The sequence below is a fragment of the Bradyrhizobium sp. HKCCYLRH3061 genome, assembly GCF_051168015.1.
Lineage (GTDB): Bacteria > Pseudomonadota > Alphaproteobacteria > Rhizobiales > Xanthobacteraceae > Bradyrhizobium.
In genome coordinates this window covers 728,503-784,194 of the sequence record NZ_JBNPUE010000001.1, presented here as the reverse complement: position 1 = coordinate 784,194, position 55,692 = coordinate 728,503, and the positions used below count along the sequence as shown (strand labels likewise).

54 protein-coding genes, 1 tRNA gene and 1 pseudogene (2 of these 56 cut by a window edge) are annotated in these 55,692 nt (G+C 66.0%); 25 read left to right on the top strand and 31 right to left on the bottom strand.

From position 1 onward, the window contains the following. On the bottom strand, positions 1-249 hold the start of the coding sequence (locus ACQR2C_RS03780; RefSeq protein WP_434880459.1) for an adenylate/guanylate cyclase domain-containing protein. It extends 1,545 nt beyond the left edge of the window; only the first 249 of its 1,794 coding nucleotides appear in the window; its start codon is at positions 247-249; the stop codon falls past the left edge of the window. A gap of 114 nt (positions 250-363) precedes the next feature. Beyond that, entirely contained in the window at positions 364-2,109 is a 1,746-nt protein-coding gene (locus tag ACQR2C_RS03775; RefSeq protein ID WP_434880458.1) for an adenylate/guanylate cyclase domain-containing protein, read from the bottom strand. Between the two features lie 161 nt (positions 2,110-2,270). Between ACQR2C_RS03775 and ACQR2C_RS03770 the strand changes: the two are divergent. Beyond that, a pseudogene (locus ACQR2C_RS03770) lies at positions 2,271-2,912 on the top strand (LysE family translocator). A 1-nt stretch (position 2,913) separates the two neighbouring features. Here the strand turns inward: ACQR2C_RS03770 and ACQR2C_RS03765 are convergent. After that, the gene (locus tag ACQR2C_RS03765) at positions 2,914-3,666 is read right to left on the bottom strand and encodes a sulfite exporter TauE/SafE family protein (RefSeq protein WP_434880457.1); all 753 of its coding nucleotides are present in this window, start codon (positions 3,664-3,666) and stop codon (positions 2,914-2,916) included. 85 nt (positions 3,667-3,751) lie between these two features. Here ACQR2C_RS03765 and ACQR2C_RS03760 point away from each other — a divergent pair, with 85 nt between their 5' ends. Next, on the top strand, positions 3,752-4,642 hold the full coding sequence (locus tag ACQR2C_RS03760; RefSeq protein ID WP_315737053.1) for a LysR substrate-binding domain-containing protein: 891 nt from the start codon (positions 3,752-3,754) through the stop codon (positions 4,640-4,642). A gap of 64 nt (positions 4,643-4,706) precedes the next feature. Here the strand turns inward: ACQR2C_RS03760 and hisN are convergent, their stop codons facing one another. Both hisN and ACQR2C_RS03750 read right to left on the bottom strand, forming a co-directional pair. After that, positions 4,707-5,492 (bottom strand): histidinol-phosphatase, encoded by a 786-nt coding sequence (hisN, locus tag ACQR2C_RS03755; protein WP_434880456.1) that lies wholly within the window; start codon positions 5,490-5,492, stop codon positions 4,707-4,709. A gap of 481 nt (positions 5,493-5,973) precedes the next feature. Further along, positions 5,974-6,858, bottom strand: coding sequence for an N-formylglutamate amidohydrolase (locus ACQR2C_RS03750; protein WP_315801832.1), 885 nt, complete (start codon positions 6,856-6,858; stop codon positions 5,974-5,976). Positions 6,859-7,202: 344 nt separating this feature from the next. On the opposite strand from ACQR2C_RS03750, the gene cpdR reads away from it, so the two are divergent. Together cpdR and ACQR2C_RS03740 are read left to right on the top strand one after the other, a co-directional pair. Beyond that, positions 7,203-7,562, top strand: coding sequence for a cell cycle two-component system response regulator CpdR (gene cpdR / locus ACQR2C_RS03745; RefSeq protein WP_006610087.1), 360 nt, complete (start codon positions 7,203-7,205; stop codon positions 7,560-7,562). Positions 7,563-7,681: 119 nt separating this feature from the next. Beyond that, a tRNA-Val gene (locus tag ACQR2C_RS03740) sits at positions 7,682-7,756 on the top strand. 1,047 nt (positions 7,757-8,803) lie between these two features. Here the strand turns inward: ACQR2C_RS03740 and ACQR2C_RS03735 are convergent. Continuing rightward, positions 8,804-9,115, bottom strand: coding sequence for a hypothetical protein (locus tag ACQR2C_RS03735; RefSeq protein WP_315801842.1), 312 nt, complete (start codon positions 9,113-9,115; stop codon positions 8,804-8,806). On the opposite strand from ACQR2C_RS03735, the gene ACQR2C_RS03730 reads away from it, so the two are divergent. Further along, entirely contained in the window at positions 9,095-9,727 is a 633-nt protein-coding gene (locus tag ACQR2C_RS03730) for an SRPBCC family protein (protein WP_434880455.1), read from the top strand. The genes ACQR2C_RS03735 and ACQR2C_RS03730 overlap by 21 nt on opposite strands. 105 nt (positions 9,728-9,832) lie before the next feature. On the opposite strand, the gene ACQR2C_RS03725 is transcribed toward ACQR2C_RS03730, so the two are convergent. The 3 genes from ACQR2C_RS03725 to ACQR2C_RS03715 form a co-directional block, all read right to left on the bottom strand. Continuing rightward, positions 9,833-9,994 carry a hypothetical protein gene (locus ACQR2C_RS03725; protein WP_434880454.1) on the bottom strand — a complete coding sequence of 54 codons (162 nt, stop codon included), beginning with the start codon at positions 9,992-9,994 and terminating at the stop codon, positions 9,833-9,835. A 123-nt stretch (positions 9,995-10,117) separates the two neighbouring features. Beyond that, complete coding sequence (locus ACQR2C_RS03720) at positions 10,118-10,438, bottom strand: DoxX family protein (RefSeq protein WP_315801845.1); 321 nt, start codon at positions 10,436-10,438, stop codon at positions 10,118-10,120. A gap of 1 nt (position 10,439) precedes the next feature. Next, positions 10,440-10,820, bottom strand: a complete 381-nt coding sequence (locus ACQR2C_RS03715; protein ID WP_315801846.1) for a DUF4267 domain-containing protein — start codon at positions 10,818-10,820, stop codon at positions 10,440-10,442. A gap of 114 nt (positions 10,821-10,934) precedes the next feature. On the opposite strand from ACQR2C_RS03715, the gene ACQR2C_RS03710 reads away from it, so the two are divergent. Next, the gene (locus ACQR2C_RS03710) at positions 10,935-11,528 is read left to right on the top strand and encodes a TetR-like C-terminal domain-containing protein (protein WP_315802160.1); all 594 of its coding nucleotides are present in this window, start codon (positions 10,935-10,937) and stop codon (positions 11,526-11,528) included. A 146-nt stretch (positions 11,529-11,674) separates the two neighbouring features. Here the strand turns inward: ACQR2C_RS03710 and ACQR2C_RS03705 are convergent, their stop codons facing one another. After that, the gene (locus ACQR2C_RS03705) at positions 11,675-12,223 is read right to left on the bottom strand and encodes a hypothetical protein (protein WP_434880453.1); all 549 of its coding nucleotides are present in this window, start codon (positions 12,221-12,223) and stop codon (positions 11,675-11,677) included. A gap of 371 nt (positions 12,224-12,594) precedes the next feature. Between ACQR2C_RS03705 and ACQR2C_RS03700 the strand changes: the two genes are divergently transcribed. Beyond that, positions 12,595-13,494, top strand: a complete 900-nt coding sequence (locus ACQR2C_RS03700) for an NAD-dependent epimerase/dehydratase family protein (RefSeq protein ID WP_315801848.1) — start codon at positions 12,595-12,597, stop codon at positions 13,492-13,494. A gap of 122 nt (positions 13,495-13,616) precedes the next feature. Here the strand turns inward: ACQR2C_RS03700 and ACQR2C_RS03695 are convergent, their stop codons facing one another. The 6 genes from ACQR2C_RS03695 to ACQR2C_RS03670 all read right to left on the bottom strand — a co-directional run bounded on the left by ACQR2C_RS03695 (position 13,617) and on the right by ACQR2C_RS03670 (position 18,761). Further along, positions 13,617-14,396 carry an ABC transporter permease gene (locus ACQR2C_RS03695; RefSeq protein ID WP_315801849.1) on the bottom strand — a complete coding sequence of 260 codons (780 nt, stop codon included), beginning with the start codon at positions 14,394-14,396 and terminating at the stop codon, positions 13,617-13,619. Further along, the gene (locus ACQR2C_RS03690; protein WP_434839698.1) at positions 14,393-15,505 is read right to left on the bottom strand and encodes an ABC transporter permease; all 1,113 of its coding nucleotides are present in this window, start codon (positions 15,503-15,505) and stop codon (positions 14,393-14,395) included. The genes ACQR2C_RS03695 and ACQR2C_RS03690 overlap by 4 nt, the downstream gene beginning before the upstream one ends. A gap of 35 nt (positions 15,506-15,540) precedes the next feature. Continuing rightward, a complete protein-coding gene (locus ACQR2C_RS03685) occupies positions 15,541-16,635 on the bottom strand; it encodes an ABC transporter ATP-binding protein (RefSeq protein ID WP_315801850.1) in 1,095 nt (364 codons plus the stop codon). A gap of 97 nt (positions 16,636-16,732) precedes the next feature. Next, complete coding sequence (locus tag ACQR2C_RS03680; RefSeq protein ID WP_316217227.1) at positions 16,733-17,734, bottom strand: ABC transporter substrate-binding protein; 1,002 nt, start codon at positions 17,732-17,734, stop codon at positions 16,733-16,735. Positions 17,735-18,070: 336 nt separating this feature from the next. Continuing rightward, positions 18,071-18,301 carry a helix-turn-helix domain-containing protein gene (locus ACQR2C_RS03675; RefSeq protein ID WP_315801851.1) on the bottom strand — a complete coding sequence of 77 codons (231 nt, stop codon included), beginning with the start codon at positions 18,299-18,301 and terminating at the stop codon, positions 18,071-18,073. 10 nt (positions 18,302-18,311) lie between these two features. Next, positions 18,312-18,761: a DUF2975 domain-containing protein gene (locus ACQR2C_RS03670; RefSeq protein WP_434880452.1), complete on the bottom strand. Its 450-nt coding sequence runs from the start codon at positions 18,759-18,761 to the stop codon at positions 18,312-18,314. Between the two features lie 383 nt (positions 18,762-19,144). Between ACQR2C_RS03670 and ACQR2C_RS03665 the strand changes: the two genes are divergently transcribed. Then, the gene (locus ACQR2C_RS03665) at positions 19,145-19,396 is read left to right on the top strand and encodes a hypothetical protein (protein WP_316179560.1); all 252 of its coding nucleotides are present in this window, start codon (positions 19,145-19,147) and stop codon (positions 19,394-19,396) included. 129 nt (positions 19,397-19,525) lie between these two features. Here the strand turns inward: ACQR2C_RS03665 and ACQR2C_RS03660 are convergent, their stop codons facing one another. From ACQR2C_RS03660 to ACQR2C_RS03650, 3 genes are all read right to left on the bottom strand, one after another. Continuing rightward, a complete protein-coding gene (locus tag ACQR2C_RS03660; RefSeq protein WP_434880451.1) occupies positions 19,526-19,747 on the bottom strand; it encodes a hypothetical protein in 222 nt (73 codons plus the stop codon). A gap of 253 nt (positions 19,748-20,000) precedes the next feature. Continuing rightward, positions 20,001-23,183 carry an efflux RND transporter permease subunit gene (locus tag ACQR2C_RS03655; protein ID WP_434880450.1) on the bottom strand — a complete coding sequence of 1,061 codons (3,183 nt, stop codon included), beginning with the start codon at positions 23,181-23,183 and terminating at the stop codon, positions 20,001-20,003. A gap of 244 nt (positions 23,184-23,427) precedes the next feature. Then, on the bottom strand, positions 23,428-24,666 hold the full coding sequence (locus ACQR2C_RS03650) for an efflux RND transporter periplasmic adaptor subunit (RefSeq protein WP_434880449.1): 1,239 nt from the start codon (positions 24,664-24,666) through the stop codon (positions 23,428-23,430). 190 nt (positions 24,667-24,856) lie between these two features. Between ACQR2C_RS03650 and ACQR2C_RS03645 the strand changes: the two genes are divergently transcribed. Beyond that, entirely contained in the window at positions 24,857-25,459 is a 603-nt protein-coding gene (locus ACQR2C_RS03645; protein ID WP_315801856.1) for a TetR/AcrR family transcriptional regulator, read from the top strand. A 222-nt stretch (positions 25,460-25,681) separates the two neighbouring features. Here the strand turns inward: ACQR2C_RS03645 and ACQR2C_RS03640 are convergent, their stop codons facing one another. Next, entirely contained in the window at positions 25,682-26,539 is an 858-nt protein-coding gene (locus ACQR2C_RS03640) for an adenylate/guanylate cyclase domain-containing protein (RefSeq protein WP_434880476.1), read from the bottom strand. A 217-nt stretch (positions 26,540-26,756) separates the two neighbouring features. On the opposite strand from ACQR2C_RS03640, the gene ACQR2C_RS03635 reads away from it, so the two are divergent. Next, positions 26,757-28,232, top strand: a complete 1,476-nt coding sequence (locus ACQR2C_RS03635) for a M81 family metallopeptidase (protein ID WP_316179554.1) — start codon at positions 26,757-26,759, stop codon at positions 28,230-28,232. Between the two features lie 258 nt (positions 28,233-28,490). Here ACQR2C_RS03635 and ACQR2C_RS03630 read toward each other — a convergent pair whose 3' ends face one another. Both ACQR2C_RS03630 and ACQR2C_RS03625 read right to left on the bottom strand, forming a co-directional pair. Next, positions 28,491-30,116: an MFS transporter gene (locus ACQR2C_RS03630; RefSeq protein WP_434880448.1), complete on the bottom strand. Its 1,626-nt coding sequence runs from the start codon at positions 30,114-30,116 to the stop codon at positions 28,491-28,493. Next, a complete protein-coding gene (locus tag ACQR2C_RS03625) occupies positions 30,103-31,236 on the bottom strand; it encodes an HlyD family secretion protein (RefSeq protein WP_315801859.1) in 1,134 nt (377 codons plus the stop codon). Before ACQR2C_RS03625 ends, ACQR2C_RS03630 begins: the two co-directional genes overlap by 14 nt. Before the next feature lie 602 nt (positions 31,237-31,838). Between ACQR2C_RS03625 and galE the strand changes: the two genes are divergently transcribed. Then, on the top strand, positions 31,839-32,834 hold the full coding sequence (gene galE / locus ACQR2C_RS03620) for a UDP-glucose 4-epimerase GalE (RefSeq protein WP_316217164.1): 996 nt from the start codon (positions 31,839-31,841) through the stop codon (positions 32,832-32,834). A 38-nt stretch (positions 32,835-32,872) separates the two neighbouring features. On the opposite strand, the gene ACQR2C_RS03615 is transcribed toward galE, so the two are convergent. The 4 genes from ACQR2C_RS03615 to ACQR2C_RS03600 form a co-directional block, all read right to left on the bottom strand. After that, positions 32,873-33,217: a hypothetical protein gene (locus tag ACQR2C_RS03615; protein ID WP_315801861.1), complete on the bottom strand. Its 345-nt coding sequence runs from the start codon at positions 33,215-33,217 to the stop codon at positions 32,873-32,875. A 22-nt stretch (positions 33,218-33,239) separates the two neighbouring features. Next, complete coding sequence (gene trpS / locus ACQR2C_RS03610; RefSeq protein WP_434880447.1) at positions 33,240-34,259, bottom strand: tryptophan--tRNA ligase; 1,020 nt, start codon at positions 34,257-34,259, stop codon at positions 33,240-33,242. A 252-nt stretch (positions 34,260-34,511) separates the two neighbouring features. After that, the gene (locus ACQR2C_RS03605) at positions 34,512-36,146 is read right to left on the bottom strand and encodes an ABC transporter substrate-binding protein (protein WP_434880446.1); all 1,635 of its coding nucleotides are present in this window, start codon (positions 36,144-36,146) and stop codon (positions 34,512-34,514) included. Between the two features lie 382 nt (positions 36,147-36,528). Further along, entirely contained in the window at positions 36,529-37,146 is a 618-nt protein-coding gene (locus ACQR2C_RS03600) for a TetR/AcrR family transcriptional regulator (RefSeq protein ID WP_434880445.1), read from the bottom strand. Positions 37,147-37,249: 103 nt separating this feature from the next. Between ACQR2C_RS03600 and ACQR2C_RS03595 the strand changes: the two genes are divergently transcribed. From ACQR2C_RS03595 to ACQR2C_RS03580, 4 genes are all read left to right on the top strand, one after another. Continuing rightward, positions 37,250-37,948, top strand: a complete 699-nt coding sequence (locus ACQR2C_RS03595) for a PspA/IM30 family protein (RefSeq protein WP_316179543.1) — start codon at positions 37,250-37,252, stop codon at positions 37,946-37,948. A gap of 56 nt (positions 37,949-38,004) precedes the next feature. Next, positions 38,005-38,280, top strand: coding sequence for a YiaA/YiaB family inner membrane protein (locus tag ACQR2C_RS03590; protein WP_315721840.1), 276 nt, complete (start codon positions 38,005-38,007; stop codon positions 38,278-38,280). Positions 38,281-38,660: 380 nt separating this feature from the next. After that, positions 38,661-39,665 carry a hypothetical protein gene (locus ACQR2C_RS03585; RefSeq protein ID WP_315802164.1) on the top strand — a complete coding sequence of 335 codons (1,005 nt, stop codon included), beginning with the start codon at positions 38,661-38,663 and terminating at the stop codon, positions 39,663-39,665. Further along, on the top strand, positions 39,662-40,936 hold the full coding sequence (locus ACQR2C_RS03580; protein WP_434880444.1) for a hypothetical protein: 1,275 nt from the start codon (positions 39,662-39,664) through the stop codon (positions 40,934-40,936). Before ACQR2C_RS03585 ends, ACQR2C_RS03580 begins: the two co-directional genes overlap by 4 nt. Here the strand turns inward: ACQR2C_RS03580 and ACQR2C_RS03575 are convergent. From ACQR2C_RS03575 to ACQR2C_RS03565, 3 genes are all read right to left on the bottom strand, one after another. Then, positions 40,863-42,443 (bottom strand): hypothetical protein, encoded by a 1,581-nt coding sequence (locus ACQR2C_RS03575; protein WP_434880443.1) that lies wholly within the window; start codon positions 42,441-42,443, stop codon positions 40,863-40,865. The genes ACQR2C_RS03580 and ACQR2C_RS03575 overlap by 74 nt on opposite strands. Positions 42,444-42,852: 409 nt before the next feature. Further along, entirely contained in the window at positions 42,853-43,704 is an 852-nt protein-coding gene (locus ACQR2C_RS03570) for an SDR family NAD(P)-dependent oxidoreductase (RefSeq protein WP_434880442.1), read from the bottom strand. Between the two features lie 152 nt (positions 43,705-43,856). Next, a complete protein-coding gene (locus ACQR2C_RS03565; protein WP_316179535.1) occupies positions 43,857-44,246 on the bottom strand; it encodes a winged helix-turn-helix domain-containing protein in 390 nt (129 codons plus the stop codon). Between the two features lie 100 nt (positions 44,247-44,346). Between ACQR2C_RS03565 and ACQR2C_RS03560 the strand changes: the two genes are divergently transcribed. The 10 genes from ACQR2C_RS03560 to ACQR2C_RS03515 all read left to right on the top strand — a co-directional run bounded on the left by ACQR2C_RS03560 (position 44,347) and on the right by ACQR2C_RS03515 (position 55,088). Beyond that, entirely contained in the window at positions 44,347-45,471 is a 1,125-nt protein-coding gene (locus tag ACQR2C_RS03560) for an alkene reductase (protein ID WP_434880441.1), read from the top strand. Between the two features lie 41 nt (positions 45,472-45,512). Continuing rightward, positions 45,513-45,689, top strand: coding sequence for a hypothetical protein (locus ACQR2C_RS03555; RefSeq protein WP_434880440.1), 177 nt, complete (start codon positions 45,513-45,515; stop codon positions 45,687-45,689). Continuing rightward, entirely contained in the window at positions 45,686-47,350 is a 1,665-nt protein-coding gene (locus tag ACQR2C_RS03550) for a thiamine pyrophosphate-binding protein (RefSeq protein ID WP_434880439.1), read from the top strand. The genes ACQR2C_RS03555 and ACQR2C_RS03550 overlap by 4 nt, the downstream gene beginning before the upstream one ends. A gap of 834 nt (positions 47,351-48,184) precedes the next feature. Then, a complete protein-coding gene (locus tag ACQR2C_RS03545; protein WP_434880438.1) occupies positions 48,185-49,567 on the top strand; it encodes a M20 family metallopeptidase in 1,383 nt (460 codons plus the stop codon). Between the two features lie 552 nt (positions 49,568-50,119). Next, the gene (locus tag ACQR2C_RS03540) at positions 50,120-51,034 is read left to right on the top strand and encodes an amino acid ABC transporter substrate-binding protein (protein WP_316217154.1); all 915 of its coding nucleotides are present in this window, start codon (positions 50,120-50,122) and stop codon (positions 51,032-51,034) included. A gap of 198 nt (positions 51,035-51,232) precedes the next feature. After that, on the top strand, positions 51,233-51,964 hold the full coding sequence (locus ACQR2C_RS03535) for an amino acid ABC transporter permease (RefSeq protein WP_434880437.1): 732 nt from the start codon (positions 51,233-51,235) through the stop codon (positions 51,962-51,964). 1 nt (position 51,965) lies between these two features. Next, a complete protein-coding gene (locus ACQR2C_RS03530) occupies positions 51,966-52,658 on the top strand; it encodes an amino acid ABC transporter permease (RefSeq protein WP_315801875.1) in 693 nt (230 codons plus the stop codon). A 9-nt stretch (positions 52,659-52,667) separates the two neighbouring features. Beyond that, positions 52,668-53,399, top strand: coding sequence for an amino acid ABC transporter ATP-binding protein (locus ACQR2C_RS03525; RefSeq protein WP_316179526.1), 732 nt, complete (start codon positions 52,668-52,670; stop codon positions 53,397-53,399). A gap of 113 nt (positions 53,400-53,512) precedes the next feature. Further along, the gene (locus ACQR2C_RS03520) at positions 53,513-54,373 is read left to right on the top strand and encodes a D-amino-acid transaminase (protein WP_315801877.1); all 861 of its coding nucleotides are present in this window, start codon (positions 53,513-53,515) and stop codon (positions 54,371-54,373) included. 97 nt (positions 54,374-54,470) lie between these two features. Then, positions 54,471-55,088, top strand: a complete 618-nt coding sequence (locus tag ACQR2C_RS03515; protein ID WP_434880436.1) for a 3-keto-disaccharide hydrolase — start codon at positions 54,471-54,473, stop codon at positions 55,086-55,088. Here ACQR2C_RS03515 and ACQR2C_RS03510 read toward each other — a convergent pair. Then, entirely contained in the window at positions 55,075-55,221 is a 147-nt protein-coding gene (locus ACQR2C_RS03510; RefSeq protein WP_434880435.1) for a hypothetical protein, read from the bottom strand. The two genes, ACQR2C_RS03515 and ACQR2C_RS03510, sit on opposite strands and share 14 nt — an antisense overlap. A gap of 71 nt (positions 55,222-55,292) precedes the next feature. Continuing rightward, a protein-coding gene (wrbA, locus tag ACQR2C_RS03505; protein ID WP_315801880.1) for an NAD(P)H:quinone oxidoreductase crosses the window boundary here: on the bottom strand, positions 55,293-55,692 show its 3' portion. The gene runs 200 nt beyond the window's last position; 400 of the gene's 600 nt are visible here — the last part of the coding sequence; the start codon falls outside the window, past its right edge — the gene reads right to left on this strand; its stop codon occupies positions 55,293-55,295.

The following is a 55,692-nucleotide window of genomic DNA, read 5'->3' as shown; positions in this document are numbered from 1 at the left end:
AGCATTGCGCTCGGCCATCAGCTTCTGCACTTCGACCGAGGCCGCGATGGCGCCGACGACGCTCGGAAATTCCAGGAGAAACCCGTCCCCCGTGTATTTCACGATGCGGCCGCCGTGATTGAGGATGATCGGGTGGATGGCGCCGCGATGCGCCTTGAACGCGGCATGGGTTCCCGCCTCGTCGGCGCCCATCATCCGCGAGTAACCGACCACATCGGCACAGACAATCGCGGCCAGCCGTCTCTCCATTCCGTCTTTGCTCCCACACACGGCGATACCACGGCAACAGCGGTCGAATCCAATCAATTTGCGGAAGCAATGTGTAGGCCATGTGGCGGGCCGGTGCCATGCGGGCCGATTGGCTCAAGTCAGCCCGGCCCTGATCAGTCCGTCGCGGTAGTGGTCGATGTCGTCCCGGCGCTTCCATCGGATGTTCTTGATGTGGCGGTCGAGCGTGAGCCAGGGATATTGCGCGCGCAGCACGGCGACGGCGTCGCCCGCCTGGTCGGTCGCACCAAGCTGCGCCAGGGTCGCCGCGCGGATCGTCAGCGCCTGCAGATGGTCCGGGTAGAGCAACAGCTCCTCGCGGGCCCAGGACAACGCGGCCTCATAGCGGCCGAGCAGGTAGTGGCTGTAGGCGTTCAGCGCCGGCCATTGGTAGCGCGGATCGCTGTTGCCGCGCTGGGCGGCGATCGAGAACTGATCGATCGCCTGCTGGTGCTCGCCGTTGACCATATGGCAAAGCCCGAGCACGCCGCGCGCGCCCATGTCGTAGGCATTGAGCTCGGTCGCCTTGCGCGCCGCCTTCATGCCGTCCTCATGGTCGCCCTGCATGGCCTGCACGAAGGCAAGGATCGCATAGGCGAACGAGGAGCGCGCGTCGAGCCGCACGCTGTCCAGCGCCAGATTTTTCGCCTCGTCCCAGAGCTCGCGCGAGCCCTTGATCCAGCCGAAATTGATCCCCTGCATCAGAATGGTCGCAAGATAAGCGTGGGCGAGCCCGAGAGTGGGATCGAGCGCAATGGCCTGGCGAAACAGCGAGATGGAGATCTCGTAGTCGGCCTTGGTCGGTCGGTAGTAGTGCGACAGACCGCGCAGGAAGCGGTCCCAGGCGGTCGGGTCGGTCGCCGGTGCACGGACCGGAATCGAGGCTTCGACGCGATAGATCTCCGGCATCAGCGCCGCGCACAGGCTGGTGGTGATCTCGTCCTGCATCGCGAAGAGATCTCCGACGTCGCCGTCGTAGCGACCGGTCCACAATTGAGCGCCGGTCTCGGGCGCGATCAGCTCCGCCGTCACGCGGAGCCTGTGACGAGCGCGCCGCACCGTTCCCTGAATCAGGTAGGTCGCATCGATCTCGCGTGCGATCAGGCGGGGATTGAGGCCGCGGTCCCTGAAGCGAAACGTCGAGGTGCGGCTCAGGACGCGAAAGAACGATTGCAGCGACAGCGCATGGATCAGGTCGTCCGCGAGCCCGTCGGCGAGATACGCTTCGCCGCCGTCGGACAGGTTGACGAATGGCAGCACGCCGACGATCGCGGAGCGATATTGCGGCGGCAGGCCGGTGACGCCGGTCCCGGTCCGGATCGCCGCCTCGCTGCCGGGCTCCCATGTCCACGCCTGCACCGGCTCCTGAAGGTTCTTGAACTGAAAGCTTCCGGCGCTGGTCAGCTTGATGGGCAGTTGCGGGCCGGCCTCCTCATAAGCCTTGGCCGAGACGGCAACACCGCCCGGGACGGCGATCGTTTCCAGATTGACGGCGACATTGATGCCGTCGCCGAAGGCCTCGCCGTCATCGACCGTGAACTCACCCTGATGGATTCCCAGCCGGAAGCGCATGTTGCGGTCGGACGGCAGATCGGCGTTGCGCTCCGCCATCAGGGACTGCATCTCGATCCCGAACTGGATGGCGCTGGCGGCGGTGGCGAATTCCAGCAGAAAGCCGTCGCCGGTGTGTTTGACGATGCGGCCGGCGTGGTTGAGGATGATCGGATGGATGGCGCCGCGATGAGCCTTGAAGGCGGCATGCGTGCCGTCCTCGTCGATCCCCATCATGCGTGAATAGCCGGCGACGTCGGCGCAAAGGATGGCAGCGAGGCGTCTTTCCATCACATCGTGCTCCCGCCTCGCGCATACCACGGCCGAGGCGGCCGAATCCAACGCTTTTCCCGCCGCCATCGGGGCACCGGCCCGCTCCGGCCTCCGCGGGACGAGACGGCAATGCCGGGGGCAGTTATGGTTAGACCAGTATTGTTAGGAAATGTTCAATCATGCTCGGCATTCACGATCTGCCTTTGTTTCTCGTCTCGGGGCTGCTGCTCAACATCACGCCGGGTCCCGACACCGCCTACATCGTCGGCCGCAGCGCGCAGATGGGCTGGCGCGGCGGGGCCGCTGCCGCCTTCGGCATCAGCACGGGCTGCCTGGTCCATGTGTTCGGAAGCGCGATCGGGTTGTCGGCGCTGCTCACGGCCTCTGCCACGGCCTTCGCGACCGTGAAATGGGCCGGTGCGGCCTATCTGGTCTATCTCGGCATCACGCAGCTCCTGGCGCGGCGGCCGCACGCCGCCAGGGCGAGTGATGCGACGTCGATGCCGGTGGTGACGCTGCGCTAGGCGTTCTGGCAGGGCGCGCTCACCAACATCCTCAATCCGAAGGTCGCGATGTTCTTCCTCGCCTTCCTGCCGCAATTCGTTGCAGCCGAGGCGCCGCACAAGGCGATCGCCTTCCTGCTGCTCGGCACGATCTTCATCGTCAACAGCACGATCTGGTGCCTCGGCGTCGCCATCGCCGCGGCCCGTGCTGCGCGCCGCGTGCGCGGCTCGTCCGCCGCGCTGCTCTGGCTCAACCGCGCGATCGGCGGGCTGCTGGTCTATCTCGGGGTCCGGATCGCGATGCTCGAGGCGCGTTGACTCACCAGAGCAGCTCGATGACCGCCGTGCCGGCGAGATACAGGCCGAGCAGGATCATGGCGATCAGGAACACACGGCGGAACGCCTCGGCCGGCAGTCGGGATCGGGCCGCCTGGCCGGCATACATGCCGAGAAAGGCGCCGGCCATGGCGACCGCGCCGGGCAGGGCGGTCGCGGTGCTGAGCAGGCCGGAGTTCGTCAAGTTGAAGGCCAGCGTGACCGTGGCGACCGTGAAGAACACGCCGAGGGCCTGGACCAACTCATCCTTCTCGAGCCCGATCGCCTGCATGTACGGTACCGAGGGTACGACCTGCACGCCGGTGGCGGCCGAGATCAGCCCGGTGACGAGCCCGACGATGCCGCCGACCCATTTCTCGTGCGGCGGAGCGACCTTGAAGGCGAGCTTGGTGAGGCCGAGCAGGGCATAGAGCATCAGCAAGACGCCGAGCGCGACGTTGCCCCAGCGGGTCGAGGCATGGCTGAGCGCGCCGGCGTTGAGGCAGATGCCGATCGCGGTCCCCAGCATCAGCGGCCACAGGCGCCTGGCGATATCGCGCAGGTAAGGTCCGGCGAAGGTCTGCCAGATGTTGGTGATCACGGCCGGCACGATGACGATGGCGAGCGCGCGGCCCGGCGGCATGGCGACCGCGAGCAGTCCGACGGAGATGGTCGGCAGGCCGAGGCCGAGCGCGCCCTTGACGAAGCCGGCCAAGGTGAGCGCGAAGGCGATGAAGATGAGGATGGGGTCGATCATGGTTGTCACATTGACCAGACTGCGCCGGCGGCACAATGTGGAGGTTACGGAGCAAGCCTTCGTCCAGGACTGAGGCAGGATGACCATGCGTTTCGATCTGGTCGATCTCAGGCTGTTCATTGCCGTGGCCGAGGCCCGCAGCATCACCGGGGGCGCCGACCGGGCGCATCTGGCGCTGGCCTCGGCGAGCGCGCGGATCAAGGGTCTGGAGGACGCGTTCGGCGTCGAGCTGTTCAAGCGCGGCCGGCGTGGCGTGGATCTCACCGCGGCGGGCGAGAGCCTGCTCGATCACGCCCGCATCATCATGGCCAATGTCGAGGCCATGCAGGGCGAGCTCTCGGGCTTCGCATCCGGCCGTCGCGCCAACGTGCAGCTGCTCGCCAATACGGTCGGCCTCGCCGAGCATCTGCCGAAGGCGCTGGCGGCCTTTCTGCGCGAGCATCCCGACATCAACGTCGATGTCGAGGAGCGCGAGAGCACCGAGATCGCCGAGGCGATCGCGTCCGGCCGGGCGGATCTCGGCTTTGCGGCGGAGCACGCGCTGCCCGAGACGATCGAGCGCTTCGCCTTCGGCGAGGACCGGCTGATCCTGGTGGCCGGACGGCGCAGCCCGTTCGCGGCCCGCCGACAGATCGACTTCAGCGAGACCGCGGGGGAGGATTTCATCGGCCTCACGCAGGGGACGGCGCTCAACGTCCATATCGGCCGGCACGCCGCGCGGCTCGGCATCCGGCAGCACGTGCGGGCCAGGCTGCGCGATTTCGACGCGATCTGCCAGATGGTGGCGGCCGGGATCGGCATTGCCGTGGTGCCCGAAGCCGCGGCGCGACGTTGCGCGCGGTCGATGCCGATCAGCCTCGTCGCGCTGCGCGACGCCTGGGCCGATCGGCGGCTGGTGATCTGCGCCCGCAGCTTCAAGGCGCTGCCGCGTCCCGCGAAACTGCTCGTCGAGCATTTGCGCCGGGCCGCCGCGTGAAGCGCCCGACGACAGGCCGGATGTCCGTTCTGCACGAGGCGGGGCCAGGCCGGTGGAGGCGGGATCAGTCCGCGGCCAGCCGTTTCAGCGCCGCTTCGTGGACGCGCTTGTCGCCGGCGGCGACGATCCGGCCGCCGTTCTGCGCCGGGCCGCCTTCCCAGTTGGTGACGATGCCGCCGGCGCCGTTGATGATCGGGATCAGCGCCGCGATGTCGTAGGGCTTGAGCTCGGTCTCGATGACGAGATCGAGATGGCCCGCGGCCAGCATGCAATAGGAGTAGCAGTCGCCGCCATAGCGCGACAGCCGCGTATCGGCCTCGACCCGGCCGAAGGTGGCGCGATCGGCATCGTTCATCAGCAGCGGGCTCGTCGTATAGCACACCGCATCCCCGAGACGCTCGCAGCGCCGCACCGAGAGCCGGCGCTCGCCGCCGCCGTTCTTGTAGTTGGCGGAGCCGTTGTCGCCGGCGAAGCGCTCGCCGATGAAGGGCTGGTGCATCATGCCGAACACCGGCGCGCCCTTGTGCAGCAGCGCGATCAGCGTGCCCCAGGTCGGAAAACCGGCAATGAAGGACTTGGTGCCGTCGATCGGATCGAGCACCCAGACGTAGTCGGCGTCCTCGCGCTCGTTGCCGAATTCCTCGCCGACGATGCCGTGCTGAGGAAAGTTCGCCTTGATCAGGCGGCGCATCACCGCCTCGGCGGCGCGGTCGGCCTCGGTCACCGGGTCGAAATCCTGCCGGCTGCTCTTGTTGTCGACCAGCAGCGAGGTCCGGAAGAACGGCAGGATGGTTTCGCCAGACGCGGTCGCCAGACGACCGATGAAGGCGGAGAAATCGATGACCGTCACAGCGCGTCCTTGGGTGAGGGAATCGGGTGGCAATGAGCCGCTATGCCTAGCTCAAAGCGGTTCGGGGTGCATCCGGATATGGAACACCGGCGTGGCATCATGGATACCGTTTGGTGTCCGGCCGCGCTGACGGGGCGCGATTTGAGCCGTTGGAGCCCCTGATGTGAAAGTGAAAGCGAAACCGGCGTCCCTCTCCGATCGTTTGGAATCTCCAATCAAGCCATTGACTTTTATGATGAAAAGCAAAGCTGTTTCGCGCTGAACGCAACCCGGCCTATGTTTTTTTGCATGGAGAAAGGCGGAAAAACCCTTGCGCTTTGTGCAGCGCGATTGCATATTGTTGCGGTGCGGTAGCGCTTCGCGTTATCGCTGCCCTCCTTGGGCGTTTCCTCCCTAGACTTGGGCCGCTTGTCATTCAAGCGGCCCTTTTTTTTGCGCCGGCGCCACCGGCCGGAATCCCTCGGACCGAGGGCGCTGCCCTCTATTCGGCCGCCGCCTGGAAAGGCCCGAGGTCGCCGAGCGGCACCGTCGCCAGCACCTCCGCGAGCACGGCGAGATCGGAAGCGACCTGGGCGAAGCGAGGTCCGCGCTCCCTGCGGCGCTCATCCATGTAGATCGCGCGGTTGAGCTCGATCTGGATCGCATGCAAGCCCGTGGCCGGATTGCCGTAATGCTCGGTGATGAAGCCGCCGGCATAGGGCTTGTTGCGGCCGACCGAATAACCGAGCCGGCCGAGCACGTCCTCGACCAGATCCGGCAGCAGCGACGCGCAGCTCGTGCCGTAGCGGTCGCCGATCACCATGTCGGGCCGGCGCGGCTCGTCGCGCGAGACGCCGACCGACGGCATCGAATGACAGTCGACCAGCACCACGGTGCCGAACTGCTGGTGCACGCGGTTGATCAGCCGGCGCAGCGCGCGGTGATACGGCTTGTACAGCGTCTCGATCCGGTGCAGCGCCTCGTCGACGCTCAGCCGGTCGCGATAGATCTCCTGGCCGTCGCCGACCACGCGCGGGATCGTGCCGAGGCCGCCGGCCACCCGCATCGAGCGGGTGTTGGCAAAGCTCGGCAGCCGCCCGGTGAACATTCGCGGATCGAGCTCATAGGGCTCGCGATTGACGTCGACATAGCAGCGCGGGAAATGCACGCGAACGACCGGAAAGCCGCGCGACAGGAGATCGGCGATCAATTCGTCCATGAACGAATCTTCGGAGCGCCGCAGCGCCGGCAGATCGATTCGCGAGGCCCTCAGGAAATCGTCGGGGTAGGCCGATCCGGAGTGAGGGGAATTGAAGATGATGGGCGCGCGCCATTCGGTCGGCTCCATGATCTCGAACGGCGGCAATTCGCCATCAAAGTCCGTCATCTCTGGGCGCCGTCCCCTTGGTCACGTGCGTCGATGTCACGTCCGTTGATGCGCCGGTATCCTCCGGCCGATTCGCTCTGGACAACGCAGGTACTGCTCTCGCCAACGCGCATCTTCGATAATCCCAGCCGGTCTGCCAAGCGAAAAGCAATGAAAAAGTTCATCCCGCGTTTGGAACAACTCTGAGCTGGCATGCTGCTTCGATCGAAGACCGCGGCTTCAGCCCTCAAAATGCCTTGCCGATGTCGGATCAAAAGGCGCAATCTTTCACCCGAAATTTACCGCCCGTCAGGCTTAGTGGCGGCAACGCTCCGCCTCTCACCCGGACCAGACAACCCCTCGCCATGCACAAAATCCTGCTCGCCGAAGACGACAACGACATGCGCCGCTTCCTGGTCAAGGCATTGGAAAATGCCGGGTTCCAGGTCTCGCCCCACGACAACGGCATGTCGGCCTACCAGCGGTTGCGCGAGGAGCCGTTCGAGATGCTCTTGACCGACATTGTGATGCCGGAGATGGACGGCATCGAGCTGGCGCGCCGCGCCTCCGAGCTCGACCCGGACATCAAGATCATGTTCATCACCGGCTTCGCCGCGGTCGCCTTGAACTCCGATTCGGAGGCGCCCAAGAATGCCAAGGTGCTGTCCAAGCCGGTGCACCTGCGCGAGCTCGTCAGCGAGGTCAACAAGATGCTGGCGGCCTGAGCCGCCGGGGCCGGCGTCGCGAAGTTCAGGATTATTCCCATTTTCGCCTGTTTGCGTCCTTGCCTGCCTGCGTGGGAGCCGATATAGGGACCCCCACCCGACGAGACCTTTTGGGTTTAGGGCACGTAGCTCAGCGGGAGAGCACTACCTTGACATGGTAGGGGTCACAGGTTCGATCCCTGTCGTGCCCACCATCGGCCGGTCCGGCCGGTGACCCAGCTTGGTCTGGTTTTCCGATCGTTGAATATCCTCCCTTGTGAACGCGAGGCGCGCGTGACGATCGCGGGGCGACGCAACCGCGGGCTCCGCCGCCGCCGCGTCGTCGTGACGGCGGCAAGCCGGCTTGAACCGGCCATCCATGACGAGTCTCTTCGGTCAAGTTCTCCGTCATTGCGAGGAGCGTAGCGACGAAGCAATCCAGAGTCGCGCGCGCGACTCTGGATTGCTTCGCTTCGCTCGCAATGACGGCGGTTAGATTGTGATAAGGGCGCTGCGACATGGCTTCGCTGCCTCGCGGCGCATTCTCGCGTCCGAGTTTTGCTGATCGATGTCCCTCTCTTGGAAGAGGGCACGGGGAATGCCGGGCGCTGGCCGCACCCATGGCCCGCCTGCAGAAAAAAAGCAGGCGGCAGTCACCACAGGTTCAGCCGAGATCACCCGGCATTCCCCGCACGATGGTTTTGACGGCTGCTTCGCGATCTCCCCGGTGCGCCGGGCTTTCTGGCCACCGTTGCCCGCGCCGCGCGTGAGCGCCAACGCAAGCGTGACACCAGCGTCGGGGTGTCAGGACCACGCGACTTGACCGTGCGCATCGCCGCCGTTCGTCGGCGTGGAGAACCACGCTGCGACATCGACACGCCCACCGCATCCCGCCTCGACGTTCGTGACGACCGCGAAGCGCCCCTCTTGTGAGACGGGATGGAGAGAGAAGATCATGATTTCTGGAAAAAAGAAACAAAAATCTTCAGGCCGGGAGGGCTGGATAGAGAGATGTGTTTGAACCCGCAGGCGAATGAATTTTTCTGACGGAGGCGTTTTCTTGGAGCGTGGGCTCCGGGTGATGGGCGGATGTGCTGGGCGTACGCGAGTCTCGCAGCAGTGATTTGCCCGTCGGGTCGCGTGCGCTCCTCGCTTTTGCCGATGCGTCGTTTGAAGTTCGTGCCCGGAGAATAGATAGAACCTGGTCCGCCAGCCGAAGCTCGTCACGTGTGCGAAGGTTTCTCAGATCGACGGCGCCTTCATCACCAAGACAGCGAAGAGTCCAGCGGCACGGTGACGAACATGCCGGCTTGGATCTGCCCTTCTGCTATCTCGCCAGCCAGAACAAACAACCGAAGATGCAGGCAGTCGGGGGCCCAGATCACACCCGGCGGCGCCCTTGTAGAAGCTGGGATCGCCGTCGGCAGTCTCGTCGTCGATGGGGTGGGCCGGCCAGAATGATCGGGATCGAATTGGGCGATCGCGTCGGCCGCGATGTCTAAGATCGCGACCAGGGCAGTCGCTTCGTCCAAGGGAGTCTGGATCAGCGGCCGATGTCGTCCCAGGGTGATCATCGTATGGGCTCCCGGGTGCTGTTCGTCGGTCGCGTCAAGCGGCAGGCCGCATCATCGGCAACGAGCCTATCCAAAAGCCTGCCGCCGGTACACCATCGGTCCTATCGGATGACGGTTCGAGACGATGCGCAAGGTCAGCAGGGAATGAACATGGACGAGACCCTTTCGATACGGCGCTACATCGCCGCGCCTCGGTCGGCGGTCTATCGAGCGCTGCTCGATCCACGCGCAATTGCAAAATGGAAAGTGCCGGACGGAATGACCTGCGAGGTGCATGCGTTCGACGCCCGTGAAGGCGGCTCGTTGCGGATTTCGCTCACCTATGACGTGCCGACCGGGGCGGGCAAGACGACCGCGCAAACGGACACATATCGCGGTCGCTTTGTGAAGCTCGTCCCGAATGAGCAGGTTGTCGAAGTGGACGAGTTCGAGGCCACGGATCCCGCGCTGCGCGGCGAGATGACGATCACCATCACGCTCGCCGACGCGGATGGCGGGACCGAACTTCACGCCACCCACGCTGGACTGCCACGCGCGGTATCGCCGACCGACAACGAGACTGGCTGGCGGATGGCACTCGCGAAACTCGCGGCGCTGGTCGAGGCGCGATAAGCCCGGTTTTCCGCTCATGCCCGAGGCAGACATGCGCATGCCGATCATAAGGACATGCCGTCGACGGCAACCGCTGTTCGCCGAAGCAGAGGAAGAAAAAGCCGCTCAGAAAAAGCCGGGGCTCAGATCTGTTCCGTAGGTCAGCGCCATCGCCCCCACCAGCAATATGGCGGCACCAAGCAGCAAGACGTGTTTGAGCAACGCGTGTTTGCTACCCTCGGATGTTTCAGAAAATGCCTTATAAAATACCTTGGTCAGAGCCGTCATTTGCGACCTCAATCTCCTCCCGCCCTGAGGTAGGTAAAGGCAGCAGGCAGAAGGTTCATCGCGGGACAGGCGCTGACCGACAGCAGGCGCGAGAATCCGGCTCTCCGAACGCCGCGCGATCCTTCAGGGGGCGGCAGCGGCAAGCCCGAGCAGGACGACGAATCCGCCGATCGGCGGCAGGTGCCGGACATCGCGATGGCGCAGAACGGTCACCGCTGCCGCGGCGATGATCGCCGATCCAAGCGCCAGGCCGACGATGCGAGCCTGGGGAAGCGCAATCAGAATGGCGGCGACGATCTCCAGCCCGCCGGTCAGTCTGCCCCACCAGGCGGGGTAGCCCCAACGGGCGAAATCGCGCCGCGTGTCGGCCGTGCCGACCGCGTTGAAGACGCCGGCGCCGAAGAAGGCGGCGACCAGCAGCCAGATCGAAACAGCGTGCGCCATCTCAAGACACTCCGGTGACCAGGGGCAGGGCCGCCAGGACCATGATCGCGGCTGTGACGCCGTGCATGCCGAAGGCGCTCGTCTTCGAGCCGTTCGCGGCAAGGATGACCAGCATGTCGCCAACTGGAATGACGGCTTCGACCAGCAGGACGAGGCCAACCGCGCCGGAACTACCCCACATCATCAATGCAAGGACCGCCAGGCCCGAGACGATGTCCCTCACGCCCTTGAGCCGCAGCCACCACGCGACGTTGGCGCCGGTCTCGGGCAGTGGCAGCCCGAAACTGCGCATCGCAGTGAACGGGCGAGCAACGTATTGCACCCCAATCGCGATGATCGCGACCGCCAGCAGCAAGGCAAGCCCAAGCGAAAACCAGTGCATGCGACCCTCCGTTCTAACGGCCGTCGATAACCTAGCAACGCTAGGACAATAATCTAGCGTTGCTAGATCGTCAAGCGGTGGTATGGTGAGTGCTGTCCGGCGGAGGGCGAGAATCTGGGCATCGCAGAGCGAAAGGGCAGGGCGCGCGCCGAGCGCGAGCAGCACATCGTCGCGGCCGCGCGCGCGATCGCGGAGCGCGAGGGATGGGGCGCGGTGACGATCCGGCGCCTGGCCGACGAGATCGAATACAGCCAGCCCGTGCTCTATTCGCATTTCGAGAACAGGGACGCGATCGTGTCCGCGGTTGCCCTCGAGGGCTTCAAGGAGATCACGGCCGCCCTCGAAGACGCGGCGAGGCAAGCGAGCGCTCGCGGCTCTGCGCTCAAGAATGTCGCTGCGGCCTATCTCGGCTTCGCGCTCGGCCGTCCTGCGCTCTACGATGCCATGTTCGTCCTGCCGACCGATCTGCGGTTCGCGGTGGCGGAGACGAGGCCGGAGCTGCGGGCTGCTTTCGATGCGCTGGCCGCGGTCATCGCGCCCTTCTGCAAGGATGCCGCGGTCGTCACCGAGACGTTCTGGGCGGCCCTTCATGGCCTCGCCGCGCTCGAACGGTCAGGACGTATCAGGCCTGCCGCGCGCGACGAACGTATCGCACGTGTCGTGCGGGCGATCGCGGGGGCTGGAAGCCGCGCACCAGCTCGCGGCTGACGCAGTCAATGTGCGTGAGATACGGTCACGCGCTGAGACCAGATGAACATCGCAGGACGCGTGAGAAAGACGTCGGCTCACGAGGTGTCGACCGGAGCACGCGCAGGCCGACAAATGTGCTTCAACTTCAGCTCAGCTGAGGCGGACTAACGGGCGCGCCGCGCTCGCTTCAGCTCGGCGACCTGAAACTTGCCGCCGGCCAAGAGGCTGCTGCAATGCAGCCAGACCTTGTTGCGATCCCAGCCGAGGAACGCCTTGGTCTCCGCGCAATCCGCGTAGTGCTTGTATCTCAGCGTGTCGCTGCAGGTCGTATCGAAATGCGAGAATTCCTGGCTCGACAGGCTGCATCCGACCCATGGCGCACCACCGGTCTTGAAGCTCGTCTCGCAGCCGCCGTTGCAGCTGCTGGCGGCTCGCTCCAGCGTGGCGAACCGTGCCTCCACCGAACCCGGCGCAACCGCCGGCGATGGCGTCGTCTGGGATGCGGCCTGAGCGGCTGGCCGTGCTCGGCGGGAGGTCCCGGCGCTGGCTGCGTGCTGCGGCCGATAGGGCCGCGCGACCTGCTTGGGCGCATCGACCGTGACCTCGGGAAGCGCGGAGCCCTTCGTGGGCTGCGAGACCGCCGGGCCGCATAGCAAGATCGTCGCGAACACAGCAACAAATGACGGCGCGACGACACGAGACGACAATCGCATGACAGCGTCCTTTCCGGGGCGACCAAGCCGCCCGATCCATCCATCTAACTGCAATTAGTTACCTATCACGAGATCGGGAACCTTGCTACTGATTGTGAGAAGATTCGCACTTATGGTTCTGCCGGCGTCGGTGCCGATCGAGCGGGAGCGAGTTGCGTGAGCGTCGGCTGATCATCAGAGCGACAAAATTTGGATTAAAAGAATCGCGCTGGAAATGTGTTTTTGAAAACATTCAACAAGAAATAGAGGCCTTGTCGGCCTGTGCGGTCGTTGGCCGGCGCCGTCCGACCACATGGACATTGGATGGGAAGTTCCTATGGAGCGGCTGCGGCGCAAGCTGCTAGAACCGGCGCATTCACGAGGACAGAACGATGACAAGCAAACGCGTGGTGTTCACCGGCGGAACGGGCAAGGCGGGCCGGCATGTGCTGCCACATCTGCAGGGCAAGGGCTACGAGCTCCTCAACGTCGATCTCAAGCCGTTCGATCACCCCGGGATCAACACCCTGATCGCGGATCTGACGGACAGCGGCCAGGCCTTCAACGCGCTGACCACGCATTACGGCTTCGGCGGCTTCAACGCCGGCCGGCCGCCACGGGCGCCGGATGCGGTGGTGCATTTCGCCGCGATCCCGCGCGTGCTGATCGAGCCCGACAATGAGACCTTTCGCGTCAACACTGTCAGCACCTACAACGTCATCGAGGCTGCGGCGAAGCTCGGCGTACGCAAGATCATCATCGCCTCCAGCGAGACAACCTATGGAGTCTGCTTCGCCGAGGGCGACAAGGATTTCAGGAGCTTTCCGCTCGAGGAGGACTACGACACCGACCCGATGGACTCCTACGGCCTGTCCAAGGTCGTGAACGAAAAGACCGCGCGAGCCTTCGCCATGCGCTACGGCATCGACATCTACGCACTCCGCATCGGCAATGTCATCGAGCCGCATGAATACGACATGTTCCCGCGTTTCCTCGCCGACCCGCCGTCGCGCAAGCGCAACGCCTGGTCCTATATCGACGCGCGCGACCTCGGCGAGATCGTGCATCTGGCGATCCAGAAGGATGGTCTCGGCTTCCAGGTCTTCAACGCCGTGAATGACACGGTGACGGCCAATATGCCGACGCGCGAATTGCTGCAGCGCTATTGCCCGAAGACTCCGATCACCCGCGACCTCGGCGAGCGCGAGGCGCCGCTGTCGAACAGGAAAGCGCGCGAAGTGCTCGGGTTCAAGGAAGAACATGATTGGCGGAAATATGTGAAGGCGGGATAGCTCATCGAGTAGGGCGGATTAGCGCAGCGTAATCCGCCTTCTTCCGCTTCGGCTGCTGCAATATGGACGGCCATTCGTGCGCGGGCGGCGGATTACGCTGCGCCAATCCGCCCTACGGAACGTCACGCCATCCGCCGACGGATTACCAGCATCGCGAGTGACAGCACGATGGTGCCGACGATGAACACGGCCGCGGCGGACACGATCGCCGGGCTGATGTTCTCGCGGATGGTGGCGAACATTTGCCGCGCCAGGGTGCGCTGGTTGGGGCCGGCGACGAACAAGGTCAGCACGACCTCGTCGAGCGACGTCGCGAAAGCGAACAGGGCGCCGGAGATGATACCGGGCAGCGCAATCGGAAACGTCACCGTACGCAGCACCACGGCGGGCGAGGCGCCGAGGCTCGCGGCGGCGCGCTCGAGCTGGAGATCGACGCCCTGCAAGGCCGAGGAGACGTTGACGAGCACGAACGGCACGGCGACGACGGTGTGCGCGATGATGACGCCGAGATAGGTGTTGGTGAGCCCGTAGCGCGAAAACATCAGCTGCATGCCGACCCCGAGCACGACCGCCGGCACCACCATCGGCAGCAAGAACACCGTGCGCAGCGTCGAGACCAGCAGCGAGGCGCGTTTGCCGCGCAGGCCGAGCGCGGCCAGCGTGCCGAGCAGCGTTGCGAGGGCTGTGGTCCCCGAGCCGATCAGCAGGCTGTTGACGATCGACAGCCGCCAGGATTCGGCGGTGACCAGCTCGCGAAACCAGCGCGTCGAATAGCCGGGAATGGGATAGTTCAGGAACACGCTGTCGGTCAGCGACAGCGGCAGCACCGCGATCAGCGGCCCGAGCAGGAACACGACGACGGCGATCGCGAACAGCAGCTTGACGACCGGCAGGAGCTTCATGCGTGCTGCTCCTCGGCCGAGGTCAGCCGGATGTAGACGGCATAGAGCAGGATGGTCATCGCCAGCAGGACGAGGCCGAGCGCGCCGGCCATGCCCCAGTTCGCCGCGCCAGTGGCGTAATAGGCGATCACCGAGGAGATCATCTGGTCGTTGGCGCCGCCGATCAGCGCGGGGGTGATGTAGTAGCCCAGCGCGGCCATGAACACGAGCAGCGCGCCGGAGACGACGCCGCGCATCGACAGCGGCAGCAGCACGTGGAGGAAGGCGCGCAGCGGATGCGCGCCGAGCGATGCCGCCGCCGGCATCAGGTTGCGCGGGATCGCGATCAGCACGCTGAAGATCGGCAGCACCATGAACGGCAGCAGCACATGCGTCATGGCGATGACGACGCCGAGCCGGTTGAACATCAGCGGGACCGGACCGGAGGTCAGGCCGAGCCCCCTCAGGGTCGCGTTGATCAGGCCGTTGTCCTGCAGCACGACGTACCAGGCCGCGGTGCGCACCAGGAGCGACGTCCACAGCGGCAGCAGCACGGCGCCGAGCAGCGCCTGCCGGCGCCAGCCTTCCACGGATGCGGCGACCATCGCGTAGGGCAGGCCGATCAGGATGCAGGCCAGCGTCACCAGCGCCGAGGTCACGAAGGTCCGGATCATGATCAGGCGGTTGGCCGAGCTGCCCTCCGGCATCGCGGCGATATCGCCGGCGGCGTCGCGCTCGAGGTCGACCGCGGCGAGCAGGTTCTTGTCGGTCCAGGGCGAGGCGACGGCGTCCGCGATGGTCATCCAATAGGATGTCTCGCTCCAGCGCGAATCGATCGCGGCGAGGTCGGCCGCGCCGTCGCCGTCGAGCGCGCGGCGGGTCTTGCCGAGCAGGCTGCGGAAGCCGGACTGCGCGCTGTTGAGGCGGCGCACGAGATCGCCGAACTGCTCGTCATTGGTCAGCCTGCGGATGTCGTCGACGAACGCGGCCTGCGCCGCTGCAGGAGGCACGCTGGTGCGGTCCCAGCGCGCCAGCGCCGTGTGGGTGCGGGGCAGGGACTCGGTCGCGACCGGATCGGACACCGCCGACTTCATCATCGTCACCAGAGGCACGACGAAGAACGACAGCATGAACGCCAGCAGCGGCGCGAGCAGCAGAGATGCCGTCAACCGTTGGCGGAGGTCTGGTCGCATGATCCCACCACCCAGACATCCGACGCCGCGAACGATAGCGCGACCTCGCTGCCGACCTCCGCGGCCTGGCCGGCACGGTCGCCCTTGATGATCAGCCGCTGCGCGCCGACCGTGGCGACCAGACGCATGTGATCGCCGAAATACACCGCGTCCATGATGCGCGCGGTCAGGCGGTTTGCGGTTGCGGCCGCATGATCGTTGATCCGGATCGCCTCGGGTCGGATCGAGACCTGCACCTTGCCGCCATCGACGCGATCAGCGCCGGCATGCGCCGAAAGCGTAAGGCCCGAGTCCGTCGTCAGCCGCATCGCCTCGCCGGCCTGCTCAGCCACCTTGCACGACAGCAGGTTGGTCTCGCCGATGAACTCGGCGACGAACGGCGTCCGCGGCAGCTCGTAGATCTCGCGCGGCGTGCCGATCTGCTCGATCCTGCCGTGGTTGAACACGGCGATGCGGTCGGACATCGTCAGCGCCTCGTCCTGGTCGTGGGTGACGAATACGATGGTGAGGCCGAGCCGGCGGTGCAGGTCGCGGATGTCGAGTTGCATCTGCTCGCGCAGCTTCTTGTCGAGCGCGCCGAGCGGCTCGTCCATCAGCACCACCTGCGGCTCGAACACCAGCGCGCGGGCCAGCGCCACGCGTTGCTGCTGGCCGCCGGAGAGCTGCGCCGGCTTGCGCTCCGCCATGGCCGACAGCTTCACCATGTCGAGCACGCGCGCGACCCGCGTGGCGATCTCGGGCTTGGGCGTGCCGCGCATCTTCAGGGGAAACGCGATGTTGTCGCGCACGCTCATGTGCGGGAACAGCGCGTAGTTCTGGAACACCACGCCCATGTTGCGCTTGTGCGGCGGGAGCCCGTCGACCCTGACGCCATTGACCGCGATCGTGCCGCTGGTCGGCTGCTCGAAGCCGGCCAGCATCATCAACAGCGTGGTCTTGCCGGAGCCGGAGGGGCCGAGCAGGGCGACGAACTCGCCGCGGGCGATATCGAGGTCGAGATCGTCGACCACGGTCAGCGCGGCGAAGCGCTTGACCACCTGCCGGAACGAGATGAAGGGGGTATCCATGACGAAGGCTTTCGGCGCGGACCTCGCCGGGACTCATACGAGGCGGGCAGGCGCGCGTCGCGACGATCGCGCGCCCGGTGTGCGGAAGCGGCGGGCCTCAGCGCGCCAGCCAGGCGTTGAAGCGCTTCGACAGCTCTTCCGAATTGTCCGTCCAGAAGCCGACGTCCAGCGCGATCGCCTGCTTCAGGTTTTCGGGGGTCGTCGGCAGCTCCGCGGCGTATTTCTCCGGCACCAGCTTGGCAGCGGCGATGTTCGGCAGGCCGTAGGCGATGTATTCCGGCAGCTTGGCCTGGTTCTCGGCCTGGCTCGCAAAGGCGATGAAGTTCATCGCGGCATCCTTGTTGGGCGAGCTCTTGAGCACGACCCAGCTGTCGACCGCATAGATGCTGCCCGGAAACACGAAGCCGAAATGCTTGCCCTCGGTGCGGTTGATGGCGGTGATGCGGCCGTTATAGACCGAGGTCATCGCGACCTGGCCGGACGACAACAGCTGCAGCGGCTGCGCGCCGGCCTCCCACCACACGATGTCGGCCTTGAGCGCGTCGAGCTTCTTGAAGGCGCGCTCGACGCCCTCTTTGGTCTTCAACACCTTGTAGACGTCGGTCGCCGGCACGCCGTCGGCCATCAGCGCGAACTCGAGCGTGTATTTGGCGCCCTTGCGCAGGCCGCGCTTGCCCGGAAACTTTGCCGTGTCCCAGAAGTCCGCCCAGGTCTTCGGCCCGTCCTTGATCTTATCGCCGTCGAACGCCATTCCGGTCGACCACACGATGGCGCCGACGCCGCAATCGCTGACGCCGGCAGGGATGAAGCCTTTCTTGTCGCCGATCTTGCTCCAGTCGATCTTCTCGTAGATGCCGTCGCTGCAGCCGAGCTCGAGCTCCTCGGCCTCGACCTGCACCGCATCCCAGTTCGGCACCCCGGCCTTCACCTTGGCCTGCAGCACGCCATAGCCGCCGTCCCAGCTCTCGTCGAGCACGGTGGCGCCGAGCTTGGCGGCGAAGGGCTGGAAGTAGATCTTGCGCTGCGCGTCCTGGTAGTTGCCGCCCCAGGACACGACGGTGAGATCACGCGCCTGCGCGGAAACGAGGAGACCTAGCATCGCGGCTGCGGTCACCAGCACCGTCTTCGACACGGTTGCGGCTGCGCGTCTGACAGGCCGATCCGTCGCGCTCGACACTGTTGCCGTCGTGGAGTTGGTCCGCAGAAAAAGCATGCTCGATGATCCCAGGCGCTTGAAAGGTTCAAAAAAGCTATCGGCTGGACCAAGCCCTGGCAAGCGCGAGTTTTGATCGTCACATGATGCTATTTTGGCGTTCATGCGCTGCATTAGCGGCGTCGCGGCGAAGCGCTAATGGAGCCGGTTCGCGTGGCAGGGGCGCCGTGCGGCCGCCCGTCCGCTTCACCGCAACGCATGATCTTGATCGCGGTTGTGGTTTCATCCGATGTCCGTCTCCGTCGACGGCGCTTCCTCATATCTCAGCAGGTCTCCGGGCTGGCAGCCGAGAAACCGGCAGATCCGCTCGAGGGTCTCGAAGCGCACACCCTTCACCTTGCCTTGTTTGAGCAGGGACAGGTTGGCCTCGGTGATCCCGACATACTCGGCCAGATCTTTGGACTTCACATTGCGTTCGGCGAGCATCACGCCCAGCCGCACTCGGATCGGCATGTCCTGTCCTTCAGACGAATTGCTTGTTTTCGTCGGCGATCTCCAGCGCCTCCGTCATCACCCAGGCGATGACCGCAACCGTCCCTGCGAAAATCAGCGCTATGAGCGTATCCGATCCGACGCTCAGCGCGAGGGTCTTCGCTCCCGCCGGTTGATGGAAACTCAGAACGACGGACAGCGCCGCACCGGCCAGTGGTTTCAGCAGGGCTGATGCCGCGACGGCGATCGCAAACGTCTTGAGCTGTTGGATCGAGTCCCGCGAGAAGATGCGGCCGGCGGCGAAGGCGTCGAAGCAACGACGTCCGCTCAGCAGGCCCCAGATCAGCGTCCCCAGCGGCACCATGGCGATGCTGAACGCGAGGGCCCGCGTGGACCAGTCGATCTCGGTCACCGGCGCATTCGGGATGCCGGCGTGGTTGAACAGCGTGGGCGCGGGCGTCAAGGCCCAATAGAGCGCCATTGCCGCGGCGAGCAGCCCGGATGTGACGAGACAGCTTGCCGCCATCAGTTGGCTGAGCCGGCGAATGCGATTGCTGCGTCCGGAGCGCGCGGCACTCGTGCCGGACATCTCTGTTGTTTGCGTCATGGTCGAATGGCCCCCACGGTTGATTGGTGTCTCGGCAGTGCGCCGACAGGATCACGATACGATCAAAAATTATCGTTTGACAATAATTTATTTTCGTTCGACAGATGGGGTGTTAGCTCAGGAGCCACCTCATGTCTCATTGCCGGGCCAGACTGGCCGTCACTGTCGCCTTCGCGTCCGCTGTTATGACGACTTCTCCATCCAGCGCCGCGCCATCCACCTCTCGCGGCCTTATATCGGTCGCGCAGGTGGTTCAGATGCTGGAGAAGGCGCCGACCGACCGGACGGCCCAGCAGGTTCTCACCGCCTACCTTGCCGGCGTCGGCGAGGCCGCTGGCGCAGTCGCCAGCATGGGGCGCGCGACCTGCCGCACCTCGTTGAACTTGAGCGCGGCGACTGTCGGGCAGGCGCTGAGCTCCGCTGCCGCAGCGCAGGACGCGGCGGAAACGCCGGCAACGCCTTTGATCGTCAGGGACATGCTCGATCGCGCAGGATGCAAGCGCCCATGAGCTGTTCCGGCGCAGCAGCCATCACGCGCCAAAGCCGGTCTTCGCCATGAATGTCGTTACTTCGTGTTTTGCCGCGGCTTCGTTCAAAGGCGCGCGTGCTGTCCATTGATGCGGCGCCAAGGCGCGCCACTACAGACCGGCGCCGCAGCCATCGCGCTCCGGGCAGCTCTGCGATAGCGACGGATCACCTGCTGCCGCATTGTCGACGACCAGGCCCACCGCGGGGCGTGAGCTGGCTGTAGCGCTGACCGGGCCGGCGAGACGGCGAAATCCTCCATGTGCTCCGATGCGCTGAAAACCCTCGGCCGTCTTCATCAGCCGGGCTGCCACCATTTGATTCAAAAAATCCATGTTGCAACTCCTTGTGGTCAAATGACCCGGCGGCCTGGTGCGGGACAGGCCGCCGGGTCGGCGCAACGTGCTGGAGTTGGCGTCCTCCATCCCGCTGCGCTGGTCTGTGATCCGTTTCACAGTCCTGTAGAATTGATCGCGAAACGGATCATCTTGGGAGCGTGATGGGGGACGCCAGCGGCCATTTGTCTCTACGAATCAAGAGACGATCGCGTTTCTGGACCCTCGACATCACGCGCGTTCACATTCTTGTTTACTCCGCGGGTTGAGCCGCCACCGTACCGTGGCCGCCATGCTGGGTGAGCGGCTTCATGCCGGTCAGTGTTCGCAGCAGCACGTAGAACACAGGCGTCAGGAACAGGCCGAACACGGTGACGCCGATCATGCCGGAGAACACCGCGACGCCCATCGCGCGCCGCATCTCGGAGCCCGCGCCGGTCGACAGCACCAGCGGCAGCACGCCCATGATGAACGCCATCGAGGTCATCAGGATCGGCCGCAGCCGCAGGCGGCTGGCCTCGATCGCGGCGCGCAGGGGCGTGCGCCCGGCGAATTCGAGCTCGCGCGCGAATTCGACGATCAGGATCGCGTTCTTGGCCGAGAGGCCGACGAGCACGATCAGGCCGATCTGGGTGAAGATGTTGTTGTCGCCCTTCGAGAGGTAGACGCCGAACATCGCCGCCAGCAGCGCCATCGGAACGATCATCAGGATCGCGAGCGGCAAGGTCAGGCTCTCATACAGCGCGGCCAGCACCAGGAACACCAGGAGGATCGCCAGCGGAAAGACCCACAGACCGGAGTTGCCGGCGATGAACTCCTGATAGGTCAGGTCGGTCCATTCGAAGGCAAAGCCGGGCGGCAGCACCTCGGCCGCGACCCGCTCGGCCGCCGCCTGCGCCTGGCCCGAGGAGAAGCCGGGCGCCGCTGCCGCGTTGATGTCCGATGACAAGAAGCCGTTGTAGCGGATGGCGCGCTCGGGCCCGGCGCTCTGCCGCACGTTCAGCAGCGCCGACAGCGGCACCATGTCGCCGGAGGCGGAGCGCACCTTGAGCTGGCGGATATCGTCGGCTCGGGCGCGGAACGGTGCGTCGGCCTGCACGCGCACCGAATAGGTGCGCCCGAACTTGTTGAAGTCGTTCACGTAGTAGGAGCCGAGGTAGATCTGCAGGGTGTTGAACACCTCCGTCACGGGCACGCCGAGCTGCAACGCCTTGGTGCGGTCGATGTCGGCGAAGAGTTGCGGCACGTTGACCTGGAAGCTGGAGAATACGCCGGCGATCTCGGGCGACTTCTGCAGGCCCGCCATGAACGCCTTGGTGACGTCGTTGAGCGCCTCGTAGCCGAGGCCGGCGCGGTCCTCGATCTGCAGCTTGAAGCCGCCGATGGTGCCGAGGCCGTTGACCGGCGGTGGCGGGAACATCGCGATGAAGGCGTCCTGGATGCCGGCGTACTTCTTGTTGAGCTCCATCGCCAGCGCGCCGCCCGACAAGGACGGATCCTTGCGCTCGTCGAACGGCTTCAGGGTCGAGAACACGATGCCGGCATTGGAGGAGTTGGTGAAGCCGGAGATCGACAGTCCGGGGAAGGCGACCGAGCTCTCGACGCCGGGCTGCGTCAGCGCGATGTCGCTCATCTTGCGGATCACCTCCTCGGAGCGGTCCAGCGTGGCGCCGTCCGGCAGCCGCGCGAAGCCGACCAGGTACTGCTTGTCCTGGCCCGGCACGAAGCCGCCTGGCACCTGCTTGAACAGCACGGCGGTGGCGCCGACCAGCAGGACGTAGAGGATCATCACCGCGGCCTTGCCGGTGATCACCTTCGACACGCTGCCGCTGTAATTGTTGGAGGCGCGGACGAAGGCGCGGTTGAAGCCGCGGAAGAACCAGCCGAGCGTACGATCGAGAATCCGGGTGAGGCGATCCTTGGGCTCGTGGTGGCCCTTGAGCAGCAGCGCCGACAGCGCCGGCGACAGGGTCAGCGAGTTGACCGCGGAGATCACGGTGGAGATCGCGATCGTCAGCGCGAACTGCTTGTAGAACTGCCCGGTGAGGCCGGAGATGAAGGCGAGCGGCACGAACACCGCGACCAGCACCAGAGCGATCGCGATGATCGGTCCCGACACCTCGCGCATCGCCTGATAGGTGGCGTCACGCGGCGACAGGCCGCTCTCGATGTTGCGCTCGACGTTCTCCACGACGACGATGGCGTCGTCGACGACGATGCCGATCGCGAGCACCAGGCCGAACAGGCTGAGCGCGTTGATCGAGAAGCCGAACAGATGCATCACCGCGAACGTGCCGACGATCGAGACGGGGACAGCCAGCAGCGGGATGATCGAGGCGCGCCAGGTCTGCAGGAACAGGATCACGACGATCACGACCAGCACGATGGCCTCGAAAAGTGTGTGCACGACGGCCTCGATCGAGGAGCGCACGAACTGTGTGGGGTCATAGACGATGTGATACTCGACGCCTTCCGGCATCGTCTTCTTGATCTCGGCCATGGTGGCGCGGACGTTGTCCGAGATCTGCAGCGCGTTGGAGCCGGGCGCCTGGAAGATCGGGATCGCCACGGCCTGCTTGTTGTCGAGCAGCGAGCGCAGGCCGTACTCGGAGGCGCCGAGCTCGATGCGGGCGACGTCGCGCAGCCGCGTGATCTCGCCATGAGCGCCGGTCTTCACGACGATGTCGGCGAACTGGTCCTCGTTCGACAGCCGGCCCTCGGCATTGACCGAGAGCTGCAGGTCGAGCCCCTTGACGCTCGGCGAGGCGCCGACCACGCCGGCCGCGGCCTCGACGTTCTGCGCCTGGATCGCCTTGACGATGTCAGAAGCGGAGAGGCCGTGCTCGGCCGCCTTCTGCGGATCGACCCACACCCGCATCGAATAGTCGCCGGCGCCGAACAGCTGCACGTCGCCGACGCCGTCGATGCGCGCCAGCCGGTCCTTGACGTTGAGCACCGCGTAGTTGCGCAGGTACGTCGTATCGTAGCGGCCGTTCGGCGAAATCAGATGCACGACCATGGTGAGGTCGGGCGAGCTCTTCTTGGTGATGACACCGAGCTGGCGCACCACGGCGGGCAGCCGCGGCTCGGCCTGCTGCACGCGGTTCTGCACCAGTTGGGTGGCCTTGTCCGGATCGGTGCCGAGCTTGAAGGTGACCGTGAGCGTCATCGCGCCGTCGGTGGTCGCCTGGCTGCTCATATAGAGCATGTTCTCGACGCCGTTGATCTGCTCCTCGATCGGCGTCGCCACCGTCTCGGCGATCACCTTCGGATTGGCGCCGGGATAGGTCGCGCGCACCACCACCGAGGGCGGCACGACGTCGGGATATTCGGAGATCGGCATGGAGAACAGCGCGATCAAGCCGCCGAGAAAGATCAGCGTCGACAGCACGCCTGCGAAGATCGGCCGATCGATGAAGAATTTGGAGAGGTTCATGGGGGGCCCCGTGGTCGGGAGATGTCAGCGTGTGAAATGAAATTCGCTCGAGCTATTGCGCTCGCTGCCGCCTCAGATCAGGTGTCGTCCCGGCGAACGCCGGGACCCATACCGCGGACGGCCAGTTGGTGAAAAAGACTGGGGGTCATCTTTCTTGCCTACAAACAAAGCCGGTGGCTATGGGTCCCCGCTTTCGCGGGGACGACAGCTGTGGGTGGCGTTGGTGGCCGGGCTCCAATGATGCTCAGCGCTGCGCCAGCTGCTTGTTGTCAGACGCCGCCCCGTCCCGCGCGCCCATCGCTGCCACCTGCGTCTTCAGCAACGCGCCCGGCCGCACCCGCTGAAGGCCGTTGACGACCACGCGCTCGCCGGGCTTGAGGCCGGCGGAGATGATGCGCAGGCCATCGACGCTGCCGCCGAGGCTGACCGTGCGATAGACAGCGCGCTCGTCGTCGCCGACCACCATCACGAATTTCTTGTCCTGGTCGGTGCCGATGGCGCGCTCGTCGAGCAGCACCAGCGATTGCTGCTGCGGCTGGCCCATGCGCACGCGCGCGAACTGGCCGGGGATCAGCCGGCCGTCCTCGTTCTTGAACACGGCGCGGACGCGGATCGTGCCGCTCTGCCCGTTGACCTGATTGTCGATCAACTGGATATGGCCGGATGCCGTGATGCCGCCCGAGGTCGTCATCTCGACCGGGATGCGGTCGAGATTGCCGCGTTTGCCGGAGCCGTCGGCAATCGCCGACAATGCACGCAACACCAGCTCTTCGGTGGCGTCGAAGCTCGCATAGATCGGGTTGACGGACACCAGCGAGGTCAGCACCGGCGAGGCCGACCCGGCGGCGACGAGGTTGCCGACGGTGACCTCGATCCGGCCGACCCGGCCGTCGACCGGCGCGCGCACCTGCGTGTAGTCAAGGTTGAGCCTGGCCGTCTGCAAGGTTGCCTCGGCGGCCTTGACGTTGGCGATCGCTTCGCGATTGCCGTTGTCGCGCTGGTCGTAGTCGCGCTTGGTCACGATCGAATTGCCAACCAGCTGCGCGCCGCGCTCCAGCTCATTGGCGGCGAAGGATGCGCGGGCCCGCGCAGCCTCGAGCTGCGCCTGCGCCCGGTCGACCTCGGCGGCGTAGGGCGCGGGGTCGATCTTGAACAGGACGTCGCCGGCCTTGACCAGCGAGCCCTCGGTGAAATTGGTGCCGAGAATGGCGCCGGCTACCCGCGGCCGGATCTCGACCCGCTCGACCGCCTCGAGCCGGCCGGAGAACTCGTCCCACAGGCTCGCCTGGCGCGGCTCGACGACGGCAACCGTCACGGGGACGGCCTGTTCGGGGGCCGCCGCGCGGGCCGCATTCGGCGCGGGACTGAGATGGAAATATTGGGAGCCGGCGTAGGATCCGGCGGCAATCACCAGGCCGGCGGCGGCGACGGTGCCCAGCCACCGCTTCAGGCGGCCGGAAGAACGAATTTCGGGCGAAGGCATTGGCGCGCTCCAGATTTGTAGTGCTCGCTACAAATGTGGCGCTGGCAACCCGTTCGCAAGAGACTTATGTAACGGATACTACGAAAATAGTAGCCCGACTTTCGGCGACTGCGCCAGATCAAAGAAATCGCGTTCAATAACAACTAGATAAGAATCAGACGGGGCGGAGACGGGAACAGGAGTTTTGCACATGGGCATCGGACGGCCCCGGACTTTCGATCGCGACACCGCGCTGGACCAGGCGATGGAGGTGTTCTGGCGCCATGGCTATGAGGGCGCGACCATCGCCCAGCTCACCGACGCCATGGGCATCAACCCGCCCAGCCTCTATGCCGCGTTCGGCAGCAAGGAAGCCCTGCTCAAGGCTGCGCTCGACCGCTACACGGCGCGACGGGAGGCCTGGATGGACGAGGTGCTGAGCGCGCCGACCGCCCGCGAGGTCACCGCGCGGATGCTGATGGGCGTCGCCGAGAAACAGACCGATCCCTCCAATCCGCCCGGCTGCCTGCTGGTGCAGGGCGGTCTCGCCTGCGGCTCCGGCTCCGCCAACGTGCCGTTCGAGCTCGCGGCCCGCCGTGCGCAGACCGAGGAGCAGCTCCGGCACCGTTTCGAGCGCGCCAAGCGCGAAGGCGATCTGGCCCCGGCCGCGGATCCGGCCGCGCTCGCGCGTTACGTCTCGGCCGTGATCACGGGCATGAGCGTGATGGCCTCCTCCGGCGGCGACCGTGAGGCTCTGGCCCAGGTTGCGGCCGTGGCGATCAGGTCGGTCGAGGAGCAGTCGGTGCGGGCGTAATGCCCGGTCGCGCGGAGCCAAGCCGCCATGCGACATTCTCAAGCTGTCTCCATCTGTGTGTTCGCGAAGCCCCGAGCAGGCGTAGGAGTGACGGCCTGTGAGATCGTAGCAGGATATCGGCGTTTTCCGGACCGTCAGCCCGCAGCCGTTAAAGCGCACCTTCGCGATGCCGGGCTTCGATCTGATTCCGGGCCGGATAGAGCGCTCGCAACCACCAGCCGCTTAGTCCCGGCGCGTCCGACGTCGCTCAATCTTGTCCGAAGGAGGCCTGCTCTGGAGCACCGTCCGCATGATGCCGGCGAACAGCAATGCTGCGGCCGGCCAATGAAACCAGACTCTGTGCAGACCGGTGAAAACATTGATCAGAAGCAGAAAGCCGGAGACCGTGAGGGCCATTGCGAGGGGACGAGGCAGGCTCGCGAAGTGATCCGCGATCGAGGTGATCGACGTGGATCGCGCATCGCCGTCGCGAAAAGGAGGTGGAGCGCTCGAGGCCGCAAACGCGCGCGCATGGAGGGCGCCGTCGTCAACCGGGAGGTCGGGTCGCTGGCCGGAACGGCCGCCGATCGTGACACGATAGCTGGTCACGGGGGCAACATTCTTCAGCGGTGGCTGGCCAAGACAGTCGAAGCCGACAGTCAGTTTGTTGTGCACCTGGTCGTAGACGGGGGCCGAGACCACGATGCCGCCGGGCTCGGCCGGTTCTTGCAGGCGCGCCGCGATATTGACCCCATCGCCGAAGATATCGGAACCATCCACCATCACATCTCCCAGATTGATCCCGATGCGAAACTGCATCTGGTGTCCGTTGGATGGCGTGGGCTTCTGACTGATTTCCTGCTGAATTTCGACGGCACACCGCACGGCCTCGACGACACTGGCGAACTCGGCGATCACGGCATCGCCCCAAGTATTGACGATGCGCCCGTCATGGCGCTCCACCAATCCTGCAATGGCCGTGCGGTAGCGGCGCAGCGTCTCCAGCGTACCGGCTTCGTCGGCTCCCATGAGGCGGGAATAGCCGTGCACATCCGCGCACAGCACTGTCGTCAACCGCCGTTTCAATTTATCGTCCGCCATGTAGCCGATCGTAGCCTCATCGATTGCCAAATGCATCAGGCATCATCCGGCGCAGCGGGATCAGGCCGCGCTGTTTTCCGTCCCATGCGCTGTGCGGCGGTCGCCCTTCGCATGGGTCTCTTGCGCTTCCTGATGAGGTCCGTTTCTTTGTGGGCCTGCATCGCCGGCCGGGCCGGTGCGCGCCTGCCTTTCCTCGCAACCACCGGGTTCAGCCTTCATGCGTGTCTTCTCCGCCGCCCTTGCCACCGAGACCAATACCTTCGCGCCGATGCCCACGGGGCTCGCGACCTTCCATGAGCGCGCCTACTTCCCCGCCGGCCAGCACCCGGACAAGATGCAGATGCATGGCGGGCCACTATGGGCTGCGCGCCAGGTTGGGCCGTCCAAGGGCTGGACGCTGATCGAAGGGCTGGTGGCCGCGGCCGTGCCCAACGGGCTCGTCACCCGCGCCGCGTTCGAAACCCTGCGTGACCAGATCCTTGCCGACCTCAAAGCCGCACTGCCGGTCGACATGGCGCTGATCGGCCTGCACGGCGCGATGATCGCCGACGGCTATGATGATTGCGAGGGCGAGCTGCTCGCGCGGATACGCGAGATCGTCGGACCCGATGTGGTCGTCGGCGCCACGCTCGACCCCCACGTTCATATGAGCGAGCTGATGGTCAGAAGCGCCGATCTTCTGATCTGCTGGAAGGAATATCCGCACACCGACATTCTCGAGCGCGCGCAGGATCTGGTGAAACACTGCACCGAGATCGCCGAGAAGCGGCTGAAGCTGCAGAAGGCGCTGGTCGACACCGACATGATCGTCACCCTGCACACCACGCGCGAGCCGGTGCGCAGCTTCGTCGACCGCATCACCGCGCTGGAAGGCAAGGACGGTATCGTCTCGATCTCGATCGTTCACGGCTTCGGCTGGGGCGACACGCCGTCCATGGGCACCAAGGTGCTGGTCTATAGCGATGCCGCCGTCGATCCGGACGGTGTCAGGGCGAAGGCGCTGGCACGCCGCCTTGCGGACGAACTGATCGGCATGCGCGAGGCGGTGACCGAGCGCATGCCCGGCGTCGATGCCGCGCTTGACCAGGCATTGGCGACAGACGGCACCATCGTGCTCGGCGATGCCAGCGACAATCCCGGCGGCGGTGCGCCCGGCGATTCCACCTTCATCCTGCGCCGGCTGCTCGACCGCAACATCGGCAATGCCTGCCTCGGTCCACTCTGGGATCCGATCGCGGTGCGCATCGCCTTCGATGCCGGCGTCGGCGCCAAGCTGCCGCTGCGGATCGGCGGCAAGATCGGGCCGCTGTCGGGTGATCCCGTCGATGCGACCTGGGAGATCAAGGCGCTGAAGGAGAACATGGTGATGACGGGCCTCGCCGGCACGCCCGCCAAGCTCGGCGATTGCGCGCTGATCGCGAGCAATGGCGTCGAGGTCGTGATCACGACGTTCCGCTGCCAGGCGTTCGGCACCGACTTCTTCACCCAGCTCGGCTGCGATCCTGCCACGCGCAAGCTCGTCGTGGTGAAATCCGCCCAGCATTTCCGCGCGGCATTTGCGCCGATCGCGGCCGACATCATCATGGTCGATGCGCCCGGCGTGGTCGCGCGCGACGTGACGACGTTGCCCTACAAGAAGATCAAGCGTCCGAAATGGCCGCTCGACGAGTTGCCGCAACCATCGCGCGCATGATGTCCCAGAATGCGACGCTCATCGCAGCGACGTTAACGTTCGGAACGCGGCTGGAACGAACCGCGTCCGAATCGCTTGCGAATCAGGGTTTGAAATCTGTTCACGGCTAGATGTCGTATCTCTCCGAGATGGCGCGCAACATGCAGCGCCGGCGATCCTGATCGCGCGGCTCGGCTTTCGCGAGAAGGTTAAAGGCGCAGAGGCGCGCCGGCGTCGTTGGAGAGAAAGCTACGACCCCGCATGCGGGGGCGGGCCCGCTCACGTCGTCGACGATCCGAACCGTCGCATCCACGCCGCCCTCAGACTGATCGGTGTCGGCGAGAACGGGCCCGGAGGCGCGCGCGTGATCAGGGCGACCAGCAGGAGCGCGGCGATCGCGAGCCAGAAGCACAGCCAGAACGCGTCGAGATAAGCGAGCACGTTGGCCTCGCGCTGGACCTGCGCGGCCAAGATCCCGACGGCGCGCGCCTTGGCCTGGCCGCCGCCATGCGCGGCGAAATAGCCGGTCAGCCGTTGCAGCGCGCGCGCGACGTCGAGGTCGCCGCTCTGGATGTTGAGGCCGAGATAGGCCGAATGCACCTGCTCGCGCACCCGCAGCCACGTTCCCATCAGGGCGACGCCGATTTCGGCGCCGCCGAGTCGCATCACCTGGATGTAGGCCGCAAAGGAGGTCGCGCGGGCCGGATCGGAATTCGACAGCGCGAGGATGATGATCGACAGCAAGGTCAGGGCCTGTCCGATCGACTGCAGCACGACGATGACGATGAAGTCCTCGCGCGCCCAGGCATGGGTGATCTGGGTGCCGAGCAGATTGGCCGCGGCGAAGGCGCCGAGGCCGAGCACGACGACGATGCGGGGATCGAGATGGCGAAGCAGCGTGATCGACAGCGGCACCAGCACGATCATCGGCAGCGCGCCGTAAAGCAACAGCAGCGAGCCGCTCTGCTCGGGCCGCAACTGCGTGATCGTCGCCAGGAAGTTCGGCACCAGCGACGCGTTCGACAGGCTGGTCAGCGTGTAGAGCAGGATCACCACCAGCGACAGCCCGATGTTGCGCGAGAACAGGACGTTGAAATGCGCCCATGGCTGCGGGGCGAGCGCCTCGTTGACGAGGAACAGGACGAACAGCACAGCGCCGCCTGATAGCAGCGCCATCACCGTGCCCGATTGCAGCCAGTCGAGCCGGTTGCCCTGGTCGAGCCCGGCATAGATCATCGCCACGGCGCTGCCGAGCAGCAGCATCCCGCCCCAGTCGGCGTTCTCGAGCAGCGTGCGGTTGACCGGCTCGGCCGGGGTGCCGAGATAGACCATCAGCGCCATCAGCGGAGCCAGCACGACGCCCTGCCAGTACAACCACTGCCAGCCGAGATGCTCGACATAGAAGCCGACCAGCGAGGTCGAGGTATCCAGCGCGAAACCGACCCGGATCGCATAGATCGAGATCGCCGGCAGCCACCAGCGGATCGGCAGGTTGCGGAAGATGATCATGAGCGTGGCCGGCACGAAGGTGCCGAGCAGCATGCCGTGCAGGATCGCGAGCGCGATCAAGGTCGGATAGTCGCGCACGAACGGAATGATCAGCGACAGCACCGCGTAGACCAGGCTGGGAATGCCGAGCACACGGCGCAGGCCGAACACGGTCGCGAGCCACGCCACCGCCGGCGCGATCAAGATCTGCGAGCCGATCGCGGCGGTCGACAGCCAAGCGCCCTCGTCGAAGCCGAGCGAGAACGCGCCGCGCAGATCGGGCAGGCCGACCGAGGTCAGCCGGCTGTCGAAATTCGCCAGGAACGAGCCGAGCAGCACCGCCCCGACGGCAAACAGCGGATGCGCCGCCTGGCCGCCGCGCGACAGCGGTCCGCGATCGGTCTCACTTGGTGCCATCGGCCTGGCCGGCGGTGCGGATGTGGGTCTCGACCGACATGCCCGGCAGCAGCCGCGCGAGCAGCGGCTGGTCGCCGTCGAGGGCGATGCGGACCGGAATGCGCTGCACGACCTTGGTGAAGTTGCCGGTGGCATTGTCGGGCGGCAGCAGCGCGAATTGCGAGCCGGAGGCCGGCGCGATCCGCTCGACGCGGCCATGCAGCCTTTGGCCCGGGAACGAGTCCACGGTGACCTCGACCGGCTGGCCGGGCGCGACATGGGTGAGCTGCGTTTCCTTGTAGTTGGCGATGACGAAAACATGCGGCAGCGGCACCACCGCGATCAGGCTGCTGCCGATGTTGACGTAGTCGCCGACCTGCACCTGGCGCTGTCCGACGACGCCGTCGAATGGCGCAGTGATCCTGGTGTAGCCGAGCTTGAGCCGCGCCGCGGCGAGCGCGGCCTTGGCGCCGGCGAGATCGGCGCCGCGCTGCTTCTTGGTGCCGGTGAGCACCTCCAACTGGTGGCGCTGGGCGGCGATCACCGCACGGCTCGCGCGCACGTCCGCCTGTGCTTTGGCATAGGCGGCCGTTGCCTGTTCCAGCCGCTGCTTGGTCCCTGCCTCGCTCTGCGACAGCGACTGCTGGCGCTCTTCCTCCTGCCTGGCCTGCACCTCGGCCGCGCCGGCCGAGACCTGCTGCGCTTCGGCCTGGGCGATGGTCGCGTATTGCAGCTCGACCTGGTTGCTGAGGTTGTCGAGCGCCGCCTGCGCCGCTTCGACATTGGCCTCGGCCTGCGATACCTGTGCCTCGTAGTCGGCCGGATCGATCTGGACCAGCAGGTCGCCGGCCTTGACCTGCTGGAAATCGCTGACCGCAACCTTCGTCACCTCGCCGGCCACGCGGCTCGAGAGCTGCGTCAGGTCGGCGCGCACATAGGCATCGTTGGTCGACTGGGTCGTTGCGTTGCCGGTCCAGGCGTTCCAGCGCGTGGTCGCGAGCGCCACGAAGGCGAGCGCTGCGATCACCGCAAGCAGCGGAATGCCGAGACGCGCCCAGAGCCCGGGCGCCGCGGCGGAGGAGGGGGGCGGCGTCGATGCAGCGCGCGCCGCCGCGTCGACGTTACCAGGTGTTTCACTCAAGGGAGCCTCCTGCATCGGCCGACGCTGATCAGTCCGACGACTCGTACCCCATTCTGCGCCGCGTGCCACCTGGACTCTGGGTTGTGAGCCATGCGCCGCGGGGCATGGACATCTGCGCGCCGAACGGAACCGGCAGGCGATCGGACCGTGATGAACCAGCTAACAGGCCAGCAGGTTGAGCACACGGGCACAGCCCGCGATCGCCGCGCCGCGACCGCGCCAACGACATCGGCGCTGCACTCGCTGCCGCGACCAGCCCGCGCATGATGTCCCAGAATGCGACGTCGCGCGCGCTCACGTTAACGTTCAGAACGCGACTTGAACGAACCTCGTCCGAATCAGCGGCGCAGCCGGGTACGAGGTCTGTTCACGGCTAGATGTCGTGCTGCCATCGCGTGACATCAGCTATTCGGCATCACCTGACCGCCACCGGACGACCGGCCGGGGTGCAAGACCGTTAAGAGCGCGCAGAGCGGCGTGCCGCCAAGCGGTTGTCGGTGACGCCGGCCGGCGCGCTGCCCGGTTGCAGCGGTCGCCGCGCTGGGTCACATTTCGCATCCGCGACTGGGTCCAGCCGTTCGCTGATCAGAAGGCCTTCATGCATGGGTCACAACGGAGCGATCCTGGTTGCCGGAGGCGCCGGCTACATCGGGGCTCATTGCTGCAAGGCTGTTGCCGGGGCCGGCTACGTGCCGATCTGCTACGACAATCTGTCCACCGGCCATCGCCGCTTCGTGCGGTGGGGACCGCTGGTGGTCGGCGACATCGCCGACAGCGCCAGAGTGGCTGACACCATCCGCGCCCACGGGGTCGGCGCGGTCATGCACCTGGCCGGGCCGAGCACGATCGGCGAATCCGTCACCGATCCGGAGGCATACTATCTCAACAACGTCGCCGGCAGCCTGCGCCTGCTGCAGGGCATGCGCGAGGCCGGCTGCGCGCGGCTGGTGTTCTCCTCGACCGGCGCGGTCTATGGCGACGCCGGGCGGGATCCGATTCCCGAGAGCGCCGCGGGATCGGCCCTGAATCCCTACGGCCGCTCGAAATACATGATCGAGCAGATCCTGGCGGACTATCAGGCGGCCTACGGCCTGTCGGCCATCGTGCTGCGCTACTTCAACGCTGGCGGCGCCGACGCGTCAGGCCTGATCGGTGAGCTGCGCGATCCCGAGACGCACCTGATCCCGCGGGCGCTGATGGCGATCCTCGGCCATGTGCCGGACTTCGCGATCTTCGGCACCGACTATGACACACCCGACGGAACCGCCGTGCGCGACTATGTTCACGTCGATGATCTCACGGCAGCCCACATCGCGGCGATGGAGCGTCTGCTGCAGAACGGTTCGGGTGGCACCTACAATCTCGGCACCGGCCGCGGCCATTCGGTTCGCGAGATCGTCGATGCAATCGGCAGGGAGACCGGCGAGCGGATCCCGCTGGTGGTGCGCGCGCGCCGCGCCGGCGATCCACCGGTCCTGGTCGCCGATCCGCGTCTTGCCCGGCAGGAGCTCGGCTTCGCGGCGCATCGGTCCGATCTCGGCACGATCATCCGCTCGGCCTGGAGCTGGCACCAGACCGCGCACCCCCGGATCGCATGAGGCCGATGCCGCGTGTCGGGAGCTTGTCGGGGAAGTTGTTACGCCGCGGCCGGCGGCGTGTGCGCGAATTCGTCCACGAAGCTCATCTCCGCGCGCTCGTCGTCGACCGACCAGCAGCCGATCTCGGAAGCGCCCCGGAAGAAGTGGACGCTGTGGACCGGTGAGCGGAAATCGTCGCCGCGAATGATCTGGAGCAGCGTCTGCGCCACGCGGCGGTGATCGCCGGGGAGCCTGAGGTCGAAGAATGCGTCGCCATAGCCCGGCAGGATGGTGCCGGCCGAATCGCGAACTTCCATGCGCAACTGAGCCATGCTCGCATTCAACGACAGCAACGGTTTCCGCCCGGTAAATGCCGCCGCGCTTTGGTCTCGATCCGGCGGCACATGCGGCCTCATCATTCGAGAGCTATTGCAGCGTGAACAGACCCAGCGCATCGCGGACCTCGCGCAAGGTCGCAGCGGTGACGGTACGCGCCAGTTCGGTGCCCTGCCTGACGATATCGAGAACATGGCCGGGATCACGCGCCAACGCCGCACGCCGGGCGCGGATCGGCGCGACCACGGCCTGCAGCACGTCATCGAGCCGCCGCTTCACGATGCTGTCGCCGAGGCCGCCGCGGACATAACGCGCCTTGAGGTCCGCAACAGCCGCAGGATCGTCGTCGAACGCGTCGAGATAGGTGAAGACGACATTGCCCTCGACGCGGCCGGGATCCGCGGCCCTGATGTGGCCGGGATCGGTGAACATGCGGCGGACAGCATCGCGGATCTCGTCCGCCGTGGCGGAGAGCGGAATCGTGTTGCCCTGTGATTTGCTCATCTTGGCCTTGCCGTCCACGCCGGGCAGGCGCCCGACGCTCGGGATCAGCGCGCGTACCTCGGGCAGCACCTCGCTGCCCGCCTGGCGGTTGATGCGGCGGACGATCTCGTTGGTCTGCTCGATCAGCGGCGCCTGGTCGTCTCCGACCGGCACGATGGTCGCCTTGAAGGCGGTGATGTCGGCGGCCTGCGCGACGGGATAGCACAGGAAGCCGGCCGGAATATCGCGGCCGAAGCCGCGCGCCTGGATCTCGTCCTTGATGGTCGGGTTGCGCTCGAGCCGCGCCACCGTGACGAAGTTCATGTAGAGCAGCGTGAGATCAGCCAGCGCCGGCAAATGCGATTGCAGGCAGATGGTCGTCATCTCCGGATCGATGCCGACGGCGAGATAGTCGGTCGCGATCTCCAGGACGTTCCGGCTTACCCTGGCCGGATCGTGGGCGTGGTCCGTGAGCGCCTGGGCATCGGCCAGCAGCAGGAATTGCCGATGCGTGGATTGCAGCGCGACGCGGTTCCGCAGCGAGCCGACATAGTGGCCGAGGTGCAGGGGGCCGGTGGTTCTGTCGCCGGTCAGGATGACGGGACGGTCTGGCACTGAGGGACGCATTGTGGTTCTCCAGGAGTGAGAACCGCCGCTCGATCGAGCTCTTCGATGCTGTTGATGACAAGAACCGCGTCGCAGGCCGATGAACGGCGGCGACGGGCGATCAAAGACGAGGCCGTGCCGCTCCTAGATGGAGCGCCACCACATGTTCGCGCGCAGGGTCTCGGTCTTGATCATCGGACCGATATGGCCGAAATCGCGGATCGACGCAACCCGCCGACATGCGCCGAGCGCGGCGCGATCCGGCCATTCCGTCTATTCGAGATCGATCGCATGATACTGGCCGGTCATGTCGAGCTGCGTGCCCCAGACCTTGTGCAGCGCCTGGTGGTCGGAGGGGCCGAAGCTCACCTTCGATCCAACGCCGAGCTCGTAGTTCTGCATCGATTCGAGGACGTCGACCAGCGACTCGGTGTCGACGGCGGGACCAGCGCGCCGCAGCCCTTCGATCAGGACGTTGGCGGTGAGATAGGCTTCCAGGGACGAGTAGTCCGCCGGCTCGCCGGGGAAATATTTGGCGAGCGCCTTCTTGTAGTTCAGGGTGACGGAGGCGTAGCCGTTGACGGCCGGCGTGACCTGGGTGCAGATGACGCCGTCGGCATAGCGCGGGCCGAGCACCATCAGCTCGCTGGCGAGGCCGGTGCTGCCGACGCCCGAGATCGTCGCGTAGGTCATGTCCGGATAGAGGTCGCGGGTCTTCTCGATGAACTTGGCCGCGGCGCGGAAGGTGGCGACCAGCACGACGGCCTTGATCGCATGCTTCTGCCGGCGGAGTTGCGCGATGGCCTCGTCGACATTGACGGTGTTGCGGCTGTAGCTCATGCGGAAGGCGTCGCCCGCGCCGCCGCGCAGCGCGTGCATCGCCTTGCTGACGCCCTCCCACCCCGCGTCGCCATAGGCGTCCTGCTGGGTGAGCACTCCGATCTCCTGCGGTCGCAGCTTGCGGCTCTTGACGAGATAGTTCACCAGCGCATGGGCTTCCTCGGCGTAGCCGGCGCGGTAGTTGAAGACGTAGCGGCCCGGCGGGTCGCGGCGGAGCGAAGGAGCCCCGGTGAAGGCGCCGAAATACAGCGCATGGTGCTCGAGCGCGTAGGGCACCGAGATCAGGGCCGTCGGGCTGCCGTAGTTCTCGACGAAGCCGAACACCTTGTGCTGCTCGTAGAGCTCCTTCATCGCGTTCAGCGTCCGCGTCGGCTCATAGGCATCATCGGCCGTGTAGAGCTTGAGCTGCCGGCCATGCACGCCGCCTTCCTCGTTGGCCTGCGCGAAGGCGAGGTCGATGCCGAGCTTGAGCTGATGGCCCATCTCCCGGGCCGGACCCGAGAACGGCGCCACCATTCCGAAGCTGATTTCGGTGTCGGTCACGCCCTGGACCGGGGGGCGCGCGCTGGTCGGCGGCGCCGCCGCGGCATTGGCCATCCGCGTGTCGAACTTCGGCGCGCGGTCCTCCTCCCTGAGCGGCATGCTCTGGTCTGGCGTGACCACGGGGAGGGCGCTCGCGAACGCTCCGGTCGGGAAAGCATCCTGGACCGGCGCGACTGTCTGCGCGGCGCGGACCGGCAGCGGGGCGACTGTTGCCGGCGTCGTCACCTCCGCACTGCCGTTGGCGGAGAGCGCAGCGGTCCACCGCGTCGGAAGCCGCATCGCGGCAAAGCCGGCCACGCCAGCGGCGACAGCCACGAGCCCCAGCACGCTCAGCACGCCGAGCAACCGCCGCTCCCGTGGCGGCGGAGGAACCTCCTGCACGCCGTAGCGCGACGCGAATTCAGCGGGCGTGGGCCGGTCGTGCTCGTCGCGCCACGATTGTTCATACATCGGACGCCGGCCGTCGTCGTAGCCGGACGGGAATGGCGGATCGCGGTCGTCATTGGGCGCACGCAAATGTCTCACGATTTCCCCCTTGGCTCGCGCGTCATGGACTCGTTGGAGTTTTCTTCTTGATCGCGCGGCCGTCATACGCTGCAGGTTCTGCCGGCCGGATGAGTGTGGCCATGCGTCGAGATCTGCGCACGTCACAGGACCAGCACTCATCATCGCGTGCTGGTGGCTCGACTGTCCCAGACATGTTGTCTGGAACAAGTCCGAACGTCGACATGATACTGCGAAGCAATGCGGCGGTTGTTTGTTCGCGCCGTCAATTCCGGCTGAACAACGAGAGAGCTGCGCCGCCATGAGGGCAATTAGCTAAGACAACAAGTAGACGTGAAGCAGTCGAGCCTGATGGTTGGCATCAGGTGCCGATGATGCTGTTCGCCCGGCACCAAGCCTCTCGTCACTGGCCGGTCGTCTCCTCCGCCACCAGTCCCGTCACCATCGCCTTCACCATGGTCGCGATCTGCGCGCGCAAGGCCGCGAGCGGCACCGCGATCAGCTTCTGCTCCAGGCCGAGCGCGACCATGCCGTGGACCGCCGAGAACAGGCTGCGCGCGGTGACGCTGATGTTGTCGAACGAGCGCTGTGGAAACAACGCCGCCAGCGGCTGGTGGATGTGGCGGAACAGGTGCATCTGGTCGGCGATCGCCCAGTCGGGCAGCGGCTTCTCGGGCGGCATGCGGTGTTCGAACAGCGCGCGCCAGAGCTCGAGATTGTGAGCGGCGAAGTCGCAATAGGCGATCGCGATGCGGACCAGCGCGGCCTCGGGGCCAGGCGGCCCGGCACTTTCGGCCGCCGACAACTCCGCGTCGAGCCGGGCCAGGGTGCGTGATCCGACCATCAGCACGAGCTCGTCGACATCGGCGACGAGATTGTAGACCGCGCCATTGGCGACGCCGATCTCCTGGGCGAGATCGCGCGTCTTCAGGCCGGCGAGACCCCGCGTGCGGATCATCCGCTCGGCAGCCTCGATCAGGGCTTCGCGCTGTTTTGCGCGTCTTTCCAGTGTCTTGGACATTGTCGACCAAAATATTGAGCGTCGCTCAAAATAATTCTTGAGCGCCGCTCATGATTGCGCTAGAAGAAATCCTATGAGCGATGCTCATAACAGGGAGTTCACAATGTTCAAGACCGTTCTGACGCTGTTTCGGGGCACCGTGGCCGTCGCGGAGGAGGAGCTGCAGGACCGTACCGCGCTGGTGATCCTGGATCAGCAGCTGCGTGACGCCGCCGCCGCTGTCGAACGCAGCAAGCGCGCGCTGGCGCTGGCCATCGCGCAGGACCAGCAGGAGGGCAAGCGGCTCGAGGCGACCTTGGCGCGGATCACCGATCTCGAGGTGCGCGCCACCGCAGCGCTCGACGGCGGCCGCGAGGATCTGGCCCGCGAGGCGGCGCAGGCGATCGCCGGCCTCGAGGCCGAGCGTGACGCGGCGCGGACGGCGCGGGCGCTGTTCGCGACCGAGATCACTAGGCTGAAGAAGCATGTCGTCAACGCCGAGGCGCGCATTGCCGAGCTCGATCGCGGCCGGCGGATCGCGCGCGCCTCCGAGGCCGTGCGCAATCTGCGCCGCGGCGGCATCGAGGCGGCGCGTCCTTACGAGTGCACTCTGCCGGAAGCCGAGGCGACGCTGAAACGGCTGCGCGAGCGGCAGATCGAGGCGCAAGCCGCGGACGAGGCGCTCATGGAGCTCGATGCCGCGACGGGGCCGATCACGACAGCCGAGAAGCTCGCCGAGCAGGGCTTTGGCCCGCGCATCAAGACCACTGCCGACGACGTGCTGGCGCGGCTGAAGGCCGGCCGCACCGCCCCGGCCAACTGAATTTCGTCACCCCCGATCGAACGCATCAACAACCACTGCCATCATAGGAGCCGACCATGAACCAGAACACCCAGCCGCACAGCAGCGCCTTCATCACCTTCTCCTACGCCTCGTTCGGCGCCTCCGCCTTCCTCGTCGCTCTCGGCGTCTTCTTCATGCCGATCGATCTCTGGATGAAGGGCTATCTGACGATGGGCATCGTCATGCTGGTGCAGACCTGCGTCACCCTGACCAAGACCCTGCGCGACCGCCACGAGAGCGGCAAGCTCGTCAACCGCATCGAGGACGCCCGCGCCGAGCGCCTGCTGATGGAGGTGTCGAAGGCGGCGTAAGCCGGCAGTCGCAGCCCCCTTGCTTCCTCGGTCTATGGCATCGATCGTATCGGACGAGATGCATGCGACGCAGAAGCGTTCAATTGGTTACTCCGTCATGCCCGGGCTTGTCCCGGGCATCCACGTTTTTCCGAGGGCGCCGCACGGCGTGGATGGCCGGGACAAGCCCGGCCATGACGGCGTGGAGGCAGGACGTTCATGGAACAAGGCAGGGATGGAGCGGCCCAAGCATGGCTGCCATTCAGACTGCGTTTACCTTTGCCGCCGCTCCGCCTCTCACCATGATCGTGCATTAACGGCGTCAGGTTAGGTCAGTCGGATCTGGCCATGATGCTAGGATGCCGGTGACGGCAGGCATGGTCTGGCGGGTGGGTCTACAAGTGAACATCGTCGCAGCAGTGGGGCGTATCCGACGCGGCATCAGCTTCTGGCTGACCGCGCTCGGCCAGGAGGCGATGGACCTGTCGCTCCGAACCCACGCGGAGTTGCGCACGCGCATCGTCGAGAGCCCGGGGACGACCTTGGATGATGCGGCGCTGGCGGCGCTCGTAGCCGATCTCCGCACCATCGCCGGCAAGACGCTGCCGGCCGGCGAGCTCACCTATGGCATTTTTTCAGGCCAGCGCGAGCCGCTCGCGCGCGCCATCATCACCGTGGTGTCGGAGGAGGCGGGCGGCCGGCCGATCGCGTTCAACGCGCTCGCGGTGATGCAGGTCGAGCGCGACGGCGACGCCCAGCAGGTGCTGCATCTCGGACTGGTGATGGTCGACCCGGACGCGCGCGGCAAAGGCCTTTCCGGCGTGCTCTACGGCCTCACCACGCTGCTGCTGTTCATCCGTGACGGCCTGCGGCCGAAATGGATCTCCAACGTTACGCAGGTGCCGGCGGTGGCCGGCATGGTCTGCGAGACCTTCTCCGACGTCTATCCGTCGCCGCTGCCGCAGGCCCGGCCGAGCTTTGCGCATCTTCAGCTCGCGCGCGGCATCATGCGGGCGCATCGGGCGGTGTTCGGCGTCGGCGACGAGGCCGGGTTCGACGAACAGCGCTTCGTCATCACCGACGCCTATACCGGCGGCTCCGACGCGCTCAAGAAGACGTATGACGACGCGCCCAAGCATCGCGACCCCGTCTACAACGGCTTCTGTGCGCGCGAGCTGGACTACGCCAGGGGCGACGATCTGCTGCAGCTCGGCCGGATCGATCTCGCCGCCGCCCGGCGCTATCTGCTGCGCGAGATACCCTCGGACTCGCTGCCGGCGCTGCTGGCGACCTCGGCCGTGCTGGCGCTGCAGCGGATGATCCTGCCGCTGGTGCACTGGCTCGACGACACCAGGACGTTCGGCACCTTGCGTCCGCGCCGGCCGACCGGCGAGCCCACGCCATGACGGCCGGCATCGTTGCCGACTCCATCGTCAACCTCTGCGGCGCGATCGGTCTTGCGGTGGCCGCCGCGATGCTGCACCGGCGCGATCCCCGGGGACCGCTGACGGCGCGGCTCGTCGTTCTGCTCGGGACGGTCGCCTCGCTGTTCCTGCTGCGCGGCGTCGCCTGGTGGACGGACAATGCTGTCCTCGACCGCCTCTCGCTGATTCCGGCGGCGCTGATCCCGCTCGGCGCGCTGGTGGTGACGGAGGGCCTGCTGCGCCGCCACGCGCATCGCATGCTCAAGGCAATTGCCCTTGCCGGCGGCGCGGCTCTCGCGATCGCCGGCGCGCTCGGTCCGGTCGCGTTCGAAAGCCACCACACAATCGTGCTGTCAGCCTTTCAGCTCGCGGGCTTTGCGACCTGCGCCTGGCTGCTGCTTCGCCGCGACCGCGCGAGCCTGCTGGCGTGGGAGAACCGCGCCATCGATCGCGTCGCCTTCGGCGCCATCATGGTCATCCCCTTCATCATCACAGATTTTCGCGTGCTGGCGCCGGGCATGCCGGTGCGGCTCGGCGCATTGGGCGCGCTGCTGGCGGTGACCGCGATCCTGATCGCCGGCGCCAGCGCGGAGACGCAGCGCCAAAGCGGGCTGCTGACGGTGTTGCGGATCCTCGGCGCGGCCTTGCTCGGCGCTGCCGCGGCCGCGCTCTCATCGGAGGTCGACGCGGCGCAACTGATGCGTTTCTGCGCGGTCGCCGTGGCCGGCGTGCTCACGATCGGACTGATCGGCGACGCCTTGCGCGCGGTGCTGCAAGCCCGCGAGCCTGGCGTGCTCGACTCGATCGGGGCGTCGAACGCGGCGACACGCGACGCCCTGATCGCCGAGCTCACGCGCCAGCCGGTCTTCGAGAGCGCGCGCCGTTGCCGCGAGGATGAGCTGATTGCCTATGATCCGCCGCTGCTGCGCGACTTTCTCGCGTCGAGCCGGGTGCTGCGCCGGGCCGATGCGCCGTGGCGGCGGGCGGCCAACGACCCGGCCGTCGAGCGCATGGTGGCGCTGATGGATACGCGGCATGCGACGCATGTGATCGTGCTGTCGCACCGGCCGGTCGATCTCATCGTGCTCGCGGTCTCCGTGATCTCGGCCGATCCGGCCACGGAAACCGCGCTCGCGCTGGTCAGGCGCCTGCTGGTGCAGGCGACCGAGCGAGACGTGATCACGCCCACATGTGATGATGCTGATGCTGTGACATGTCCATCATCGGCCCCTCCATCATCGGGCCGTCCATGACCATGGTTGCCGGAGCGGCGCTGGCGGCGGGCGCCGCGCTCGCCAGCATGATTACGTTCGAGGCGGGCGCCGCCGTGATGGCCGCCAGGACGGCGGCGGCGTCGGCACTGTTGCCGCCGCCGGTGGTCGCCAGCACCTGGCCGATCGTGGTGCCGTCGACATTGTAGGCGCCGCCATTGACCGGGATGTTGTTGCCGCCGACATCGGCTGCGTTCTGGTGCATCTGGTCGGCGGCCGCGGCGACCAGCGCCTTGTTGCCGGCCTGGAAGCCCTCGAGGATCTTGGCGATCTCGGCGCCGAGCGTGCTCTGGTCGCCGAGCAGCTCGTTGTCGAAGCGGGCCTGGAAGATGCCGCCCTGCGCCGCGTCGAAATCGGTGACGTCCTTCTTGAACGTCATCAGGTCGGCGGTGACCTGCGCCATCGCGGCGGCGTCGCCGGCATTGACGGCGGCGATCGCCGCCTTGCCGAGCGCGTTCGACTGGGCGATGAACATGGCCCAGAAATCGGTCTGCGCCTGGTTGTCCTGATAGGCCGGCGTCGGGTTGAGGAAGTCGCCGAAGCCGGTCCAGCCGTTGAGGCCGTTCTGCTGCGCCATGTTGGCGAGATTGGTGTCGCCGGCGACGATGTCGATGATGTCGAGGAAGTCGTCATTGAGCGCGCGGCCGATGTCGACATTGCCGGCCGCGCCGTTGATGTGGGTGTTGACGAGCGCGAGCTGGTCGATGATGGCGAGCGCGTGCACGCCGGTCAGGCCGCCGAACTGCAGCGGGTTGGCGGCGACCAGCGCATTGAGGCCGGCGATCAGCGCGTCGACATCGTCCTGGATGATGTCGACATTGCTGTCGTTGACGCCGCCGATCAGCCGGTTGGCGGCGTCGTTGAAGATCAGGCCGAGCTCGGCCAGCGTGCCCTTGGCGGCGGTTGCGGCCGTCACGCCCTCGGGCAGCAGCGCCGGCGCCTGCAGGAAGCCGGTGACGCCATCGGCGTTGGTGGCCTTGCCGGCGAGGTTCGGATCGTTGTTGACGACGTTGAGGATGTCGAGATGCGCGTTGCGCAGCGCGGTCTCCGCGGCCGCGATGCTGCCGAACGCGCCGCCGCCGGTCACCGACGCCATCGCGGCATCCTGCGCGACCGTGATGTCGGCGAGGATCTTGTTGACGTTGGTCAGCGTCTGCCCGGTGAACTGGTTGGCGGCAACCATCGCCTTCAGGCCATCCTGAATCACGGTGAGATCGCCGGTGTAGTTGTAGACGCTGCCGAGCCCCTGGCCGCCTTCGTCGACCACGTTGCGCCACAGCCCGCCTTCGAGAAAGCGCGTCGCGTCGTTGAACACCACGCCGAGTTCGGCGAAGCCGAGCGCGGGCGTCGGTGGCGTGGGAGTTGTCGGCGTGGGCGGCGTGGGCGTAGGAGGCATCGGCGCCGGCTGGCAGTGATGATTGTGATGGTGGTGGTTGTGATGATGGTGATCGTGGTGACTGTCGTGATGGTGACGATGATGGTGCGACATGTCCGACGTACTCCCTAAGGCTGCGCACCACTGCGGATGAGCCGAGGCACGGGGCGCGGCTGACGCGGGTGCGGATGATGCGGGCTATCTGCTGCCCGCTTCGTGGCTGCTTCGCGCAAGGAATGGGGAATGCGTCTGCGTCAGATTGTCGTGCGGCATACGGGGGGCGCTGCCGCACAGCTGCGACATCTCACCGCTTGACGGGTGAGGGGCCGCTTCAAGAGCACGCGACCCGCGGCGATGTCGCGCCACGGCAAATCAGTGAGTTGCAAGAGCGCTCGACCGTCGCGATTCGGTCGATGCTGGACGTTCCGAACGCACGCGGAGCGCCTTGCGACGATCCGACGCGTCCCGCGAAATGATGCTGAGATCGGGAGCAACGACGGGCCGCCGCTCCGATGTGGCCGGATCATGGCGATTTCTTTGCGAAGGCCGCGAATGCGTCGGCGTAGTCGGCATGCCAGCGCGACAGCGGCGGCCGGTTCTCGACGATGTCGCCCGCGGCCCACAGGATGCGCCGCTCGTCGAGCGCGCGCGGCACGTCGTTGTCAGGGCACAGCACGTAGAAGTCGCCGGCCGCGACGCGCTCCAGCATGAAGTCGACGGTCTGCTCCGGCGTCCACGCGGCGGCCGGCTTCTCGACGCGGCCATTGGCGGTCAGCGGCGTGAACACGAAGCCCGGAATGAACAGATGCGCTGTCACCTGGCAGCCGGGCGTGTTGCGCAGCTCATGCTGCAGCGCCTCGGTGAACGCCTTCACGCCGGCCTTGGAAACGTTGTAGGCGGGATCGCCAGGCGGCGTGGTGATGCCCTGCTTGGAGCCGGTGTTGATGATCAGCGCCGCCCGGCCTTGTGCGATCATGCCGGGGGCGAACACCTGCGCGCCATGGATGATGCCCCACAGGTTGACGCCGAGGATGCGCTGCCAATTGTCGTCGGCAAGCATCTTGCTGCCCGGCTGGATGCCGGCATTGTTCATCAGCACGTCGATCGCGCCGAACCGCTGCCGCACCGCCGTTTCGAGCGCGACCACGCTGTCCCGGCTGCTCACGTCGACCTTGGAGGTCATGACCGCAGCCTCGCCACGCTTGGCCGCAGCCGCGAGCCCGGCGGCGGCGTCGCGCAGCCGGGCCTCGTCGACATCGGCGATGCAGACGTTCATGCCGCGTTCTGCAAAGCGCATGGCGGCGGCGAGCCCGATGCCGGAGGCGCCTCCGGTGATGACGGCGGTGTGGTCGGCGGACAGAGCAGGGTGAGACACGGCAGGTTCTCCGGCATGACGATGAGATGTCGGTGTATGACGTTCCGGCGCGGCCGCAAGATCATCCGGCTGACGGCAAGACGGGTTTTTTGCGGCTACAACGCGAGGCGCATCAGTCCGGTCACAGATGTATCGCGTCGGCTGGAACCGGCTTACGACGCGGTTCTGGCCGCGCGGGCCTTCCGTGGCTTCTCGATGTCGCTGCGCAGCGCGGCGAGATCCTTCTTCACGGCATTGGCCGCGTCGCGCTCGATGCGCCGGTAACGTTCGACCAGCTGCGCGCCGAACGCCGTCAGCGCCGCGCCACCGCCATTGCGGCCGCCGGTCTGCCGCGCGACCGCGGGCTGCCGGCATACCCGGTTGATCTCGTCGACGAGGTCCCAGGCCCGCTTGTAGGACATGTCCATCGCGCGCCCGGCCGCCGAGATCGAGCCGTGCCGCGCGATGTTCTCCAGAAGCGCGATCTTGCCCGGCCCGATCCGGCTGCCGTCATCGAGATCGATGCGCAGGCTGAGCGAGGGCAGGGCGTTCGCTTTCGGCATGGAGGGTCTGCTCATACTGACGTGGGGCGGACATTGCCACCATCATGTTTTGCGAACAAGATGATGCCAATCGACAATCGCAACGACATCTGGGGACGAAATGCTGCCTGCGCTGTTTTCACCGCTCACGATCGGTCCTTATCACCTCAAGCATCGCGTCGTGATGGCGCCGTTGACCCGCATGCGCGCCGCAAAGGAGACGCTCGCGCCGCGGCCGCTCAACGTCGACTATTATGCGCAGCGCGCCACGCCGGGCGGGCTGATCATCGCCGAGGCCTCGCCGGTCGCGCCGACCGGCACCGGTAGCCCGAACGTGCCGGGCATCTATAGCACGGCACAGATCGCCGGCTGGAGGCAGGTCGTCGACGCCGTGCATGCCAAGGGCGGATTCATCTTCCTGCAGCTCTGGCATGTTGGCCGCGTCTCGCATTCCTCGTTCCAGCCGGGCGGTGCGTTGCCGGTGGCGCCGTCGGCGATCGCGATCGGCGACGATCTCAAGGCGATGACGGCGGACGGCAGGCCGGCGGCCTACGAGACGCCGCGGGCGCTGGAGTCCGACGAGATCCCCGCGCTCGTCGCGACTTATGGCCAGGCGGCGCGCAACGCGATCGCGGCGGGCTTCGACGGCGTCGAGGTGCATGGTGCGAACGGCTATCTGATCGAGCAGTTCCTGCAGACCCGCAGCAACCAGCGCACCGACCGCTACGGCGGCTCCATCGAAAACCGCTGCCGCTTCCTGCTCGAGGTGACGGAAGCCGTGATCGCCGCTTGCGGCGCCGACAAGGTCGGCGTGCGGCTGTCGCCCTATGGCATCGCCAACGGCTCCGGCGAAGCCGACCCGATGCCGCTCTACACGCATGCGATCGAGGCGCTGAACAGGCTCGGCATCGCCTATCTGCATCTGATCGAGCCGCGCTCCTCCGGCGCCGGCCGCGCCGACGTCAACTGGCAGAACGTGCCGTCGGCGCTGGCGCTGTTCCGTCCGATCTGGAAGGGCGTGCTGATCGGCGCCGGCGGCTTCACCGGTGAGCCGGCGGAGGCGGCGATCAAGGCGGGCCATGCCGACGCCATCGCTTTCGGCCGCTACTTCATCTCCAATCCGGACCTGCCCGCCCGCCTGCAGCACGGCTGGCCGCTGACGCCCTACAACCGCCCGACCTTCTACGGCGGCGAGGAGAAGGGCTACACGGATTATCCGGTGTATCAGGAGACAGCCGAGGCGTAGCCTCCGCTCTCTCCACGTCATTGCGAGGAGCGAAGCGTACGATGATCGACGCTTCTTCGCTCGTCTCTTTCCACATCGTCATGCCCGGGCTTGTCCCGGGCATCCACGTCCATCCAAGCGTGCCGACCGACGTGGATGGCCGGGACAAGCCCGGCCATGACGTGGTGAGGGCTTGCACCAACAAACAACACCGCGTCGCCGGAGGAACCGCAACATGAAAAACCGCACCACCGGACGTTCGGCCTTCCTCGCGCTGCTCAAGGACGAGGGCATCACGCATCTGTTCGGCAATCCCGGCACCACCGAATTGCCGGTCATGCATGCGCTGAAGGATCATCCCGATCTCACCTACGTCATGGCGATGCAGGAGAGCCTGGTGGTGGCGATCGCCGATGGCTTCAGCCGCGCCTCGGGACGCCTCGTCGCCTGCAACGTTCACGTCGCGCCGGGTCTCGGCAATGCGATGGGCTCGCTCTACAACGCGCAGTTCACCGGCACGCCGATGATCCTCACCGCCGGCCAGCAGGAGCAGGGCCACGGCCTGATGGAGCCATTGCTCTATGGTCCGCTGGTGCGGATGGCCGAGCCGCTGGTGAAATGGGCGGTCGAGGTGACGAGGCTGGAGGACCTGCCGCGCATCATCAGGCGCGCCGCCAAGGTCGCGACCACGCCTCCGACGGGTCCCGTCTTCATCTCGCTGCCCGGCGATATCCTCAATGCCGAAGCCGGCATCGAGCTCGGCCGGTCGACGCGGGTCGATGCGCGCGTGCGGCCGACCGCGGACGCGTTGCAGGGGCTGGCGCAGCGCATTCTCAAGGCGCAGCGGCCGGTGATCATCACCGGCGACGAGATCGTCAAGAGCGATGCGCTGCAGGCCGCCGCGGAGTTCGCCAGCGCGATCGGCGCACCCGTGCATCAGCAGTCCGCGCCCTATGGCGCGCATTTCCTCTCCGAGCATCCCTGCTACATCGGCTCGCTGTCGCGCGCGCAGAAGCAGGTCCGCGATCTCCTGGCGCCGCATGATCTGCTGATCGTGCTCGGCGCCGATCCGTTGCGGATGTCCGTGCACAGCGAGATCGAGCCGCTGCCGGAGGGACTGCCGATCGTGCAGATCGGCTTGGTCGATTGGGAGCTGGGCAAGAACTTCGGCGCCGAGATCGCGCTGAAAGCCGACGTCCGCGAGACGCTCCTGCAGCTCACGCCGCTGCTGCGCGAGGTGGGCGGTTCGTCCCTGCAAGCTACCGCGCAAGCGCGCATCGCGGAGCTGTCGTCGAAGAACTGGAGTGCGCGGCGCCGGACGCTGACCGCTCAGATCGAGACGGCACGCGACAAAACGCCGATCGATCCCGACTATCTCGCGCTGCAGGTGGCCCAGGCCATGCCGGAGCATGGCATCCTGGTCGACGAGGGGCTGACGTCCGCGCGCTACATGACGGCGCTGTGGCCGTACCGCGACCGCTACAACTATCACGGCCTCGCGTCGGGTGGCATCGGCTGGGGCCTGCCGGCCTCGGTCGGCGTCAGCCTCGCCAATCCCGACCGTCCCGTGGTGTGCTACTCCGGCGACGGCAGTGCGATGTATTCGATCCAGGCGCTGTGGACCGCGGCTCACCACAAGCTGCCGCTCTCCGTCGTCATCGTCAACAATGGCGGCTATCGCATCATCAAGCAGCGGCTGCTGTCGTTCCACGGCGACGACAATTATATCGGCATGGACTTTGTCGATCCGCCGGTGGACTTCGCCGGGCTGGCACGATCGCTGGGCTGCGAGTCACTGCGCGTCAGCGATCCCAGTGAGTTGAAGTCGGTGCTGTCGGGGGCCTTCCGGCGGCCGGGCACGAAGCTGATCGAGGTGATGGTGAGCAATGCGGTGAATTGAACAGCTTGGCCTGATGGTTCGAGACGCGCCGCACCTCATCCGCGGCGACCTGCTCGCTCGGTCATGACCATCCGGGGGAAGCGGCGCTCCTCACCATGAGGGTGGAGATCTCGCCAGCCATGAGGGTTAGGATTTCGCCACAAGCTCGGTCCTCGTCCTGAGGAGCCCGCCGCAGGCGGGCGTCTCGAAGGAGGCGGCGGGCGGAGAAGCCGCGAGAAAATTCTTTACGAATATCAGAAGATGTGCTTTATTCCCGAAATTCCGCCTCACACGGAGGGGCGCATCGCGATCGTCACGACACGCGAGGTGGGATGCGACGGCTGTCGGCATGCCGCAGCGTGGGGAGACCCGCGCCGACGAACGGCAGGTTGCGGACGTGAAGGCGTGTGGTCCTGGCGCCCCGATGCTGCGCCAAGTCCGCGGGTGATGATCCCGCAGACGACGGTGGCTATCGAGCCGGACACCGGGGAGAGCGCGCTATAAGCGTGAAAAACCGTCGCGCGGGGAATGCCGGATGTTCGGCTGAACCTGTGGTGACTGCCGCCTGCTTTTCTTTCTGCAGGCGGGCCATGGGTGAGGCCTTCACCCGGCATTCCCCGCGCCCTCCGTCTCGTGAGGGTGTTCATGCCAATAGCTCGGGTGCTCGACCGCACCGCGAGAACGAGAGCGCGTAAGTCGGGGACGGCGACAATGCTGCCCGACGCGTCAAGTCCCAGGCATGGCAGTTCCATAATCCGAGACGCATGCGCTGACCCATTGAATTCAAACCCAGCCTCTTTCGCTCCGCCCACGATCCCGATATGACGCCGCCTTCGTTGTGACTGGAAAAGCGCCATGACCAGGATTGATGCAATCGCCCGTGCCCGTCAAAGCCTGACGAGCGGTGACTTCCTGGCCGAGCTCGGCCGCCGGGTCGCCTATCGCACCGAGAGCCTCAATCCCGAGCGCAGGGACGACCTCGCGGCGTATCTGACCAACGAATTGATGCCGTCCTTTGCCGCGCTCGGCTTTTCCTCCGAGATCGTGCCCTCGCCGAGCGGCAAGTCGCCGTTCCTGATCGCGACCTACCACGAGAGCGACAGCGCCCCGACGATGCTCAGCTATGGCCACGGCGACACCGTCGACGGCATGGCCGGCGAATGGCGCGACGGGCGCGATCCCTGGGCGGTGACGCCGGACGGCAACCGCTTCTACGGCCGCGGCACGGCCGACAACAAGGGCCAGCACAGCATCAATATGGCGGCGCTGCGCGCGGTGCGCGAGGCCCGCGGCGGCAAGCTCGGCTTCAATGCCAAATTCATCATCGAGATGGGCGAGGAGATCGGCTCGCCCGATCTCGCAGAGGTAGCCGATCGGCATCGCGACGCCTTGAAGGCCGACGTCTTCATCGGCTCGGACGGCCCGCGGCTGTCGACCGCGCGCCCCACCATCTTTCTCGGCTGCCGCGGCGGCATCCGGCTGCATCTCGACGTCAACCTGCGCGAGGGCGGCAATCACTCCGGCAATTGGGGCGGCGTGCTCGCCAATCCCGCGACCATTCTCGCCAACGCCATTTCCACGCTGGTCGACGGCCAGGGCCGCATCAAGCTGGAGTCGCTGAAGCCGCCGCGCCTCACCAACGCCATCCGCGCCATCCTCGCCGACGTGAAGGTCGAGCCGACCGCCGACGAGCCGGCGCTGTCCGACAATTGGGGCGAGGACGGGCTGACGCCGGCGGAGCGGCTCTATGCCTGGAATACGCTCGAGGTGCTGGCGATCTCCTCCGGCAATATCGACAAGCCGGCGAATGCGATCCCGGGCCGCGCCCGTGCCGTGCTGCAGCTGCGTTTCGTCGTCGGCACCAAGGTCGACAGCATCGTGGAGGACGTGAAGAACCACCTCGTTGCGCACGGCTTCCCGATGATCGAGGTCAGCATGACGCAGGGCTTCATGGCCTCGCGCGCCGACATCGACAGTCCCTGGATCAAATGGGCCGCGGATTCCATCAAGATGAGCACCGGCAAGGCGCCCGCCGTGCTGCCGAATTTCGGCGGCTCGCTGCCCAATGACGTGTTTGCCGACGTGTTGAAGATGCCGACCATGTGGGTGCCGCATTCCTATCCGGGCTGCTCGCAGCACGCGCCGGATGAGCACATTCTGCTGGATGTCACGGAGGAGGCGCTCGGCCTGATGGCCGGGCTGTTCTGGGATCTTGGCGAATTGCGGAAGCCGCTGTGAGCGAGGTTTCGTACCGATGCGCACAGGTTGCACGGCTGGCTCGGTCAGCGCCTCTCCCCGCTTGCGGGGAGAGGTCGGATTGCATCGAAGATGCAATCCGGGTGAGGGGGTACAGGTGTCACCACGCACACTTGCCGTGCGTCTGCCCCTCACCCCAACCCTCTCCCCGTGAAGAACGGGGAGAGGGAGCGCACCGCCGGCGCCGCGAAGGCTCGGCTCTCACCAAGAGATCCGCTCGCGAGCACTGGAACTCGAGGTGCGAGCTGATGAGCTGGCCGCACGCCCGAGTCAGACTTTCGTCGGGTCGCCCGACCGCCGCGGCCCTCGTAGTTTACCATCACGGCGTTTGGCGCTGCGGGATCAGCCCGCAAGCCTTGTCCAAAGGGGCACAGCGCAGGCAATTTGTCGCAAGCGTCCGAGAACTTCCCGCCGCGGGGCGGTCTATGGTGCCCGCGCTCGTCCGGCCGGAGATCGTCCGGGGGCGGGGGCCATTTTGAGTTCGCTGTGGTTTATGCAAGCATCCGGCGATCAGCCGGATTGAGGAGATCAGTTATGAAGCAGCTTCGCCTATTCGGTCTTGCCGTCGCCGCCGCGCTCTGCGCCGGCCAGGTGCAGGCCGAGGACCTGACGGGGACCCTGAAGAACATCAAGGAGACCGGTGCGATCACGCTGGGCGTGCGCGACTCCTCGATCCCGTTCTCCTATCTCGACGACAATCAGAAGCCGATCGGCTTTGCCATCGACATCTGCATGGGCATCGTCGATGCCGTGAAGAAGGAGCTCAAGCTCGACAAGCTCGACGTGAAGCTCAATCCGGTGACGTCGTCGACCCGCATCCCGCTGCTCGCCAACGGCACCATCGATCTGGAATGCGGCTCCACCACCAACAATGCCGAGCGCCAGAAGCAGATCTCCTTCACCAACACCCACTTCCTGACGGCGAGCCGCTACGTCTCGAAGAAGTCGAGCAACATCAACAAGATTGATGATCTGAAGGGCAAGACGGTCGTGTCGACTGCCGGCACCACCAACATCAAGCAGCTCACCGAAGCCAATGCCGCACGCAATCTTGGGATCAACATCATCCCGGCCAAGGATCACGCCGAAGCCTTCCTGATGGTCGAGACCGATCGCGCCGTGGCCTTCGTGATGGACGACATCCTGCTGTCGAGCCTCGTCGCCAGCTCCAAGGATCCGGCCGCCTACGTCATCTCCAAGGATGCGTTCTCCAAGCCGGAGCCCTACGGCATCATGCTCCGCAAGGACGATCCGCAGTTCAAGAAGGTCGTCGATGCCGCGACCGCCAAGATCTACACCAGCGGCGAGGGCGCCAAGCTGTATGACAAGTGGTTCATGCAGAAGATCCCGCCGAAGGGCCTGAACCTGAACACCCCGATGTCGGCCGAGCTGAAGGCCGAGTTCGCCAAGCCGTCGGACTCGCCGGATCCGGACTCGTACAAGCCGTAAGCTGGACACAACTCGCGCGGCGAACTCGCTGCGCTCCCCTCCCCCTTGCGGGGAGGGGTCGGGGGTGGGGGTCTCAGCAAAGACTCTCCGTGTGGACCCCCCACCCCGACCCTCCCCCGCAAGGGGGGAGGGAGCGCAGCGTCGCTGGTGGCGACGTTCCGCAATCCGACTGCGAGCCAATCTTCTCAGGACACCCCCGTGAACTACACCTGGAACTGGCACATCTTCCTGGAGCCGAACCCGACCGGGGCCGGAACCTATTTCGACATGTTGCTGGCGGGGCTGAAGGTCACCATCGTGACCTCGCTGTCGGCCTGGGTGATCGCGCTGATCTGCGGCACGATCGTTGGCATCCTGCGCAGTCTGCCCTCGAAATTGGCGACCTGGATCGGCTTCGTCTATGTCGAGTTCTTCCGCAACATGCCGCTGCTGGTGCAGCTGTTCCTGTGGTTCTTCGTGCTGCCCGAGTTGCTGCCGCGAACCGCCGGCCTGTGGCTGAAACAGATGCCGAATGCGCCGTTCTATACGGCCGCGGTCGGCATCGGGCTGTTCATGTCGGCGCGCGTCGCGGTGCAGCTCGCGGCCGGCATCGGCTCGCTGCCGCGCGGCCAGATGATGGCGGCGACCGCGCTCGGCCTCACCACCTTGCAGGCCTATCGCTACGTGCTGCTGCCGATGGCCTTCCGCATCATCCTGCCGCCGCTGACGTCCGAATTTCTCAACACGGTCAAGAACAGCGCCGTGGCGATCACGATCGGTCTGATCGAGCTGACGGGCGCCGCCCGCGAGATGCAGGAATTCTCCTTCCAGGTGTTCGAGGCGTTCAGCGCCGCAACGCTGATGTATCTCGTCATCAACGTCATCGTCGTGATCGGCATGCGCCTGCTGGAGCGCGCGGTGGCGATCCCTGGCTACATCACGGGCAAATGAGATGCTGGCCAATTTCGATTTCGACGTCATCCGCCGCTCGCTGAGCTACCTGTTCATCGACGGCATGACCTTCACCTTGACGCTGACCGCGCTGTCGGCTTTTGGCGGTCTCGTCTTCGGCACCATGATCGCGCTGATGCGGCTGTCCGGCTATCGCGTGATGGGCTGGATCGCCGGGCTCTATGTCGACTTCATGCGCTCGCTGCCGCTGGTGCTGGTGATCTTCTGGTTCTACTTCCTGGTCCCCTATATCGGGCAGTGGATCACCGGATCGTCGCGGCCGATCAAGGTCGGCGCCTTCGCCTCCTCGCTGATCACCTTCATCATGTTCGAGGCGGCGTATTTCTCCGAGATCATGCGCGCCGGCATCCAGTCGATCTCGCGCGGTCAGCCGGCCGCGGCCTCGGCGCTCGGACTGACCTATGCGCAGACCATGCGCTACGTCGTGCTGCCGCAGGCGTTCCGCAACATGCTGCCGGTGCTGCTGACCCAGACCATCGTGCTGTTCCAGGACACTTCGCTGGTCTACGTGCTCTCGATCCCGGACTTCCTCGGCGCCGCCTCCAAGGTCGCGCAGCGCGACGGCCGGCTGGTCGAGATGTATCTGTTCGCGGCCCTGATCTACTTCACCATCTCCTGCATCGCGTCCTACGGCGTCCGCCGCCTGCAGTCGCGCATCGCCATCATCAGGTAGTCGGCTCCCATGATCGAAATCAGCCACGTCAACAAATGGTACAGCCCGAGCTTCCAGGTGCTGAAGGACTGCACGACATCGGTCGCCAAGGGCGAGGTGGTGGTGGTCTGCGGTCCCTCCGGCTCCGGCAAGTCGACCCTCATCAAATGCGTCAACGCGCTGGAGCCGTTCCAGGACGGCACGATCACGATCGATGGTCTCAAGGTCAATGATCCCAAGACCAACCTGCCGAAGCTGCGCTCGCGCGTCGGCATGGTGTTCCAGCATTTCGAGCTGTTTCCGCATCTGAAGATCATCGAAAATCTCTGCCTCGCCCAGCAGAAGGTGCTGGGGCGCGGCCACGAGGAAGCGACCGCCAAGGGCATGAAGCTGCTGGAGCGCGTCGGGCTGAAGGAGCAGGCGCAGAAATTTCCGGCGCAGCTCTCGGGCGGCCAGCAGCAGCGTGTCGCGATCGCGCGTGCGCTCGCCATGGACCCGATCGCGATGCTGTTCGACGAGCCGACCTCGGCGCTCGATCCGGAGATGATCAGCGAGGTGCTCGACGTCATGGTCGATCTCGCCCGCGAGGGCATGACCATGATGGTCGTGACCCACGAGATGGGGTTTGCCAGGAAGGTCGCCCACCGCGTCATCTTCATGGACCGCGGCGAGATCGTCGAGGACGCCAAGAAGGATGAGTTCTTCGGCCAGCCCCGCAGCGAGCGCGCGCAGCAGTTCTTGTCGAAGATTTTGTCGCACTAGTTAGACCCGTCATTCCGGGTTCGATGCTGCGCATCGCCCCGGAATGACGGCGAGAAAAACGATCGGCGCATGCTAAGGACTATGCGTGCGCTGATGAGAAAGGAGATACCGCCTTGGACCCCATCGCTTACGTCAACGGCGCCTTCGTGCCCCTGTCCGAGGCCAAGGTCTCGGTGCTCGATCGCGGCTTCCTGTTCGCCGACGGCATCTATGAGGTGGCGGCGGTGCTCGACGGCAAGCTGGTCGACAGCGCCTCGCACCTCGCCCGGCTGGAGCGCTCGGTCGGCGAGATCGGGCTGGCGCTGCCGGAGAGCCTGGCGCGAATCGAGGCGCTGCAGAAGGAGCTGGTCGCGCGCAACCGGCTCGACCAGGGCATGGTCTATCTGCAGGTCACGCGGGGCGCTGACAAGGGCCGCGACTTCCCGTTTCCGAAAGGCGACGTCAAGCCGACGCTGGTGATGTTCGTGACCGCCAAGAACATCGTCGATGCACCCTCGGCGACGGCGGGCATCGGCGTCATCACCGTGCCCGACATCCGCTGGGCGCGGCGCGACATCAAGAGCGTCGCGCTGCTGGCGCAGGTGCTGGCGAAGCAGGCGGCTGCGGCCGCCGGCGCTGGAGAGGCCTGGATGGTCGAGGATGGTCACGTGACCGAGGGCGGCTCGTCCTCCGCCTTCATCCTGACCAAGGACGACGTCATCGTCACCAGGCCGAACTCCAACGCCATCCTGCCGGGCTGCACCCGCAAGGCGGTGGTGAAGCTCGCCGAGGAGCGTCAGCTCAAGGTCGAGGAGCGGCTGTTCACCGTGGAGGAGGCGCTCGCGGCGAAGGAGGCCTTCATCACCAGCGCGAGCTCGTTCGTGCAGCCGGTGGTCACGATCGACGGCAAGCCGGTCGGCGACGGCAAGCCTGGCCCGGTCGCGGCGCGGCTGCGCGAGATCTATGTCGATTTTGCGCGCGCGACGGCGGTGTAGTTCGACGAGAGAGCAGATGCAGCATCGAAACCCGTTTGCTTCGTCCGGCGCTTTGCTATCGTGGCGGCGAACCAAACAAAAACGGGGAGGCGTTTCGATGCGGTATCGCTTGTGCGGGCTTGCGGCCGGACTGTTGATTGCGGGCGCGAGCTGGGGGACGGCATTCGCCGATGACGGCTGGGTGACGGCATTCGCCGATGACGGCTGGGTGACCCTGGTCGACGGTGACAAGAAGGTCGAATTCGCCGAGGTCGGCAAGGCCAATTGGGAGGCGAAGGACGGCGTGCTGATGGCCGACAAGCTCGACGGCAAGGATCCGTCCTATCTGGTCACCAAGGCCAGCTACAAGGATTTCCAGATCACGGCCGAGTTCTGGGTCGACGACGCCGCCAACAGCGGCATCTTCATCCGTTGCGACCAGTCGGCGAAGATCGACTCCAACATCTGCTACGAGGTCAACATCTTCGACAAGCGGCCCGATCCGAAATACGGCACCGGCGCCATCGTCGACGTGTCCAAGGTCGATCCGATGCCGAAGGCCGGCGGCAAGTGGAACACCTACGAGATCACCGCCAAGGGCACGCGGCTGACCGTGATGCTCAACGGCGAGAAGACCGCCGACGTCGACGACAGCAAGCATGCTGCGGGGCCGATCGCCCTGCAATACGGCTCGGGCGTCGTAAAGTTCAAGAAGGTGCAGATCAAGCCGCTATAGCGGTGCATTCCGGGCAGCGGCGCTGACCGCGGCTCGCGCGGTAAAGGCCCTTGCAGTACCAATGGCGCGCGATCATCTGCAGAGGATGGCGGGCCAGCCTGGCCAGCGTCACCAGTTCGAGCATGGCGGGCATTGCGGACTCCCTCACTTTCTTCCGACGAGATGGGGCGGCGCTTCGGTGACGGAAGTGCCGCCCCAGTCGCGTCAGCCATGCAGCTTCTTTGCGGTCTCGGCGATCACGCGCCCTTGATAGCGCGCCCCCGCCAGCTCGTTCTCGCTCGGCAGCCGGCTGCCGTCGCCGCCAGTGATGGTGGTCGCGCCATAGGGCGAGCCGCCGGTGATCTCGTCGAGCTTCATCTGGCCGGCGAAGCCGTAGTTGAGGCCGACGATGGTCATGCCGAAATGCAAGAGGTTGGTGATGATCGAGAACAGCGTGACCTCCTGGCCGCCATGCTGGGTCGCGGTCGAGGTGAAGGCGCCGCCGACCTTGCCGTTCAGCGCGCCCTTGGCCCAGAGGCCGCCGGCCTGGTCGAGGAAGTTGGCCATCTGCGAGGCCATGCGACCGAAGCGGGTGCCGGTGCCGACGATGATGGCGTCATAGTTG

Excerpts from the sequence above, each read along its gene's own strand:
- ACQR2C_RS03575 (WP_434880443.1), bottom strand. The coding sequence starts at position 42,443 with ATGTCGCACCATCATCGTCACCATCACGACAGTCACCACGATCACCAT.
- ACQR2C_RS03650 (WP_434880449.1), bottom strand. The coding sequence starts at position 24,666 with ATGCCTTCGCCCGAAATTCGTTCTTCCGGCCGCCTGAAGCGGTGGCTG.
- ACQR2C_RS03690 (WP_434839698.1), bottom strand. The coding sequence starts at position 15,505 with ATGCTGTCGTTCTTCGTCGTGCCTCTGGTGACGATGATGAAGTCGGCG.
- ACQR2C_RS03640 (WP_434880476.1), bottom strand. The coding sequence starts at position 26,539 with ATGGCGGACGATAAATTGAAACGGCGGTTGACGACAGTGCTGTGCGCG.
- ACQR2C_RS03655 (WP_434880450.1), bottom strand. The coding sequence starts at position 23,183 with ATGAACCTCTCCAAATTCTTCATCGATCGGCCGATCTTCGCAGGCGTG.
- ACQR2C_RS03595 (WP_316179543.1), top strand. The coding sequence starts at position 37,250 with ATGTTCAAGACCGTTCTGACGCTGTTTCGGGGCACCGTGGCCGTCGCG.
- ACQR2C_RS03705 (WP_434880453.1), bottom strand. The coding sequence starts at position 12,223 with ATGCGATTGTCGTCTCGTGTCGTCGCGCCGTCATTTGTTGCTGTGTTC.
- ACQR2C_RS03765 (WP_434880457.1), bottom strand. The coding sequence starts at position 3,666 with ATGATCGACCCCATCCTCATCTTCATCGCCTTCGCGCTCACCTTGGCC.
- ACQR2C_RS03665 (WP_316179560.1), top strand. The coding sequence starts at position 19,145 with ATGCTGGAGAAGGCGCCGACCGACCGGACGGCCCAGCAGGTTCTCACC.
- ACQR2C_RS03750 (WP_315801832.1), bottom strand. The coding sequence starts at position 6,858 with ATGACGGACTTTGATGGCGAATTGCCGCCGTTCGAGATCATGGAGCCG.
- ACQR2C_RS03660 (WP_434880451.1), bottom strand. The coding sequence starts at position 19,747 with ATGGATTTTTTGAATCAAATGGTGGCAGCCCGGCTGATGAAGACGGCC.
- galE (WP_316217164.1), top strand. The coding sequence starts at position 31,839 with ATGGGTCACAACGGAGCGATCCTGGTTGCCGGAGGCGCCGGCTACATC.
- ACQR2C_RS03700 (WP_315801848.1), top strand. The coding sequence starts at position 12,595 with ATGACAAGCAAACGCGTGGTGTTCACCGGCGGAACGGGCAAGGCGGGC.
- ACQR2C_RS03680 (WP_316217227.1), bottom strand. The coding sequence starts at position 17,734 with ATGCTAGGTCTCCTCGTTTCCGCGCAGGCGCGTGATCTCACCGTCGTG.
- ACQR2C_RS03685 (WP_315801850.1), bottom strand. The coding sequence starts at position 16,635 with ATGGATACCCCCTTCATCTCGTTCCGGCAGGTGGTCAAGCGCTTCGCC.
- ACQR2C_RS03695 (WP_315801849.1), bottom strand. The coding sequence starts at position 14,396 with ATGAAGCTCCTGCCGGTCGTCAAGCTGCTGTTCGCGATCGCCGTCGTC.
- ACQR2C_RS03630 (WP_434880448.1), bottom strand. The coding sequence starts at position 30,116 with ATGGCACCAAGTGAGACCGATCGCGGACCGCTGTCGCGCGGCGGCCAG.
- ACQR2C_RS03540 (WP_316217154.1), top strand. The coding sequence starts at position 50,120 with ATGAAGCAGCTTCGCCTATTCGGTCTTGCCGTCGCCGCCGCGCTCTGC.
- ACQR2C_RS03510 (WP_434880435.1), bottom strand. The coding sequence starts at position 55,221 with ATGCCCGCCATGCTCGAACTGGTGACGCTGGCCAGGCTGGCCCGCCAT.
- ACQR2C_RS03635 (WP_316179554.1), top strand. The coding sequence starts at position 26,757 with ATGCGTGTCTTCTCCGCCGCCCTTGCCACCGAGACCAATACCTTCGCG.
- ACQR2C_RS03645 (WP_315801856.1), top strand. The coding sequence starts at position 24,857 with ATGGGCATCGGACGGCCCCGGACTTTCGATCGCGACACCGCGCTGGAC.
- ACQR2C_RS03550 (WP_434880439.1), top strand. The coding sequence starts at position 45,686 with ATGAAAAACCGCACCACCGGACGTTCGGCCTTCCTCGCGCTGCTCAAG.
- ACQR2C_RS03545 (WP_434880438.1), top strand. The coding sequence starts at position 48,185 with ATGACCAGGATTGATGCAATCGCCCGTGCCCGTCAAAGCCTGACGAGC.
- ACQR2C_RS03730 (WP_434880455.1), top strand. The coding sequence starts at position 9,095 with ATGTCGTCCCAGGGTGATCATCGTATGGGCTCCCGGGTGCTGTTCGTC.
- ACQR2C_RS03775 (WP_434880458.1), bottom strand. The coding sequence starts at position 2,109 with ATGGAAAGACGCCTCGCTGCCATCCTTTGCGCCGACGTCGCCGGCTAT.
- ACQR2C_RS03760 (WP_315737053.1), top strand. The coding sequence starts at position 3,752 with ATGCGTTTCGATCTGGTCGATCTCAGGCTGTTCATTGCCGTGGCCGAG.
- ACQR2C_RS03735 (WP_315801842.1), bottom strand. The coding sequence starts at position 9,115 with ATGATCACCCTGGGACGACATCGGCCGCTGATCCAGACTCCCTTGGAC.
- ACQR2C_RS03670 (WP_434880452.1), bottom strand. The coding sequence starts at position 18,761 with ATGGCGCTCTATTGGGCCTTGACGCCCGCGCCCACGCTGTTCAACCAC.
- ACQR2C_RS03720 (WP_315801845.1), bottom strand. The coding sequence starts at position 10,438 with ATGGCGCACGCTGTTTCGATCTGGCTGCTGGTCGCCGCCTTCTTCGGC.
- cpdR (WP_006610087.1), top strand. The coding sequence starts at position 7,203 with ATGCACAAAATCCTGCTCGCCGAAGACGACAACGACATGCGCCGCTTC.
- ACQR2C_RS03600 (WP_434880445.1), bottom strand. The coding sequence starts at position 37,146 with ATGTCCAAGACACTGGAAAGACGCGCAAAACAGCGCGAAGCCCTGATC.
- ACQR2C_RS03530 (WP_315801875.1), top strand. The coding sequence starts at position 51,966 with ATGCTGGCCAATTTCGATTTCGACGTCATCCGCCGCTCGCTGAGCTAC.
- ACQR2C_RS03565 (WP_316179535.1), bottom strand. The coding sequence starts at position 44,246 with ATGCCGAAAGCGAACGCCCTGCCCTCGCTCAGCCTGCGCATCGATCTC.
- trpS (WP_434880447.1), bottom strand. The coding sequence starts at position 34,259 with ATGCGTCCCTCAGTGCCAGACCGTCCCGTCATCCTGACCGGCGACAGA.
- ACQR2C_RS03580 (WP_434880444.1), top strand. The coding sequence starts at position 39,662 with ATGACGGCCGGCATCGTTGCCGACTCCATCGTCAACCTCTGCGGCGCG.
- ACQR2C_RS03555 (WP_434880440.1), top strand. The coding sequence starts at position 45,513 with ATGATCGACGCTTCTTCGCTCGTCTCTTTCCACATCGTCATGCCCGGG.
- ACQR2C_RS03560 (WP_434880441.1), top strand. The coding sequence starts at position 44,347 with ATGCTGCCTGCGCTGTTTTCACCGCTCACGATCGGTCCTTATCACCTC.
- ACQR2C_RS03525 (WP_316179526.1), top strand. The coding sequence starts at position 52,668 with ATGATCGAAATCAGCCACGTCAACAAATGGTACAGCCCGAGCTTCCAG.
- ACQR2C_RS03715 (WP_315801846.1), bottom strand. The coding sequence starts at position 10,820 with ATGCACTGGTTTTCGCTTGGGCTTGCCTTGCTGCTGGCGGTCGCGATC.
- ACQR2C_RS03675 (WP_315801851.1), bottom strand. The coding sequence starts at position 18,301 with ATGCCGATCCGAGTGCGGCTGGGCGTGATGCTCGCCGAACGCAATGTG.
- ACQR2C_RS03515 (WP_434880436.1), top strand. The coding sequence starts at position 54,471 with ATGCGGTATCGCTTGTGCGGGCTTGCGGCCGGACTGTTGATTGCGGGC.
- ACQR2C_RS03590 (WP_315721840.1), top strand. The coding sequence starts at position 38,005 with ATGAACCAGAACACCCAGCCGCACAGCAGCGCCTTCATCACCTTCTCC.
- ACQR2C_RS03725 (WP_434880454.1), bottom strand. The coding sequence starts at position 9,994 with ATGACGGCTCTGACCAAGGTATTTTATAAGGCATTTTCTGAAACATCC.